Consider the following 56200-nt stretch of genomic DNA (forward strand, 5'->3'; position numbering starts at 1 on the left):
GTTTGGATCTTTTGTAAAAGCCATCATCCTTTTCGGCAGCTCTGCAAGAAAGGAAGGCGAAGCCAAGGCTGATGTTGATGTTCTGATGATTGTTGATGATGTGAATGTGGTAATATCGCCGGAGCTGACAGACACATATAGAATAATAACAGAGAAGATCGTTTCAGATGTCTCCACAAAGCTGCACATAACAACATTAAGGTTTACAAGCTTCTGGGAATATATAAGGGCAGGCGACCCAATTGGCATAAACATCTTAAGAGACGGAGTTTCATTGATAGACACTGGCTTTTTTGATCCAATGCAGATAATGCTCTACCAGGGCAGAATTAGGCCCAGCTTGGAATCAATATGGGTTTATTACTCAAGAGCACCTCAAACACTGTACAACTCAAAATGGCACATAATGCAGGCAACTCTTGACCTGTACTGGGCAGTCATTGATTCAAGCCATTCTGCGTTGATGTCTATCGGAGAGATTCCTCCTTCTCCAGGGCATGTTTCAGATCTTCTTGATGAAAAGATGGCCAAAAAGGGGTTGCTTAACAAGAAATATGTTTTCATAATGAAGAATTTCTATGAATTGGCAAAGAGAATAATGCACCGCGAGATAAAGGAGATTAAGGGAGAGCAGTACGACCGCTACTTCAAGGATGCGCAGGAATATGTTGAAGTGATGAAGAAGTTCATAGAGAGAAGGGAAAGATAATCTATTTGATCTTATCGATGAAATCTTCAATTTTTTCTATGCCCAAAACATTAAGAGGGTTAATTTCAAGTAGATGGCTGAATCTTGGTTGATATTCCTTTAATCTTTCTTCAATATTCAAAAATTTTAGGGCACAATTATAAATTTCTCTTGCCTGCTGCATGCTTCTTTGCACAGCTTGCTGCGGAAGGTCGCTTTTCATGCAGTCTACGTCATCTATTCCTATACGGGTTGTTATCTCAGGAGTTGATATAAGAATGCTTTCAACACTGCCTTCATCTAAATTTATGATTATTCCAGATCTCTTTTCTGCAGCATAAAGATGCAAGGTCTCCATCCCAGTCCCACTTATGCTATATTCCATGAAATTAGTAGATATATCTCCTGCTTTTATTTTAAATCCTCTCTGAGCTATTGGTTTTGGCATGGTGTTTTCTTTATTTTACATATTTAAGAAAATTAAAAAAATAAAAATTTTAAAAATCTATTTCTTCATCAGATAAACCATCAGCACAATGATCAGCAAAGCAACTATCACTATCGCGCCGATCAGGATTATTATGAATGCTGCCGATTCTGTGAATGGCTTCTCGATTATTTCATCATCTTCGTCGCCGGAAGTTGTTGTGGTTGTTGTTGCGCCTGCTCCAGACAATTTTGTGGTTGTTATCAGTGCCTGTCCGCTTGTTATGGTGTGTAGTGTTACAGCTACATCGCTTGTTCCATCGCCATTTAGGTCAACATTTCTTGTTTCGCCGACATTCATCGACAACACCACAGGTGTAGATGATATTGTTATTGTCGCACTAGTTGTTCCAACGCTGTTTATCGTTATTGTATGGGCTTCGTTAAGCAGGCTGAAGGCTATAACATCATTTGCTTTCACTGTAAGCACTCTTCCGCTTGTTGCTGTGAAATCAATGCTGTAGCTTTGTCCGCCTGTTGTTGTGCCAGTTGCGCAATCTTTTACAACGATATTTACTATTCTCTCATCATCAAGCTCATCGCCGTCATAATAAGCATACATCTTTAGAGGATATGTTCCTGCGCTCAGATTTGTTGCATCAATGTCATAAGTATTGCTCCATACACTGTCGCTTTCTGACAGGTCATTTTCAAGCTCGAATTTCTCCCTTGAGCTTAAGCCAAGCTGAGTATTGACAATTGTAAATTCAGCTTCATCTTCTCGGCTGGAGCCGAAGTTATAAATATGCGGAGTTATTGTTGTTATTCTGCTGCATGAAAGAGTTGTATCTTCTATTTCAAAATCATATATTCTCATATCATGGCTTTCCTTGTCAAGCTCGACATAAACAGTCCATTCTGCAGTATGCCTTGCGCCATATTCATCATCTCCTTCAGTATAAATCACAATAGAATAGCTTCCCTCTTCAAGTTCTATTGAAACATTTCCAAAATCAAATGTTTTTGTGCCGCTTTTCTTGTTCGCTTTCAAATCAAATGATCCTGTTTCTTTTTCGACATCTTCATCATCTTCTTCTAGGCTCTCTGCTGTTATCATTATAAAGGCATCTTCTATTTTGATGTCCTCTGAACTTGTAAATGTATTCTTGACCTCGACCTCTACTTTTAATCTTGAGCCTGGTTCTAATTTATCGTCACCAGTTGCGCCATTTGAAACGCTGTCTTCTTTTCCATCAACCAATAATCTTACGGCGTTTATTTCAAGTTTGCTTTCCGGGTTGAAGTACAATGAAGACGTTGTGTTTGCCTGGTCGCTTCTTACATATATTGTGCCGATTGAATGCGAGCCAGAATCCTCTGATAAAGGCAAAAATCCATTTACAGTCGCAGTTGTGCTTCCGCCAACAGCAAGGCTTGTGCTGTACCCTGAGAATGTAACGTTATAGGCAGTAGATGTTGCGCTTGTTGAAACATTGATGCCTGTTACAGCATAATCCCCGTTATTGGTTATTGTGAATGATGTTGATGTTGTTGTATTTCTTGTTGTTCCTGCGAATGTCGCTGAGCTTGGCGCGCTTAATGAATAAACTGGATTTCTTACTGTTAATGTGAAAGCTGCTGTTGTATTTGTGCCTTCTGCTGATGTAACATTCATTGTTCCGGTATAAACGCCATTTGGCAAGCTTGATGTGACTCCTGTAATTGTGAATGCTATATTTGCAGTTTGAGCAGGCAATAAACTGGCTGTTGAACTAGGGCTTGCTGCAATATTTGATTTTGCAAGCATATATATGCCGTTATAAAGATCAGGCAGTCCAACAACTATGCTGCTTATATTAAGATTGCCGCTATTTGTTATTGTAGTATTTGCAGCTGCGCTTGTTGATATGCCCCTGACCCATGTTGCAGTTGCTGCTGTTGTAGTTAATGCGCGGCTGGCTGCTAAAACAGAAACACTTAATGTTGCATTAGCTGATTTCTCTGCATTTCTGTAACCTGCGCTGATTTGACCGGAATAAGCGCCAACTGTCTGATCCAGCGGAGCAGATACTGTTATGTTGATTATTTTGCTGCTTTGGTACGGGATTGCGAATGAGCTTGAGCTTAATGCTGCTGTTAAATTTACTCCGACTCCCGAAATTCCTCCCATTGATAATATTATATCATTGACATCTGTATTTCCGGTATTTGTAATATTGATTGATGTGAAATTTGTAGTTCCTGCTATCAGCTGCAGTGTTGCTGCTGGAACTGACAAGCTAGGCGACCCATTTACAGTTACGTTTATAGATAAAATAGCATAAGTTCCTGACATGTTGGTTGAGAAGTTCAAAGTTCCAAGATAAGACTCATTAAATGCATCGCTCGGAATAGTAAAGCTATATGAAATATTTGCAAGCTGCCCGCTTCCAATTGAAAAATTTGTAGACCTATTATATGTTAGTGTTACATTTTCGCTGTTCCTTGGCCCGGACAATATTACTGATGCGGGCAGATTAATGCTTATGTTGTCTGTAGCATGTATGTTGGCAAGGTTTATTGTGCCTGTTACAGTATCTCCTGCATTTACAACAGTGTTGTTTAAAGAACTCGGATCAATAGTCATGCTTCCGACAGCGCTGACAAAATTAACCAAAACTAACAATAAAACTATAGGCAAAAAACTTTTATTCATTTTAGCTACCCCCACATATATTGTTGAATATCTATATCTATAAAGTATTAATTCGAGAATAGTAACACTTCATATATAAAGATTATTGTTTTGTGAAATATATTTCGTAGAATATACTGATGAACGCTATTATTCATCGAAATCTTCGTTTTGCTCCTCTGCTTCTTTAGTTTCTGCCGCCTCTTCAGGTTCTTCATCAAACTGCTCTGCTTCATATTCTTTAGCAGGCTCTTCCCCGGAACTTTCTTCAACTTGTTCAGTTTGCTCAGAAATTTCAGTTTCTTGAGGTTCAGCAATTTGCTCTGCTTCACTTTGTTCTTCTGTTTTCTCGGCCTCTGATTCTTCTGCCAATTCCTGCTCTTCAATTATTTCGCCGCTTTCTTCAAATAATTCCTTTAAAGTTTTTTCTTTTTCCTTGGAGATGTCAAAATCCTCGAAAGTAGAAAGCGTTTCCTGCTCTTCCTTGACAGGCTCAATATCTTCTATTGAAATTGGCTCTTCTGCTAGTTCATCAATCTCAGGGTCTTTTATTAACCTTATTTTCTCTTTTTCTTCAGCCGCTTTTTCCTTATCTTCAACCCATTTTATTTTGCTAATTTCATCCTTTACTGGCTCATTTATCCTCAACTCTGCTTTCGGCGCTTCTTCTCTTTTTTCTAATCCGGATCCAAACAATATATTCTCTGCTATCTTTGCAGCTTCTTCCATATTTACAGCAAAGCCCGTATTCTTGATAGTCTTTGCTAATTCATTCACTTTATGAACCTGATCCAGCGTGAGTCCCATAATAGCTACCACTATAGAGTTCTAGTATATAATTTTTGCGGTGGTTTAACAAATTTCTCTTGGGCATGCAACATCATAAACCATAAACTTATCACTCTGCAGTCAATAAGATAAAAAGATTTAAATATTGGCCAATAATTGCGTAGTTTATGTTTTGGACAAAAAGAAAGGTAAAAACAGCATTAAACGCAGATAAGGCAGCACTAGATGAAAAACCTGTTGTTGCTTTAAAAGAAAAACCAGCAGCTGTTTTGGAAGAAAAAATAGAGCAGGCAGAAAGCAAGCCATCCAAGGCATTCAATAAGATCAAGATAGTTGAAAGATTTTTAAGTGCAGATTACTCGGCGCAGAAAGTCTGGGAGTATCTTTCCAAGAATGGCGAACTTAAAGAAATAGGTGAAACAGTGAATTATGATGGCAAAATTTCTGGATCGCCGCAGATGAAACGCTCTGAAGATAATTCGCTGTTCCCAATAATTGCTGCGTTTAAGACGATTCTGGAAAAATCAGAGTATATTGTAAACTTTAAAACTTCTCTTTATGATGGGGGGCTTGAAGTCAGTATAGAATGTGATTTTGACAATGTAAATCATGTAAATAATTTATTGAGCCTGGCAAAAAAAGAGAAGCAGGAAATTGTGTCCATATCCAGAAAGTACGATGACATAGAGCCCATTAGAAAGCTTTATGACATTCTCTCTGAAAATAAGTCAATGAAAATTTTTGCTTCATCAATCAATTCAACTCCGAAGATGATCATAGATGAGGAATTTGGATTACTGCCTGTAGACGCAAAGGTACAGGCAACACTTGAAGGGAATAACTATGTTTTTAATTTTCACTCATATTACAACTCGCACGAAATCATTGTTGAATGCCCGCCAGACAAAACAGATTTTGTCAAAAAGTTATTTGACAGCATAGCCATAAGGGAAACTGAAGAAGGGGAAACAGAAGTAAGGAGCCTGGATTTTTATGTTTCTGTCAAGGAATATCATTGGGACATGGTGGGCGGCCTGAAAAATGTCAGGAAAGAGCTGAAGCAGTATATAGAATGGCCGCTTGAAAATCCTGAATTATTCAGGCAGCTTGATTCTTCGATGCCAAAAGGAGTTCTTCTAATAGGCCCGCCTGGAAATGGAAAAACAACTATTGCGAAAATACTCGCGAATGAAACTAAGTCTTCTTTCTATGCAGTCTCGGCAAAGGACATAAATTCCATGTGGGTTGGCGGCACTGAGAAAAACTGGGGAAGGCTGTTTAGGCAGGCGCGGGAGGATGTCAAAGGCGGCAAATGCGTAATAATGTTCATAGATGAGATTGATGGCCTTTATACCGACAGGGAGGAAATGGACAAATACTCTAGAATTTCTTTCGGCCAATTCTGCCAGGAGATGGAGGGGATTTCGGATTTGGAAAATGTGATTGTTGTAGGTGCGACGAACAGGCACGAGGATTTGGACCCCGCCTTGACAAGAAGATTTCCAAAAAAGATATATATCGGCAACCCGGATTCTGCTGGAAGAAAAGAAGTCTTTGATATATATACAAAGAAAAAGCCGATAGCCGACGATTTGGATATTGGATATTTAGTTCAGGCAACAGAAGGATTTTCCGGAGCTCGCTTAAAAGACCTGTGCGATAGCGCTGCTTTTAACGCAATTAACCGCTACTCAACAACAAAAGGAATTGAAGTAAAAGACATAAAAGGCGAGCTGATAAAAGAGATAGTTGTCGAAAAGCAGGATTTTGATCTTGCGCTAAGCGCCGAAGAGCATAATGGCGAAGAATCCGAGTTGTCTGTTGCCACACCTTCAGAATAATTTCTTTAAAATTTCATCCCAACTTCTTGCCAGCTCGATCCCATCATTGTGCTGGAACTGCTCTGCATACCTGTCATCGCAGCCGTTCTTTAATAATATTTTTCTCATATCAGATTTCACATCGATTAAATGCATTATGTCATCATCAATCAAAGTTCCTATGTTATTTTCCCTGCAAACATCTTCCTTGGTTTTTTTAATGCCATCAGCGGGTCTTGTCGATATTATGCAAAAAAAATATTTCAGAACCCCGTACTGCAGCAGCGTTTCTTTTGCAGATTCCACTCTTGACGGCCGCCGCATTGTAACAATGTACGGCGCGTATTTTTTAGCAAGTTCTTTGATTGCTGATACTGCGCCATCAACAGGCGGTGTTTTTAATGTCCATTTCCTTTCATACACAACAGCATCCATTCTTTTGTGCGCCTCTTTGCCAATTGTTTTAAGCAAAGTTGTTTCATCGGTGTTCCACGGATCTACATTTATGCCTAAATTTTTCCTGATCCATAAAGCCCGCATCTTATTTGTGTCAGGAATCGTTCCGTCATAATCAATGCCTATTGCTTCCCTCATTATTGCTTAACCTCGCAGTCACCGGGCGGCATTGCAGCCATAACATCATCAAGGTTTATCCTGATCTTCGATTTGTCCTCAAGGATCTTCTTTACTTTCTTCGCACAGTCGCTTTTTTTAACGCTGCCCTGTTTTATATTTACATAAGCAATGCAGTGCTTTTTGACAGCCTCTTCAGGAGCAGCCATTATTCTGCCTTCTTTCATTATTCCAATTGATATTTTCAGCAAAGAGCTTACAAAGTTCTTTTTGCCGTATATCATGAAGGAGCCCTTTCCCATATACTCGCCGCTGGGCGTTTCCAAAGAGACCTGATCCGAATTGACACAATACGCTTCAACAGAAACAAGGTTTGTATTCCATGCCCTGGAATTGGCAGCTGTAAACTGCGCTGCCTCTTTTTTTGTCTTTTCTCCAATCTCTCTGCCATCTGCTTTTACAATAACAAAAGGAGAGCCCGGCATCTCTGTGTGAAACACCAAATCATCTTTATCCAAATGCTTCTTTACAATGATGTCGTTCGTAGTAGCATCCCTGCCGCCTATACAAAGAAAATCCTCAGAGCTTACAAACCACCTGAACTTTTCATACCATTCTTTTTTACGTTCAATAACTGTTTTTTCCTTTTCCTCTTTCTCAGCTTCTTTTTTTAATTTCTCCAGTTTTGCCTTTGCAATTGCTATGGCCTCTTCTGCCCCTTTTATTTTCTTTCTTGCTTTTTTTGCTTTTTCAAAGTAATGCCCTGCATTCTGCTCTAATGACTTTTTAATGTTCAATATCAATTGCATAAAAAGAAAAAGTATTGTTTTAGTATAAAAATGTTGTTGATTTACGCTTCAGCTGTTTCTTCAGTTTTATTTTCAATTTCAGCTGTTTCTTCAGCATTTTCCGGCTGGGCTTTTGCTTCTTCCTCATTTTCTTTCAACTCTGCCTGAGGCTTTTCTTCCTTTAACTCTGCTTCTTTTATTTCTTCGGGCTTTTTTCCTTCTTCAATTGTCATCATTTTAATCTCAAGATTTTTAACAGGATATATTTTTGACATATCAGCCTTCACTTTCTTTTGCAGCCTGCTGCCAATAATTTCATAAAGGAGAGCTTCGTAAGTCAGCTTTGCAACAGCTTCTTTAAGCAAGACCTGCATTTTCTTCCTTAATTTTGAAAGAATTGAGTTCTTTGTTGATGCTACTGTTATCGCCAATGGCTTTATTCTTATCACCTTGTTGTCAAGTGTTTTGCATGCAAAAGAATCGTCAACCCTTTCCTTTTCGCGCCTTATCATTCTTCTTATTGAAGCAGGGTTCATCATATAGCCAATAACATCAGTAAAAACCCTGTTGCCTTCTATCCTGTTGATAACAAACTGCATATTTATATTCTGGTTTTTTGGGTCGCCAGTGAGGTTCATCAAATTTGCCGAAATACTCCTATTGAGCAGGCTTTTAATATCAGTAACCAGTGTTTCACCTATTACCTGCTCGCTGAATATTTTTGGAGCTATGATTGAATGCCACTTTTTCTTCTTGATCTTAAGTTCTGTTTCCTTTTCAGCCATTTTACTATTGTTGGAAAAAGGGATTTGTTTAAAAAGCCTTCGGTTTTTTATTCAGCCAGCACATTCACAAGTTTTTTAAATAGGCTCGCTTTGCCTGTTTTCATGAACAACAAAATGCTAGGATGGGCTCTTATAATATTTGCAGTCTTAATGCTCTCTGTTCTTTTTTTTATAAAGCTCGGCATTGACAGGGCTTATCAGGCGCAGATTGATTTTTATGAAACAACTGGTGGAACCTGCCCGACTGATCCCAACATATGCCCTCACACTCAAAAAGCAAAAGCCCAGATCCCAATATATATAGGCGCGGCAATAATGCTTGCAGTGGCAAGCCTTGGGTTTTATCTCATTTTCTTTGAAAAAAGCCAGCAGGAAGTTATCAGAGCATTGAAAGAAACAAAGGATGAAAAATTCAAAGGGGAGAAATTTGATATTCTGCTCAGCGGCCTGGGTGATGATGAGAAAAAGATAATCAAAGCAGTTAAAGAGCAGGACGGAATAACGCAGGCAACATTAAGAATAAGGACGGATATGTCAAAGGCAAAGCTTTCTGTTGTGCTTTCAGGCCTTGAAAAGAAGGGCCTCATTAAAAAAGTTGCCAAAGGTAAGACAAATCAGGTATTCTTAAAGAAGGCGATTTAATCATTTTTGAACGATTCTGAACATATTTTTGGTTATTTAAACACATCAGAGCCTGTTTATCAGTACAGTTTATGAGGTTAAATATATCATCTTGGCCTTATTCTGCATTAATATGCCAAAAAAACACGATCGAATCAAATATGACCAAATCATATTGTATGCTGTGATGGTTATTTTAATTGCAGCATTGATGTGGAGCGTATTCGGATTAACACAAAAGAATTATTTCGGATCTGATTACAATAAAGCAATACAAAGCCAAAACAAAGAAAACATCTGCGCAACTCCTGAAGGTTACACAGATCAGGAATGGATAGAGCACATGGGGCATCACCCTGATCAATACAAGGAATGTTTGGACAAGCTAAAATGAATGCAAAAACAAAACTGATTGCCGGATTGGCATTGATTGTATTGGTGATCTTTTCATTGGCGATTATATTAAACGCATCAAAAAGCAAAATGCCGATGCTTGCAAATGAAAATATGCTGCCGGAGTTTGTGATGAACAACTATCAGAACAAGCTGGCTTACAGCATTGCGCTTGACAGGCAGGAAGATTTTGAATATATTGCATGCTACTGCGGCTGCGGAATGCATGAAATGCAGCACAGGGGAAAAACAATCCCAATAATGCACAGCCTCAAGGAATGCTTCATAAATGAAGACGGGAGCTGGCAGGATCATGCTGCAATTGACTGTCCTGCATGTGTTGCCATAGCATTAAAAGCAGACGAGCTGCTCAAGCAGGGTTTATCATTAAAGGAAACCAGGGAATATATAGATACCGAATATGTTGATCAAAGATATATTGAAATGGGGACAAAGACACCCCTGCCGCCGTAATTAGTGAAAACAAAATGAAAAAAAACTTATTTTTTATGGCAATGTTATTTCTTGCATTAGCAGCATTCATGCCGTTTGTAAGCGCGCATTGCCCGCTTTGCACAGCTGCTGTCGGTATGGGAGTTGCTGTAACGAGGTTTTATGGAGTCGATGATATGATTGTCGGGCTTTGGGTCGGCGCATTCATAATTTCAACAGCATTGTGGCTCAATAATGTGCTGAAGAAAAAATACATTCCATTCCAGGACCACATTGTTACAATATTGATATTTGCTGCAACAATAATTTCCTTTTATTTCGGGGGATTATTCAATGCAAGCAGTATTTTTGGAGTAGACAAATTATTATTAGGCATAATAGCAGGCAGCATTTTAGTTTATGCAGGATTGTTCATAAGCAGCAATGTGAAGCAGATTAACAAAAACAAAGTTATATTTCCATTTCAGACAATTATTTTTATTTTGGCCTTGTTGGCAATAACAAGCGTAATAGTGTGGCTGGCAATAAGATGATAGCTGAAAATATCAAGATGGATGTGAATGAGCTTGTGAAAAGGGCGAATGTCATTAAAAATAAAGGCAAGGTTGACCTTTCATCAGATGAGGATTTGAGCATAGCCCTAATGAATCTGATAAGCATAGAAGAGCACATGTATTTCAGCGCAATGAAGACGAATAAGAAGCTCTACCTTGATCTTTTAAATCAAATAAGAGAGCTAAGAAAAAATCTGCTTAAGGAAATAGTTAAAGAGCCTGAAGGCGAAGTGTGGTGCATAAGCAAGCATCTGCTTGGAGCAAGCATGCGCCTGATTGAAGTTGGCAATAAGCATCTGAATAAAGATGAAAATAAAGCACAGATGTTTTTCAAAAACGCATTTGACCTTTACACTTTATTTTGGAGCCTGAATCTGAAATTAATAAAATCAGGCGAGATGATCCAGACCCAAGGCAGCAGCTGGAAGGAAAAGCTTGCAAACATTGTTAAAAAAGTAATAGACTGCTGTAAGGAGTGAAAAAATGCATAAGGTTTTTAAATGAAAACAAACAACACATTAAAACAGAGGGGTGAAATTAAAAATGGCAGCAATAAAACATAAAACTAAGTTAAAGGAAACAATAAACAAATTGAGTATTTGGCTGATAGTTGTTATCGCTTTACTTGTTGTTTTTAATCAATGGCAGATATCGGGCATAGCATCGAGATTTGCAGCAACAGGCATTTCGACAACATCAAGCTCTACAACGTCTGGCAGCACAGCAGTAAGTTCATCAAATCTTCAAAGTTCTGTTATTCCGACAGGAGTTCCGAGAATTTACGGAGCAGAGTTTGGCTTAAGCTATGATGATATTTCTTCGAATGATGCAAGAAAGACACAGGCAGCAATAAATAAGATGGGGGTTTATGATAAGTCAATCACACTGACAGGAGATGATTTGCAGCGCTATATAGCTGTCGGCATGCAAATAAGCTGTGAATATTGCTGCGGAGCTGAGGCAATTATCTTTAAAAATGGAGCTGCGGCATGCGGTTGCGCCCACAGCGGTGCAATGCGCGGATTGGCAAAATACCTGATAAGCAAGCATCCGAATGATTTCACAAACGACGAAATCCTGGAAGAGCTTGGAAAATGGAAAACACTGTTCTTCCCAGGCATAATGACTCAGAAAGCTGCGGTATTGCAGTCCAAGGGAATTGAGTTTAATTACATAAACCTTGCTTCAAACAAATACAGGGGAATAGAGAAAGGAGCAACATCATCTGGCGGGGCAATGGTGGGAGGCTGTTAAGATGGATAAAAAAATAACAGTAATTGTCGTCCTGCTGTCAGTCATCATGATAGTTTCGTTTATTCAGGCATTCCAACTGATGGATATCAAGGCCAAGCTATCTGTAGCAGGTCTTGCAACAGGCGGAAGCGCAGCAAACGGCAAGCTCGACACAACAGGATGGACAGAGAACGAAAAAATGAATTATGAAATGCATGGAACCATTCCTGCAAGAATCGGGCAAGGCAGCAGTTCAGGATCTAGTGCATCATCAATGGTAGGAGGCTGCTAAATGATAAAAAATAAAATAAAACAAAAAATAAGGAGGAAATAAAATGGACAAGAACATAATAATAGCGATTGTGTTGGGCGTTTTATTGCTCGTATCTGTTGTGCAGGCATTTGAGCTGAACACAATAAAAACAAAGCTGAGCAGCGGAACAGTTGCAGTTTCAGGTGCAACTACAACATCTTCAAGTGCAGCATCTGCGTCAGCATCAAGCTCATCCGGCGGAATGGTTGGCGGTTGTTAGGAGGTAAAAATGAAAATAAAAATAGCATTGATCTTATTGTTGGTTATAGGATTGATTTTTGTGGCAGGATGCTCGTCAAGCAGTGATTATGGCAGCGGCAGCGCTCCAAGCGGGCCAGTTGGCGGCGGTTGTGGAGTTATAGGGCCGGAAGATACAAATGCAAACAATGCAGTTGAGAAGATTAATTCAGTTAAAGAACTTTTTTAATTGATTTATTTAAACAAACAAAATGGAAGAACTGAACAAAAAGGAGATTGAAGAAAAAAGGCAACAGAAGCATCGCGAGGAAGCAGACCAGCTAAGGCAGCAGAGGGAGCAGCTGGATAAGGAAAGAAAAGAAAATGCCGCAGCTAAAAAAAGAAACAAAATAATGATTTTGTCAGTTATCGCGGTTATAATTATAGCGATAATAGCATACAGCATCTATTCTGCATCAAAACCAGGCGCTTTTGATGATTTTGCAAAATGCTTAAAAGAAAAGGGCGCAGTGATGTACGGCGCGATAGAATGGTGCCAGTACACGAAGCAGCAGGCAAAGATGTTTGGAAACTCATTTAAATATGTTGATTACAGGGATTACCAGAAAGGGCCGGATATAAAAGTGACTCCGACATGGATAATAAACAATGAACGATACGAAAAAGTGCAGAGTTTTCAAAGATTGTCTGAGTTAACAGGTTGCAAGATTTAAGATTTGGCGAGGTAAAAATGGAAGAAAAAACTAAAAATAGAAAATTCAGCTTTACTAGCATCAAGTTGTTGCTAGTTGCTCTTATCCTCATAGTGTTCTTAACAAACCTGTTTATAATATTTGGGATAAGCAGCCAGATTGTTGTTAAAAAAGGCGTATCTTCTGTTTATATCAAAGCATCTTCATGCGAGAGCTGCAGCGATTTGACTGGCCTGGTCCCTGCGCTTAAAAATATAGGCGTTGTTTTTGGAAACGAGAAAACATTTGATGCCAGCAGCGCAGAAGGAAAACAACTGATAGATAGATATAAAATATTAAAACTGCCTGCATTTATATTTTCAAAGGAAATATCCCAATACGAAGAAGTGACAAGCGCATGGAGCCAAATGGGAAGCGTTGAAAAGGACGGCAGCTATGTTTTAAGGCTGATAAACCCGCCTTATTTTGATATCGCAGCATCTAAGGTAACGGGTTTTGTTGATATAACATATCTGACAGATAACAGCTGCAAAGCGTGCTATAATGTCACAGTTCACAAAATTATACTCTCAAATCCGCAAAGCTTCGGAATGGCTATTTCAGCTGAGAGATATGTGGACATTTCATCTGAGACTGGAAAAGAGCTGGTCAGGAAATACAACATAACTCTTGTTCCGACAGCGATAATATCAAAAGATGCTGCCCTCTACCCTTCGCTCACAGTAGTTTGGCCTCAGGTTGGATCGGTTGAGAGTGACGGAAGCTACATTTTCAGGGATTTGAGTGTGCTGAAAGTTGTTTATAAAAACATTGCAAACAACACAATAATAAACGCGTCGTCATCAGCAGCTGCAAGCTAAAATGTTTTATAATGGCATAATAAGTGCGCTTTATGATTTTGAAATCAGGCTCTTTTTGCTTTTTTTAGGAGGCGAGAAAAGGCTAAGGGAAGCTGCAGCAAATGCTGTTGATATCGGGCATGCAAAAAACACATTAGATGTTTTTTGCGGCACAGGAACATTGACAAGCCTGATTGCAGAAAAAACCAAAGGCAATGTTTTTGGGGTGGATCTGTCAGAAAATATGATAAGAAGAGCCAGGAAAAAAACAAGCTCCAAAAACACAAAATACATTGTTGCCGATGCAAAAAATATCCCCTTTGAAGACAATTACTTTGATATTGCATTCGAATCCCTGGGCCTGCACGAATTAAAATTCAAAGACAGAAATAAGGCAATAGCAGAGATTTACAGGACATTGAAAAAAGGAGGCACAGCGGTTTTTGTTGAATATGTGAAGCCAAAAAAACAAACAGTCATATTTTTAATATTGAAGTGCATTGAAACAATAATTGACAGGGAAGCCATTGACGACTTTTTCAGCAGGGATTTTCAAAGTCATTTGGAATACCATAAGTTTAAAGTTATCAATAAAATTCCTGTGCTGAAAGGTTATGCCAACATATTTGTGGCTAAAAAATCATATAGCAAATGACACAAATTTTTATACAATATATGAATGTCATTTGCTTATTACGAGCGGACAACTATTTGTATAAAAACTATTGTCCGCGAGTATAAATGCAGATGAGGTGCAAAATGGGAAAAGGCAAAAAAGGATGCTGCTAGCAAGTTAGTTAAGCAATACGAAGGCAAGAATGGAAAAAAATGGGTGGGACAGAATATATAAAGAAAACAGCCTGAAAAAAATTCCCTGGCATACTGAACAGCCTGAAAAAAATCTTGTGAAGCTTGTTGAGCAGGGGAAAATCAAGCCAGGAGAAGTTCTTGACATGTGCTCGGGAGCAGGGACAAACTCTATTTATCTGGCTTCAAAGGGGTTTAAGGTTACAGGAGTTGACGTATCCCCTACAGCAGTAAAGATAGCAAAAGAAAGGTGCCTGAGAAAAGGCGTGGCTTGCAATTATCTTATGGGCAAGGTATTGAAATTCAAGACAAACAAAAAATTTGACTTTATTTTTGACAGAGGATGCTTTCACCATATTCCGGATAAAGACAAGCCAAAATATGTTAAAAGGCTTATTAATGTATTGAAGGGCAATGGCAGGGTTTACATCCAGTGCTTCAGCGATAAAAATCATTTTGACAAAAGCATTTCAAAGGAGGACATTTTAAGGTATTTTTCAGGCCCTTTTAAAATAGCCCATATTAAAGAATCCATTCACACAGAGCCCGGCGGGGGAAAAATATACATGCACAATGTTTTTATGAAGAAAAAGAAAAACTTGGATTTTAATCGATCTCAAAAATAATACAACTAAAATAAACAAAGATGAAAGAAACTTTAAAAAATCTGAATAATGCATCAAAAAGTGTATTGATTGTTTTAGTCATTATTGCTGTATATTTTTTATTGTTCCCGTTTATAGGCTCGTTTTTTATACGAGAACAAACTCCTATGATGCAAGGAATGAGCGAGATGATGGGAGCTAATATAATGAGTTCTTCTTCAATAAGCTCAATTACAATAAACCTTATTTCACTCATTTTTGCTTTAGGTTTAGGATTTCTTGCCTCGTTGTACTTATTTAAGATGAAGATAGAAGATAAAGAATATAAAATTTTAAGAAAAGCATTGTCAGACGATAAAAAGAAGATTTTTGATGAGATTAAAAAGGCGGGTGAAATAACACAAGATTCACTAAGATTTAGGCTAAACTGGAGTAAATCTAAAGTTTCAACTATTTTAACAGATCTTGACAAGATGAATTTAATTCAAAGAGAGAGGGTTGGAAAGACATATAAAGTGTATTTACAAAAATGATGGTTTAAAACGGTTTAAATGGCAGGATAGTTATACTTGTTTTAATGTTTCAATGTATAAAATGAAAAGAAAAATAGCAAATAAAACAAAAAACAAAGAGGATTATTTATTATACGGGCTTTTAGTTATAGCCTCTATTGTTTTGATCTTCAGCATAGTGTCTTTTTTAAATTTTCAAAGCGATAATTCCAACCAACAATCAACTGAAATGCATTCTGCAAGTCAAATGTCATTAACAGCTTTCGATAAGCAATTGGCCAGAAATTTAATGGATAAAAATAATGATGGGCTTTGCGATGCCTGCGGCATGGATGTAAGCGCATGCATAGATAGTGGCCAGCTGCAGTGCAACATGGATCCTAAATCAACGATTGGGGTGCTTGGCTCAGGGCACATTCACGCAGATTTTAAGGTTTTTATAAATGGAAATTCAATTAACTTCGCAAATGAAAAATATCATATGAAGAGCAGTTTTATTCATGTGGATGATAACCTAAATAAAGAAGATGCTTCAAGTGTCTTGCATATGCATGCAACAGGCGTGCCTTTATGGATATTTTTCAAAAGCGTTGGAATGGACTTCAACAAAGAAAGCCTGACTTTACCTGATGGACGGAAATTTTCAAACGGCAGTAAGAATACACTAAAGTTCTACGTAAATGGCAGACCTAATAGTGAGTGGGAAAATTATGTATTCAGCGATCTGGACAAGATTTTGATTTCGTACGGAGATGAGACAGACATGAGCCAGCAATTAAATTTGATAACCGATTTTGCAAATGATCATGGAAAGCAAGGTGAATAAAAATGGATATTAAGTATAAAGCAACAAGAAACGGCATTATAGGAATTTTGTTGATTGTGGTATTGAACATCATAATACTTTGGAGCCTTGGATTCCCAGCAATGGCTGTTGCGCAGATCAAGAAATACTCTCCTTTGCTTGTCTTGCTGATTGGCGGATTTGGTTTCCAGATAAGTCTTTTCACTTATCTGAGGCACAAGAGCGCAATTGGCTGCACAACAACAGTTGCATCAGGCGGATTATCCACAACAAGCATGATACTGTGCTGCAGCCATTATCTTGTGAATATACTGCCTTTCATAGGAGTATCAGCGCTGGCTTCCCTTTCAGGCTATACGGTTTGGTTTATTTTAATAGGAATACTCTCTAATGCCGCAGGCATTGCAATAATGCTTTACAAAAGCAAAGGCGAAAAAAACAAAATTAGATTAAAAAAGAGAAAGAAATAAAAAGAAGACGGCTTTAATGCTAGTCGGAGGAGTAAATGAAAAAAATATTGTTGGCAGTATTTTTGGTCTTATTGTTGAACCTGAGTTTAGTTTATGCAGTTACACAACAAGAACTAAGCGAAGCTAAAAATCTGATTGATGCAAAAACTGACTGCAAAAATTTATCAGATTCCCAGCTGGAAATAATTGGAGAATATTATATGGAACAAATGCATCCTGGCGAGGCCCATAAACTTATGCACAAAATGATGGGGCTGGAAGAGGGCTCTGAAGATGAAGAGCAGTTTCATATTAGCATGGCGAAAAGTATTTATTGCGGTGAGAATACAGCGGGAATGATGGGAGGAGGAATGATGAACGTGATGGGTGGAAATATGATGGGCGGTAATATTGGAGGCAACATGATGGGATATGGAATGATGAACAGCGGCTATATTTGGTATTGGAATTTCTTGAATGTGCTTTATGCGATATTGTTAATCGGCTCGATTATTTTAGTTTATTTATGGATTATGAAATTGTGGAAGAATAATGCAAAACACAAAGGCGGTAAAAGGTGAAAGACATAATCTTAAAACCGATTGGCATTGTAAAGAACAACATCAAGGAACTGAGATTTGGGAATTTTGCAGACGAAGTTTCAGAAATAGCAATAGACAAGAAATTCACGGGCGCGCTAAAGGGCGTAGAAGAATACTCCCATATTATTGTTGTTTATTGGATGGACAAGGTTAAAAGCCATGTTATCGAGCATCAGCCGCAGGGCAACCCGAATGTGCCGATTGTCGGGATTTTTGCATGCAGATGCCCTGCAAGGCCGAATCCGATTGCAATTACAACAGTTAAGCTAGTGGAAGTTGATCATAAGAATAACAAAATTAAAGTAAAGGGTCTTGATATTCTAGACGGAACGCCTGTAATTGATATAAAGCCCTACTGGCCCCAGTATGATGAAGTTAAAGGCGCAAAAATTCCGCCATGGGTTTATAAGCTTAAATTTTAATCAAATATGGGGGTGGATAAAATGAAAAGAATGTATTTTGTTTTGTTTTTGGCCGCATTGGTTTTAATAGCAGGATGCACGCAGACTATCGGCAATGGGACGCAAGGAAATCAGCAAACATCAGGCGGAGCATCTGCAGCAGGACAAGGCACTCAAACTACATCATCAGGCGGGCAAGAGCAGCAAACCAGTGCAGCTACAAATATCAATATTGAAATTAAGAACTTTGCATTCAGCCCGCAGGCTATAACAATAAAAAAAGGCTCAACAGTAACTTGGGAACAGATGGATTCAGCACCGCACACAGCAACATCAACAAGCTCGCCATCAGGAGCAGCATTCGATTCAGGAACTCTGAACAAAGGAGCTTCGTGGAGCCATACATTTAATACAGCAGGAACTTATGAATATTATTGCGCGATACACCCGAACATGAAAGGAAAGATAATTGTGGAGTAAAATGGCAATAGACCCTTCGCTCGGAATAAAAATTGTATATGTGCTGGGTTGGACAAACATTCTCAGCCTAGTTTTAATTCTTTTATCATGCAGATGCATCTTGGGCTTAAAGCCATCTTCATTTAGCAGCTCTAAATTGTATATGAGATTTTATAAATATCACTGCTATTACTGGTGGCTTTTAATAGCATCTGTGCTGCTTCACGCTATAATGGCATTCATTATATTCGGCAATCCTTTTGTGAGGTGACAAATGGCAGACAAGCAATTTTTCAGATGCACTGTGTGCAACGACATACATTATGGAATGGCTGGCCCCGAGTTATGCCCGACATGCAAGCAGGTCAATGTGTATGTAAAAATCGACATAAGTGAAGCAAGAAAGATTATGAAACTTTAGGGAAATAATGAACAAAGAAGAAGTAATAAAAGTCTGGGGTGAATTCTGTAAAAGCAACGGAACATTTGAGCTAAACCCAGACAAAAAGCATGTTGAAATTGTTGCTGACGGCATATTATCTAATGAAAAGAAGCATGGATTGAAGTTCTGCCCATGCAGATTGAGAGATGGGACATTTGAGAAGGACCTTGAGCTTATATGCCCCTGTAACTTTTTTATTCATGAAACATGGCTGAGGCCTAATCCGGGAATGCAGCCAATGTGCTGGTGCGGGCTGTTCGTAAAGGCATAAAAACAGAAACATTTATAAATAACATATGCTTATCTTAACATATGATTAAAAAAGCATATAAAACATTCTTCGGGACGCTGGACAATGAAAGAAGGCTGGAAATAATAAACATATTGAGAAAAGCGCCTAAATGCGTTTCCGAGATATGCAAGATGCTTGATTCCAATCAAACCACTGTATCGCACAATCTTAAAAGGCTTGAGAGGTGCGGCTTTGTTTTTGTAGAGAGGAAAGGGAAGCACAGGTATTATTCGCTGAATAAAAAAACAATAAAGCCCCTGATGGATCTTATAGACAAGCACATGCACGAATTTTGCGAGAAAATAGTGGCGGGTGAAAGATAATGGTGGTGGAAGAGGCAAAGGCCGGCAAACCATATTATGTTTGTGAAGAATGCAGTTTCGCTTACGAAGGCAAGAAATGGGCTGAAAAATGCCAGAAGTGGTGCAAAGAGCATCACAGCTGCAATACAGGGATCGCAAAGCACGCTGTAATGAAATCGTAAAACTATTTAAGGAGGTGAAAAAGATGGGGAAAGGAAAGAAGGGGTGCTGCTAAATGAAGAAAATCTCCAGCAAAAAAAGAACAGCTGAAGAAGGCTGCAAAAGCGTAAAGCACGCAAAGGGCATAACGATGCTGGTGTGTTGCTTGATAGTTATGGTTTTATTAATTGCAGCTGTATATTTTTTTGGGATTGGCAGGAATTACTCATATTGGCTTATTTTGTTGTTGTGCCCTCTGATGCATTTCTTCATGATGAGAGATATGCATAATAAACCTCCCAAAAAGGGAAATGGAGATAAATGTCATTAAGTGCTAAACATGGAAAAGAAAAAACCATTAATAATTGAAAATCCAAAAGAAAGAGGTGTGAAAAATGGGTTGGTTTGATAAATATTGCGAGAAATGCGGAATGAAAGTGGATAAGAAGACAGCGCCCCAGCGTTTTGGCAAATATTTTTGCTCAGATGAGCATGCAGAAACATATGCAAAAGAGGTAGAAGAAATGAGAAAGAAAATGCCAAAACAGCAAAGCAGTGGCGGTTGTTGCTAGAATGAGACTAAAAGGAAAAACAATGGTGTTGGGTGTGTGTGGTGGAATTGCGGCATATTGGGCTGCAGAGATTATTGGCGTGCTTAAGAATGAAGAGGCAGATGTTTATGTTGTAATGACCGAGAACGCTGCCAAGTTCATAGCGCCTTTGACACTGCAAACGCTTTCAAAGAATAAAGTAGTTATAGACATGTTTGAGCTTCCTGTAGAATTAGATATCAGCCATATCACATATGCGAAAAAAGCAGACTTAATGCTGGTTGCTCCAGCAACTGCTAATTTTATCGGAAAAGTTGCGAACGGCATAGCTGATGATATGCTGACAGCAACCATAATGGCAACAAAAGCTCCAGTGATCATAGCCCCGGCTATGAATGAAAATATGTGGAATAATAAAATTCTGCAAAAAAATATTGGGATATTAAAGCAGGCTGATTTCAAGATCATTAATCCTGAATATGGCAAAATGGCTTGCGGCGGGGAAGGGAAAGGCACTCTTGCCAGCATTGAGAAAATAATGAAAGAAATTGGAAGATTAAAAGAGGAGAATTGAGGAATAGGAGAAAATGAGAAAACTGTTACTGAAAAAAGAAAATTTTTATTTTATAACTGTCTTGATAATTGTGGCTGTACTGGGCCTTGCTTTTGGGTCATTCTACAAATTGCATGACAAATTCTGGAGCCATTCTATCTTAACAATGCTTGTTTTTGTCTTCGCGATTTCGCATGGGATAATAAACAAGGGTACAAAAAATACCTTGACTTTTCTTGCCTTGTCTTTTGCGATAAGTTTCGCTGCAGAATTTATTGGAGTCAATTTTGGCTATTTTTTCGGGGGCGGATATAGCTATTCAGATTTGCTTGGCCCAAAAATTCTTGGAGTGCCCTTTCTTGTTATTTTGATGTGGGCAGCTTTGATTTACGTTGCATACGCATTAAGTGAGCATATTCTTGATTTTAGGATAACCAAGAATATTTCAAAAAAAGATAAATTTTATCTTGCATTTTTCAGTTCGATTGTAGCGGCATTGGCTGCTGTGGCATGGGATTTTGTTCTTGATCCGCTCGCTGTAACAATGAAATGGTGGACTTGGCAGACCGCAGGAGTTTATTTCGGCATTCCGGCAAGCAATTTTATCGGATGGCTTATTGTTGTGTTCTTGGCAGTGTTCTTATTTAAGATGCTTTTCGAAAAAGAACACGAAGAAACAGAAACAAGGTATGATTATGCTCCGGCCCTGTGCTACTTCTTACTTTATCTTTCCATAATCGGGCTTGCGCTAGAAACAAGGCAGCCAATATTTATTCTAATAGGCTTTATTACAATGTTCCCCTTTATCAGCATAATCTTGGTGAGATATTTTACTATGAAAACAAAAGCGCCTCATTTATTCAAGCATAAACATGGGAAAGTGAAAGGAAGTGAAGATGGCTGAGAAAAAGAAAAGGAGGCCGTCATTGAAATGGAGGTTAAAAAATGTTTGAAAAATTAAAAAAAGCTACTCCACTTGAACTGCAGATATGGGTTTGGAGCGCATTTATTTTTGGCATTGGTTTGGGAGCTCTTGCAACTTTTCTTAAACCATATGCAGTATGGATAACAATAATAAGTTTGATTGTGCATCTTTTTATGATGTATAAAATTTATTTGCAAAAGAAATAAAATGTCGGAATTTTCCACCAGTCTGGTGGTTTAAAGCAAATGTGCTTCAACATTGAGAAAATGATAAGGAGGTGAAAAAATGGAAAAACTAAATGTAAAAACAACTGCATTGACATTGGCCATTGTAGGCGGAGTACTTTCTCTGGCCTGCGCTGCGATTATTGCAATATGGCCTGGTTCATTGAAATACCTCGGCGCAATATTCCACGGCATTGATTTGACAGCAATAGCAAAAACAAGCGTATCTATCGGAAGCGTCATACTTGGCCTTATCGAAGTTGTGGTAATCGGCGCAATAGTAGGGGCATTGTTTGCCTGGTTGTATAATTATTTCAATGAAAAAATCAAATAAAAGGATTTTTAAAGAACATAGAGGTGAGAAAATGAGTAGAAAAGTAATAAAGGTGGCGAATGTGCCGCTTGAAATCAAACCGCAGAAGGAATCTGCATGGATCTGCATGTGTGGCTTGTCAAAAAACCAGCCTTTCTGCGATGGTTTGCATAAATTATGCAACGGTGAAGAAGAAGGCAAGCTTTACGAATATGATGATGCCGGTCATCGTAAGGAAATAAAAAAAGAAGGGTAAAAATCATAATCCTCAATGAATAGAATAAAACAAAGCCTGAATGGAATAAACTGCGTATTAGGCAATTGGGTCTATTTGATGATTTTTATAGTTTTTACCATGGTCTTTTTATCAATCTACATTTTTGCATGGAACTTTATTTTGCTGTCAAACTTTTATGTAAGAATAGATCTATGGACGCCATTGAATTTGTTGTTTTTAATAACTATTTCAATTTTATCGGGTATGATTTTGGCATTAAATATTTATGTTCTTAAATCAAACTGGTCTTTACATAAAAAAGCCCATGGTTATTTTGCGCTAATACCTGCTTTGTTCACATCAGTCTGCCCAACATGCGCCCCTCTGCTTTTGTCTTTTTCAAGCACGACAATCGGCATTGGCATGCTGATATCCGGCTTTAATATTTTTGTTAATGCATTTATTGTTCTGTTACTTGGTTTGATCTTGATAAACATATCATCAAATTTAAACAGTTGCAAAATAAAGGCTAAAAAATGAAAACAACAATCAAGATAACAGGAATGCACTGCGCAAGCTGCGCAAATACAATAGAGAAAGCCTTAAAGAGAGCAAAAGGCGTGATCAATACAAATGTGAATTTTGCAACAGAAAAAGCAACTGTTGAATTCGATGAAAATAAAACAAATCAGGAAGGCGTTGAAAAAACAATAGAAAAAACAGGCTATAAAATAATAAAGGAAGAAAAAGAAAGCAAAACAGGTGAAAAAGGTATTTCCGAGATAAAATTAAAAATCATCGGCATGGACAATCCGCATTGTGTAGCCACAGTAAGCGGCGCATTAAGCGCAATAAAAGGCATTGTCTCAAAAGAGCTTTTAGTTAACCAGAAAGCGGCAATAAAGTATGATCCCGTTCTGACAAGCATCAATGAAATCAAGAAAGCAATAAAAAATTCAGGCTACGAGCCAATTGAAGAAACTGCATCAGTTGACAAGGAGAAGGAAGCAAGGCAGAAAGAGATCAGAAGGCTGCAAATAGAGGTTTTTCTCGGGTTTTTATTGAGCATCCCTATTTTCATACTTTCTTTTCCTGAATGGTTCAAGATAATTGTGCCTTATGCAAATTACGTTTTGTTTATATTGACAACTCCTGTACAGCTGGCAATCGGAAGAAGATTCTATGCCGGAATGTGGATCGCTTTAAAAAACAAAAGCGCAAACATGGACACTTTGATTGCAGTAGGCACAAGCGCAGCCTATATTTACAGCGCTCTTGTGACTTTTATTCCAAATACCTTCAAAGGAGCTGTTTATTATGACACAGCAGCCATTATTATAACTTTCATTCTTTTAGGCAAACTGCTGGAAGCAGTGATGAAAGGCAAAACATCAGAAGCAATAAAAAAGCTGATGGGCCTGCAGGCTAAGACAGCAATGGTCGTAAGGAACGGCAAAGAAATTGGGATCAACATTGATGATGTTGCTGTCGGCGATATTGTTGTTATCAGGCCAGGTGAAAAAATCCCGGTTGACGGCGTTGTAATTGAAGGCCATTCAGCAGTTGACGAATCAATGATCTCCGGGGAAAGCATTCCTGTTGAAAAGAAAATCGGCGACAATGTGATTGGAGCAACAATAAACAAGAACGGAGCTTTGAAGTTCAAGGCAACTAAAGTTGGAAAAGATACTGTTTTAGCTCAGATCATAAAATTAGTTGAGGAAGCCCAAGGCAGCAAAGCTCCAATACAAAGAGTGGCTGACAAAGTAAGCAGCTATTTTGTTCCTGCTGTAATAATAATTGCAGTTGCAGCTTTCATTATTTGGCTATTAGCTGGCCAGAGTTTTGTATTTTCATTGAGCATATTCATTGCAGTTTTGATTATTGCATGCCCATGCGCACTTGGCCTGGCAACTCCGACTGCAATAATGGTTGGATCTGGAAAAGGAGCTGAAAACGGCATCTTAATAAAATCAGGCGAAGCACTTGAAACAGCCCATAAACTGACAACAATTGTCTTTGACAAGACAGGAACATTGACAAAAGGAAAGCCCGAAGTTACGAAGATCGTTTCTGTTTCGAATTTATCTGAGAGGGAAATCATAAGATTCGCAGGCATTGCAGAGAAAAATTCAGAGCATCCTCTTGCAGAAGCAATTGTGAAGAAATGCGACGAACTGAAAATAAAGCTTACCGGCGCCTCATCTTTTATTGCAGTTCCTGGAAAAGGCGTTAAAGCAAAGTACAAAGATGAAGAAATCATAATAGGCAACAGAAAAATGATGGAAAATTTTCCGTTAAAGCTTATAGATCCGAAAATCGTTGAGCTTGAGAATTTGGGCAATACTGTTATGCTCATTGCGCTAAGGAACAGGGTTATTGGCATGGTTGCAGTTGCAGATACATTGAAAGAATATTCCAAAGAAGCAGTTGAGCAGCTTCATAAGATGAAAAAGGAAGTCATCATGATAACTGGCGACAACAAAAGAACGGCAGAAGCAATTGCAAAGCAGATCGGCATTGGCAAAGTTTTAGCAGAAGTGCTGCCTGAAGACAAGGAAAAAGAAGTAAAGAAGCTGCAGCATGCTGGAGAAGTTGTTGCATTTGTCGGAGATGGCATAAATGATGCGCCTGCTCTTGCGCAGGCAGATATAGGCATAGCAATTGGCGCAGGAACAGATGTTGCTTTGGAAACAGGGAATATTGTTTTGATCAAAAACGATTTAAGAGATGTTGTTACTGCCATTGACCTAAGCGCTTATACAATAAGGAAGATAAGGCAGAATCTGTTTTGGGCATTTTTTTATAATACTGCCGGCATTCCGATTGCAGCAGGAATTTTATATCCTTTCACGGGATTTTTGCTGAATCCGATAATAGCTGCTGCGGCAATGGCATTCAGCAGCGTGAGTGTTGTCGGGAATTCATTGTTTATGAGATTGTATAAGGCAAAGATAAAATGAAGCTAAAGAAAAAATATTTGAACTATGGCTTTTTTGTTTTTATCATTCTGGTAGTTTTGTTTTTTTATTTAAAAAATGTTAATAAGCCTTATTACCCTGATATTTACACGCCAAGGCCTGTTTTGGGCAATGAAAGCGCCAGGATAACAATAACAGAGTTTTCTGATCTTCAATGCCCTGCATGCAAGGCAGCACATCCGACTGTCAACAGGATAATGGAAGAATTCAAAAATGATGTAAAGCTGGAATACATGCATTTTCCGCTGCCAATGCACCAGTATGCGTTTAAAGCAGCAGAAGCAGCAGAATGCGCGAATGATCAGGGCAAATTCTGGGAATTTGTTGACAAAGTGCACGCAAGCTCTGATGATCCGACGCCAAGAAAATTGAAAAACTATGCAAAAGAATTAAGCTTAGACATGAAAAACTTCAGCAACTGCCTTGATTCATCAGCAAAAGCATCTTATGTTGCAAGAGATGTAAGGGAAGCCAAGAATATGGGTGTTGATGCAACTCCGACATTTTTCATTAACGGAGAAAAGCTGAGCAATTGGAGATATGACATTTTTAAGCAGAAGATAATGGAAGAAATAGCTAAAAAATAGAACTATATCGTATGCGCTGTTATACATACCGAGCCATAGTGAAAATGTAATGTGGTTAGAACGAAGTAAGAAAGTCAGATTTTATTTTCAAAATTTGTGCGACAGCACAGAATATTATTGTAAAGTCGGGGGCACCTACAATTTAAGTAGTAACTTATTAGGGGTAATAATCAAAAGATTTATAAAGTCTAGGCCATAAAGACCAAATATCTAAAGATTTACAATAAAATGGAACTAGAAGGAAGAATCGCACTTAAAAGACCTCTTAAAAAAGGAATTGAAAAAATAGAACTAGGAATTAATCATTTTCATAATGGCGCCATTATAGTTAATTGTGCAGGAAGTCTTGAAGATCTTAATGGTCATAATGGCAGATATAGGCAAATGGCAGAATTTATGCAAAAAAAAGAGCTCGGTACTATTGTGAGAGTTGGAAATAAATTTTCAGGAGATTTTTCGTGGCCAAAAAATTCAATGGATAATCTTAGATTTGTTATAGATTACTGCCTAAAGAAGGGAGAACTACTGAGTGGAAATGTAGATCCAACATTATACCTTATGGGTTATTCGGCAGGTGCAGGTATTGTTGCAACAGTTGCTTCAGAATTTTCTGCTGTTGAAAAGATCCTCTTAATAGCTCCGGGAATTGATTGCGGTCCTAAAAAAACTCGAGAAGGATTAGAAAAATACGCAGGAGAAGTTTATATTGTCATTGGAAAAAATGATTATACTGTTGGATTAAATGCAGGAGCCACTTTCTATAGATGGGCATCTCAATCAAGAAAAAAAGAATTAGTAAAAATTCCACAATGTACACATGATTTTGAAGGTGAAAAAAACAGTAGAATTCTCAGCAAGGCACCCATATGGGCTTTCGCAGGAGATGAGACCTTTCCATCGCCAGAAGGTGGAATAATAATGTATGATAAAGGTAAGGGTCCATTCAAAATAAGGTTCTATAGTTCACTTGATTCTGGGCTTGTAGATGTCCCACCAACCGAAGCCCAGAAACGTGAATATCATCTTTATGACTTAGGCGTAACAAGAATTAGTTATGGCAGAGCTCAAAGAGACTTATAAAATGTTAGTCTAAGACTTATAACCTGAACTGAATTAAGTAAACTGGTTCTGTTTTCATTTAGCTACTACATGACTTTCACCAAGAAGGCGAAGTGGTGCTCCTGACTTTTGTTCCTAAAACAAGAAAATCGGATTTCGTATAACTTGGATTTCAGTAATATTTAAAAAGTACAACACCTTACATCTAATTGGCCTATATTATTTTGGGGTAAGAAGGCAATAAAATGACTGACTTCGACAAATTAGCATCACTTGAAACAATCAATGAAACGATCAAAGCCTTAAAAGCCAGAGGCATAACTGCTGAGCTTGTTGAAACAAAAGAAAATGCATTGGAAAAATTAAGAGAGCTGATCCCTGAAAAATCAGAGATCATGACAGGCGGCTCTACAACATTGGAGCAGGTAGGGTTTGTTGATTTGCTTAAATCCAAAAAGCATCCATGGAAAAATTTAAAAGACGAAATCCTGGCTGAAAAAAATGAGGCAAAACAAACAGAGCTTAGAAAAAGGAGCATAAGCTCTCAGTTCTTTATAGGAAGCATTCAGGCAGTTGTTGAAACAGGCGAAGTGCTGATTGCAAGCGCCTCCGGAAGCCAGATTCCGGCATATGCATTTTCATCTGATAATGCCATATGGGTTGTCGGGGCGCAGAAGATCGTTTCAAGCTTAGAAGAAGGGTTCAAGCGAATCAGAGAGCATTGTTTTCCTCTGGAAGACAAGAGGATGAAAAGCATTGGCTATGGAGGCAGCACAATTGGAAAGATTTTGCTGTTTGAAAGGGAGATAATGCCGAATCGCAGGATAACTTTGATCTTTGTGAATGAAAAGCTTGGGTTTTAAGATGGCAAAAATAACAATCATCGGAGCAGGAAATGTCGGTGCAACAGCAGCGCATCTGCTGGCTTTGAAGAATTTGGCAGATATTGTGTTAGTTGATATTGTTGAAGGTGTGCCTCAGGGAAAATCCCTTGACATATTGGAATCCGGTCCTATCGAAGGGTTCAATCATAAAATTATCGGAACAAACAATTATGAGGATACAAAGGACTCTGACATTATAGTTATAACAGCAGGCATTGCGAGAAAGCCTGGAATGACAAGGGAGGATTTGCTTAAGATAAATGCGTCCATTGTAAAAGGCGTTGTAGAGAGCGCGGTTAAATATTCGCAGAATGCCATATTGATCGTTGTAACAAATCCTTTAGATGCAATGGTTTATCTGGCTGCAAAAATAAGCAATTTTTCAAAAAACAAAGTGATTGGTATGGCAGGTGTTCTTGACACAGCAAGATTTAAAACATTTATTGCTGAAGAACTGAATATTGATGCAAAAAAGATTGAAGCGATTGTTCTCGGCAGCCATGGCGATGACATGGTGCCATTGATAAGCAAAACAACAATAGATGGGGAGCCGATTACAGAGTTATTGCCTGCTGAGAAAATAAATGAGCTGGTTGAAAGGACAAGGAAGGGTGGAATTGAGATTGTTAATCTGCTGAAGACAGGCTCTGCGTATTATGCTCCTGCTTCTTCAATTGTTGAAATGATTGATGCCATATTGAATGACAGGAAAAAGCTGCTGCCCTGTGCTGCCTATTGCGACAAAGAATATGGCATTGGAGGCTATTTCATAGGAGTTCCTGCAATATTGGGCAATAACGGAGTTGAGAAAGTGGTTGAATTAGATCTTAATGACGAGGAAAAGATGCAGTTTGAAAGGACTGTGGAGCATGTGAAAGAATTGTGCGGTGAAGTGGATAAACTGCTGACGAAATGAAATAGTTACAACAGCCCTTCCATAATATCTTTAACTAATCTTATTTCATTAGTTTTGCCATAGCCTTCGACTTTAACAATGCCTTTCTCAGCTAATTTTTTAATTGTCCTGTGTGATCTGAGCTTGTTCATCCCTTCCAGCCTCGTGATATCAGCTTGCAGCATTCTTCCTTTATTTTCAAGCAGTTTCTCCACAACCTTTCTTTCTTCTCTTGCCAAAAACTTGAATATTATATCGATGTTCCTTTTCAAAGATTTTTCCTTTGCTTCAACCTTGAATGACATTGTATAGTAAGTAGCAGCCCCGACAACAACACCCAGGCTCACTAAAATAGGTATGAGGTCAAAAATGGAAATGTTCCATCCGAATACAGGGCATGTAAGGGAATTTCTTTCTTTGTAGTATGAGCTTATTGAGAATACAATAAACAGAAACACAGCGATCATCCCTATTCCGAGCACGATCTTCTTATTCTGGATCATGGAAACAACTAATCCGAGCTTATTTTTAAGCTTTTCCATGGTTTCATCAAGTAATATATATGGTTTCAGCTTATTGATACTGTGTTTTATACAGGCTGGTGAATGATATGAAAGTAAAAATGAAGAAATTATACATATGGCAGGCCATATCGGCTGTATTGCTGATATCCTTGATAGCATCTTTAATGCCGGACAAGGCATCTGGCCCATCAAAAGAGCAAGCAGCAAAGAAGGCAATTGATTTCATAAACGCGAATATGCTGCAGGGGCAGGCAGCAGCTGTATTGAAAAGTGTTGGAGAGAAAAACGGCCTTTACACCGTGAGTTTCAGCATTGGCAATCAGCAGTATGATTCCTATGTGACAAAAGACGGCAGCTTGCTGTTCCCATCTGCAATACCTTTAGAAGCAGCTGATCAGCAGCAGGCCAGCTCACAAACTAGTTCGCAGTCTTATCCAAAAACAGACAAGCCGAAAGTTGAATTGTTTGTGATGAGCCACTGCCCATATGGCGTCAAAGCGCAGGAAATACTTGTGCCTGTACTGAGATTATTAGGAGAATCTGCAGAAATAAAAACAAGATTTGTATCTTATGCAATGCACGGCAAAATAGAGATTGATGATAACAGCATAGAATACTGCATACAAAAAGAGCAGGAGAGCAAATATGCAGATTATTTAGCCTGCTTTGTAAAATCGCAAAAATCTGATGAATGCATCAAGTCTGTTGGGATTGATGCCAATAATTTAAACTCATGCATCAATTTAATAGATAAGCAATATAGTATTACAGCGCTATACAACGATCAATCAACCTGGCTTAGCGGCCGCTATCCGCAATATCCTGTTGACAAGGAGCTAAATCAGCAGTATGATGTGCAGGGCTCTGAAACACTTATTGTCAATGGCGTGCATGTATCCGCTGCAGAATACAGATGGGATTCTGACAAACTGAAGGCGATTATATGTTCTGCATTTAATACAGCACCGGCAGAATGCTCACAGAATCTAGGTTCTTCGGCTAGCCCTTCCAGCCCTTCTGCAGGAAGCTGCAGCTGAGCAAACAGTAAACTATATAAAACAAATACATTAACTTATCAACATGATATGCTTGCTGGCTTTAATTGTGTTTGCAGTGCTGGGAATTTTCAGCTCCACTCATAGATTGCTTGCAAAAGAGGCATTTGACTGCGTTTTCAGAAGACTAACATTAAGGAAATGCGAATCCGGCTTAGATAAAAGGCTGAAAAGCAATATAACCGGAAAGCTGATGAGAAAGAGCCCAAGGCTTGCAGGATTAATATATAAAAACTTTGAAATCATTTCCTGGGCATTTACAATATTGCTTGTTGTCAGCCTTATTTATTCAGCATATTCTGGCTATAACTATTTTAAATACGGCAACTGCTACGGCAAGCCGTCAGAAGCATTCTGCATATTTGACCCTGCAGGAAACACAAAAGCAACTGTGTATGACTATGGCTATTCTGGCCCTGTAACATTCCCAACAATAGATGATGACCCGTATCTCGGCTCAAAAAATGCAAATGTTACAGTAATAGAATTCGGCTGCTTCATGTGCAAATACACGAAAAAGGCAGAGGCAACTGTAAAGGAAATAATAAAAGCTTATGGTGATAAGATTCTGTATGTTTACAGGGATTTTCCATTAAATGAGAGGCATTTGGAGGCAGATATTCATGCTGAGGCAGCTGACTGCGCATCGGAGCAGGATAAGTACTGGGAGTATCATGATCTACTTTTTGAAGAGCAGGAAATGGAGAACCATACTATGATGTTAAAGGGCTTTGCAGAGAAGCTCGGGCTGAACATGTCAGAGTTTAACGAATGTTTCGACAGCAGAAAATACAGGGAAGAAGTTTTAAATGACTTTGAAGACGGGCTTAAGGCAGGCATTGTTGGAACACCGACATTTTTCATAAACAACAAAACACTTGTTGGGCCGCGAAGCTTTAACGAATTCAAGAAGGTAATTGACAAAGAGTTGCAGCGGAAATAAAATGCTGAATACAAATAAAATACGCGAGGATTTTGAAATTCTGAATAAAAGTATAAAAGGAAAGCCAATCATATACTTTGACAATGCGTGCATGTCATTGAAGCCAAAGCAGGTTGTTGAGACAATGAACCGCTATTACAATGAATTCCCGGCATGCGGCGGAAGAAGCCTGCATTCTTTGGGCAAAAAAGTAACAGAAGAGGTAAGAAATGCAAGAAAAACAATGCAAAAATTCATAAATGCAAAGAGCGAGAAAGAAATAATCTTTACAAAAAATACAACAGAAGCCATTAACCTTATTGCAAATGCATTTAATCTTGAAGAAGGCGATGAAGTGATAACCACGGACAAGGAACACAATTCTAATCTGCTTCCGTGGCAAAGATTGAAGGAAACAAAAGGCATTATTCATCAGATTGCTGATTTTAATGATCCGGAAGATTTAAAAAACAAAATAACCAATAAAACAAAGCTAATCTCGATGGTACACAGCTCTAATCTGGATGGCACTTCAATAAATGCAAAAGAAATAATAAAAATTGCGCATTACAATAAAGTTGCTGTAATGCTTGACTGCGCCCAGTCCATTCCGCACAAGGAAGTTGATGTGAGAAAGCTTGATGCTGACTTCATTGCATTTTCAGGCCATAAGATGCTTGGGCCTACAGGAACAGGCTGCCTTTACGGAAAAGAAGCCTTGCTTGAAAAATTATCTCCTTTTATTGTGGGCGGCGACACTGTGAAAGATACAACTTATTCAACAGCAGAATTTGAAGATCTGCCTGAAAGGCTTGAAGCCGGGCTGCAGAATTATGCCGGAATTATCGGCTTTGCAGAAGCTGCGAATTACTTGATGAGGATTGGAAAAAAAGACATTGAGCAGCACGAATTGAAGCTGAACAAGAAAATAACAGATGAATTGCTGAAAATAAATGGTTTTGAGTTTATTGGCCCGAAAGAAGCAGAGCAGAGAGGCGGAATAATAAGCTTCAATATAAAAAACATGGATCCGCACAATATTGCAATGATCCTAGACCAGTCCGCCAATATAATGATCAGAAGCGGAGCTCACTGCGTTCATTCATGGTTCAATGCGCATCAAATGAAAGGAAGCGCAAGGGCATCTTTGTATCTGTACAATACAGAAGAGGAAGCGAATGTTTTTATTGAGGAAATGAAAAAGATTGTTAAATTCTTAAAATAAACAAAATAAATGACACTTAAAAAATTTTTGATAAACAAACTTAAGAAATTCTTCGGCTTTGATAAATACGAATTCAATAAAATCATTGTAGATAAAGAAGTCATTGAAAAGATCATCGATCTTGCAAAGCAGGCTTACCCAAAGGAATTTGTCATTCTGCTCGAAGGTAAGTTTGAAAACAAAGAGCTGGTCATAACTGATGTTTTATTTAACACTTACCAGGCATCGAACAATGCAACATCCATGACGCTTGATCTTCCGATAACCTCGAAAATAATAGGGACAGCGCATTCACATCCGGGCCATAGCAATATGCCTTCTGGGGCAGATCTGACTTTTTTCAACAAATACGGAATGGTGCACATTATCATAGCATATCCGTTTAATGCAGATACGATCAGGATGTACAATATTTATGGGGATGAGATTGGGTTTTTTGTAAAAGATTGATCCAAAATTCAAATACATAAACTTTAAATACATAAACTGCCTCTTTAATATCATGATCCATGCCGGTTTATCAGCTAAAAAAACAAGTTCTATAGCAGAAATCACCTTCATTATTTAGAACACAGCAGAAAGTTTCTGCAGGCCAAAATGATAATTTACGACACAACGCTTCGCGACGGAACCCAAAACAAGGATGTGAATCTGACAGTCCGTGATAAAGTGGAGTTTGCAAAGATCCTTGATGATTTCAAAGCGGATTACATCGAATTGGGCTGGCCCGGATCCAATCCGAAGGACATGGAGGCATTCCTGGAAGCTTCAAAATTAAAATTTAATCATGCCAAAATAGCAGCTTTCTGCAGCACAAGGAAAAAAGAGCTTAAAGCAAATGAGGATCCTAATCTCAGGGCAGTTCTTGATTCAAAAGCAGCAGCTGCCGCAGTATTCGGCAAGACATGGATTCTGCACATTGAAAGGCAGCTTAAGGCGTCAAAAGATGAAAATCTTGATGCAATAAGCGATTCAATAAAATTTCTTAAAAAAAGCAATTTAGAAGTTTTTTTCGATGCAGAACATTTCTTCGACGGCTTTAAAGACGATAAAGAATATGCATTAGAGTGCCTTAAAAAGGCAGTTGATGCAGGAGCTTCCTGCATTGTTCTGTGCGACACGAATGGCGGCTGTTTGCCTGATGAAATCCTTGGAATAGTCAATGAAGTCAGAGCTGCATTTCCAGATGCACAGCTCGGCATTCACTGCCATAACGATTCAGGCTGCGCAGTTGCAAACACATTGATTGTTGCAGGCAAAGTTAACCATATCCAGGGAACAATTAACGGCGTCGGAGAGCGCTGCGGCAATGCTGATCTGTGCCAGATTCTTCCTAATATTGTATTAAAGAAAAACATACAGATAAATGCTGATCTTTCAAAGCTGAAAGAGGTTTCAGATAAATTCAATATTTTAGCGAATATTAAGCCGCAGCCTAATCAGCCCTTTGTAGGAAAAAATGCATTCTCCCATAAGGGGGGTGTCCATGTTGATGCGCTCAGCAAGGGCGCTTCTTACGAGCATATTGATCCGGAAGCAGTCGGCAATTCCCGCGATATTGTTTTGTCAGACCTTTCAGGCTCGGCTAATATTGTTGAGGCAGTTAAGCAGTTCGGCGTTAATGCGGATAAAAAAGACCCGAGAATAAAAGAAATGCTTGACGAGGTCAAGCTTCTGGAAAAGAAAGGCTATGATATCGGTGATTTGGAAGCTGAGAAATATTTATTGGCAAATAAGCATTTTCTTAAAAAAGATCCTTTATTCACAATAAATGGCTGGAAGATCATTTCTGAAAATATAGATGGTGAACTCTACTCTGAATGCATTATGGACGGCAATGTGAACGGCAGCAAAATCGATGTCATTGCCCCTGTAAAAGAGCAGGGCCCTGTTGATGCAGCATATGATGCTTTCAAAAAGCTTTTGGCCTCTTTCAGGCAGCTGGATGATATAAAGCTCATAAACTATAAAGTTATGATCGCAGAGGATAAAGGCGCGGAATCTTCAGTAAGGGTTTACATAGAATTCAGCAATAATGGGAATGAGTGGGCAACTATTGGCGTTAATGAGAACATACTGAGCGCTTCGCTTGAGGCTATTGAAAAAGGATTCCGTTATTATTTATTGAGATTTTGCTGAATTAATCTATGGCAGAAAAAGAGAAACTATTTTAATATATAAGTTATATTTATATCGCCAGTTGATGTTTCAACTAACAAGGTACCTATAGATTTTGCATTTGGCGGCGTATATACACCATTACCTTCTGAAATCATTTTCTTTACATTTACTTCTCCTGTAGATGTGTTTGTTTCAACAGTAAGTGGAGCATATAGTTCTAAAGATATATCGCCAGTTGATGTTCTAATGATGCCTTTGTGAGTCACTTTACCCTCAATATCTCCTGTTGATGTCTTAATATCAATTTCTAGTCCCGGATTGGATTTTGGTAAACTTAATACGCCCTCTAATCCATTAATGAATAAATGATTATTTTTATATCCTGGCTCGCTACCAGTATTTCCCTTAACATAAACTTTATCCTTTTCAGATAAGCCAAGAGCAACATCGTTTGTACTTTCTCTTAAAGAAACCTTATTCACACCACAATACTCTTTATCAATCTCATATTCTAAATTCTTACCACCTATTGAAACACTAGATCCGCCACCAGATATAACAACAGAACTTCCACTTACTACGCCTGTGCAGATATTGCTGCCCTGGATATGAATGCCGCTTCTACCGGCACCTTTCTTGTAATTTATTACTGTTCCTTTAACTTCTAGTCTGCCATTTTCAGGCATCTCTCCTGTTATCAAGTCTCTACCATCAGAAACATATGCGTATTTTTGTCCATCGCAGGATATAGCAATATTATTAATTATACTGGCTCCTGAAAATTCCTCAGGTAACTCGACACCATTGATTACTGTTCTTTTTCTTCTAAGCATTCGATTTCACCTTTAATTTATATATGAATACGATAATGCAGCTAGTATTTAAATCTTTCGGTTTTGTTACTACTAATTGATTAATACTAATTTAAAAAATTTGGGCATTTAACAATAAGAACAGATGAATCAACGAAATAGAACTGCCTTCCTGCGAATTGATCTGTATGTATTAAAATAAACAATAACCTTTAAAAACTAAAACATTAAATAAACTCTTAGCATGCTTTACGAGATAAAAAAAAGGGATTTTAAGGATTATTTGGAGTTTCTTACAGATAAATTTGATCTCATTGCGCCTGTGCAGCAGGAGATCGTAAGGGCCAAAACTGTCCAGGCTAATGACCTTGTTGTCTTTGACCAGCCGCTGTATCCTGCTAAAAAATTCTTCCTGCCGAAAAGAGAGGAGCTTTTCCTGTTCGAGGATAATAAAATAAAGCCAGACAGCGACGAAATTAAAACAACAGTTCTTTTCCTGAACAAATGCGATGCAAATGCTGTTCTAAGGTTTGACAAATTGTTTTTGCAGGATCCAGTTGACTTAAATTATAAAGCCCACCGCGATAATTCAGCAATAGTCGAGATTCCGTGCGGCAAAATATGCGAAAACAGCTTCTGCGAATCAATGAATCTAAAGGATTACTATGATTTAAAGATTTTTGATAATGAAAATTCATACCTTATTGATGTTAAAACTGAAAAAGGAAAAAAATTGCTTAATAAAAAATTCTTTAAAAAAACCAGCAAGAAAATAAAAAAAGCAAAAATCAATTCTCCAAAAACTTTGAAATTAGGCAAAATAAAAACCAACAATAAAGAAATATGGGAAGAGAATGGAAAGAAATGCCTGAGCTGCTCTGCATGCACAATTGTCTGCCCTACATGCACCTGCTTTGAGCTTCGCGATGAGCTTGACCTGAACTGCCAGAACGGCATAAGGCAGAGAGCATGGAGCAGCTGCCAGCAGCTCGACTTTACAGAAGTTGCAGGCGGCCATGCCTTCAGAAGCGCAAGATCAGCAAGAGTGAGGCACAGGATACTGCACAAATTAAAATATTTCAAAGACAGATTTGGAGATCAGATGTGCGTCGGCTGCGGAAGATGCATAACAGCATGCCCGACTGGAATTGATATAGTGGAGATTGGAAATAAATTGAGGTGATATGAAATGGAAGAAAATTTTGTTAACCAGCAATCGATAAATTACAAGGAACCCAAAAAGTTTCCAAAATTATGGATCGTGCTTATTTTATTGATTATTGTTATCGCAGCTAGTATTTTTGCATTTTTAATATTCACTAAAAAAGAAAAAGCGCTAGATGCTCAGCAATCAGTGGAAAATTTAACAATATCAAAGCCAAGCATTGAAGCTATCCTTTTATTTGACTCCACATATGGGACAAATATGCTTGTGACAGATTCTCAAGGCAGAATGACAGGATATGTGAATGATGTTTTATTCATAGATATTCCCAATTCAGATGTACTTGGCGACGCAGGTGAAGGACAAATGATGGTGATAGAGAATCCTGACTCTGAAAACAATTTTTATACTATACAAATAAGTAAGACAGAAAGCGGTTTGGCCAGTATATCAATAAGTTACACTGATTCAACAACAATAGATAGGGAAACGGCTGAGTTCAATGTAGAATCACAAAATCCTGTTTCTCTGAAAGTTTCAATTACTAGTGGTAGCAACCCATTGACAATTAGTCCTGTCAGTATGGATAATATTCCGCCCAATATGGTGACTGACCTCCGAGTTACCAGTACTAGTGAAAATTCCATCATCTTAGAATGGACCTCTCCCGGAGATGACGGCACATCAGGAACAGCGAGTAGTTACGATATAAGGTATTCTACTTCATCCATTACAGAATCAAACTGGAATTCAGCAACAAAATGGCAAGAAAAACAAAATCCACAACCAGCCGGAGCAATTGAGATTCGCACAATTACAGGGTTATCACCGGGAATGAAATATTATTTTGCACTAAACGCTATTGATGATAAAGGAAACATAGCATTGATTTCGAATGGTGCTCAAGCCACTACATTATCATAAAAAAAACTAAAAAAATGATCAACCCCTATTTCCCGCAAAAACAGAAGATCCTGGACATCAAAAAGGAAACAATAGACATAAGCACATATAAAATAAACTTCAGATCAGATCATCTTCCTGGCCAGTTTGTCGAGGTTTACATTCCGAAGATAGGCGAATGCCCCATATCACTCAGCTACTATTCAAAAGATCACATTGAGCTTGCTGTAAGGAATGTCGGCAATGTGACTAATGCGATCCACAAGCTGAAAAAAGGCGGCACAATTTACATCAGAGGGCCTTATGGCCATGGCTATCCGATGAATCTGCTGAAAAATAAGAATCTTACAGTTATTGGCGGAGGAACAGGAGCAGCGCCATTAAGAGGCGTAATTGAGTTCATAATAAAAAACAGGAAGCAATACAAAAATGTTGATGTATTCCTCGGCTTCAGAAGCCCTGATGACATTTTGTTTAAATATGATCTTGAAAAATGGAAAAAGCACATGAATGTTTATCTTACAGTTGACAAGGCAGAAAGCAATTGGAAAGGCAATGTTGGCCTTGTAACAGCATTGCTTGAAAAGATGCCGCCGAAAAAAGGCTCGATTGCAGTAACATGCGGCCCGCCGGTTATGATAAAGTTTGTAATTGAGTTGCTGGAAAAACAAGGCTTTAAAGACAGCCAAATATTTGTCTCATTTGAAAGATTAATGCACTGCGGCATCGGCAAATGCGGGCACTGCATGATCGAAGGCTATTACACATGCAGAGACGGGCCTGTTTTCAGATATGATTTTGTAAAGAATCTGGAGGATTGAAATGAAGATTGCATTTTTCGAAATGGAAGACTGGGAAAAAGAATATATTAAAAAAAAGCTTAAAGGCAATATTTTATTTTTCAATGACGAATTAAATGAGAAAAATATAAATCAAGTTAAAGATTTTGATATATTGTCTGTTTTTATTTATTCGAAGATAAACAGCAATACGCTAAATAACCTTAAAAAACTAAAACTAATAGCAACAAGGTCAACTGGCTATGACCACATTGATATCGAAGAATGCAGAAAAAGAAAGATTGCAGTAGCCAATGTACCTTATTACGGCGAGAATACAGTTGCAGAGCACACTTTTGCATTAATCCTGTCCTTATCAAGAAAAATTCACAGGGCGTATGAAAAAACAGTAAGGGGCGACTTTTCACTTGAAGGATTGAGGGGATTTGACCTTAAAGGCAGAACAATCGGCATTATAGGAGCAGGCCATATCGGGCTTCATGTTATAAGAATCGCAAATGGTTTTGAAATGAATGTTCTGGCATATGATGTCAAAAGAGACGCAAAGCTAGCGAAAAAGTTTGGCTTCAAATATGCTTCATTAAATGAGCTTTTAAAAAATTCCGACATAATCAGCTTGCATGCCCCTTACAACAAAGCAACGCATCATCTGATAAATAAAAATAATATAAAGCTGATAAAAAAAGGCTCTATTCTGATAAACACAGCAAGGGGCAGCTTAGTTGAAACAGAAGCATTAGTCGAGGCATTGGACAGGGGGATTTTATCAGGGGCAGGCCTGGATGTGCTTGAAGAAGAACAGCTGGTAAAAGAAGAAAGCGAGCTTCTTTCAAAGAATTACCCGATTGAAACATTAAAGACAGTGATACAGAATCATACTTTGCTGAAAAGGGAGAATGTGATTATAACGCCGCACAATGCATTCAACAGCATTGAAGCGCTGCAAAGAATACTCGATACAACAATTGAAAATATTAAAAGCTTTATGAAGGGAAAAATAATTAATAAAGTTTAAGATGGAAAAAAACGAGAAGCTTAAAGTTGGAATATTTGCATTGACAAGCTGTCAGGGCTGCATGTGGAACATCCTTAATTTAGAGCATAATCTGATTGAGTTGATGAAGCTAGTCAATATAGCGCATTTCGAGCTGATCAAAAAAAAGAATGAAGAAGGCCCTTTTGATGTTGCGCTTATTGAAGGCTGCATTACAACAGAAGAGGAGCAGCAGCAGGCAATTAAAATAAGGGAAAAAAGCAAATTCGTGATTGCATTTGGAACATGCGCGACTTACGGCGGGGTTCCAACAATAAGAAATTTTCTTGACTTGCATGACCAGATTGAAGCTCTGCCTCCGAATCCATTATTCTTAAAGCAAATTGCTGCCAGAGGCATAGATGCTTTCATAAAAGTTGATTATTTCATGCGCGGCTGCCCAATTGACAAGAGAGACTTCATAAATGTAATGAAAGACCTTGTTGTTGGAAAAAAGCCAAAGCAGATAACTCATAATGTTTGCTTTGAATGCAGGCAGAAAGAGAATATCTGTCTGCTGCAGAAAGGCGAGCCCTGCATGGGGCCGATAACATATGCTGGCTGCAATGCTTTATGCCCTTCGCATTCAATCCCCTGCTATGGCTGCTTCGGACCTATGGAAGATGCAAATCTTGATGCTGAAATAGAGCTGTTTAAAAAATGCGGCCTGACAACAGACGATATTAAAAGGTATTTCAGGACATTCGCAGGAACGTCAAAAGTTTTCAAGAAGTTCAATGAAGAGGTTGTAAAACAATAAAATGGAAACTAACCACACAATCAAGCTCAACCACATTGCAAAGATCGAAGGCCATGCAAAGCTGAATATCAGGATAGAAAACGGCAGGGTTGAAAAGGCAAAAATAGAAACATTTGAAGGAGCAAGGTTTTTTGAAGACATCATAAAGAACAGAAAATACGGGGATGCCCCTGTGCTTACTTCAAGGATCTGCGGCACATGCTCGCCTTCGCATCTTGTAACGTCGTTAAAAGCTGTTGAGGATGCATTTAATGTTAAAGTCAGCGAGCAGACAAAATTGCTGAGAGAGCTGCTTGTTTTGGGCTCTTATCTGCAGAATCACACCCTGCATTTATATTTCCTTTCACTGCCGGATTACCTTGGCTTTGACTCTGCAATTGAGATGGCTTCTAAGCATCCGAAAGAGGTTGAAAGGGCATTGAAGATTAAAAAAATAGGGAATGAGATTGTTTCGATAATAGGCGGCAGGGAAGTGCATCCTATAACGCCGATAATCGGGGGATTTTCAAAACTGCCTCCAAAAAACGAAGTGAATGCTTTGCTTAGAATGCTTGAAAGCATAAAGCAGGATGCAGTCGAATCTGTCAAATTATTTTCTAATCTGAAATATCCTTCATTTGAGCGGGAGACAAAATATTTTGCACTCAAATCTGACACTTATTCTCTTGTTGACGGAGCAATATCCTGCACAGGCAATATGTGCATTCCAACCAAGGATTACCAGAATCATTTTAAGGAATATTTCGAGGAAGGCTCAAAATCAGAATTCGTTGTTGCAGAGGGCAACAGCTATATGGTTGGCGCTTTGGCAAGGCTCAACAATAATTTTGAAAAGTTGCCTAAAGACATTCAGGATCTGGTTCCATTCAGGGCTCCAAGCTTTTCACCTTTCAGCAATAATGTGGCGCAGGCAATTGAGCTTGTTTTCTGCGTTGAAAGGGCAGTTGAAATTTTGCAGAATCTTGAGCTGGAAGATGAAGGCTGCGCTGAAATAAAGGTCAAAGCTGGCAGAGGAGTTGGGATTACAGAAGCTCCAAGGGGGATGCTGTTCCACGATTATACTTTCGATGGAAACGGCTTTGTGGCAAAAGCCAACATTACAACTCCGACATCGCAGAACCTGAGGAACATGGAAGATGATATAAAGGCATTCCTGCCCGGAATACTGAATCTGAAAGAAAGCGAGATCGTGCTGCAGCTTGAGAAGCTGATAAGGGCGTATGATCCGTGCATATCATGCTCAACACATTTCCTGAAGGTGAATTGGGAGAAATAATTATTTTCTTAAAATATCAATTACCTCCTTCTTAATCTCTTCAGTATTCCCTTCCTGCGGTATTCCGATGATCCTTATCTCTTTTATCTTCCCGATCTCTTTCATTAATTTTAAATAAAATCCGAGATCAAAATCATGCAGCGTGCATATTTTGCTGCTTTTTAGATCGTCAATGTTCTTTATTAAGACTGTTTTCCTGATATTCTCAACAACATCCAGAATATACAATTCATCAGAATTTGCATAGTTCAAAATATCATCAACATTGTCTGTTTTTATAAATTCAAAACCTTCTAACTTTATTTCATCCGCGATTTTCTTTGCCAAACTGTCATTTTCTAAAAATTCATTCCCAAAGCATAAAACCGCTGTCATGCAGCATATGAAAACAATAAAATATATAAATCCATTGCATTATCAAAATGATATGATTGAAAAAAGAGGCCTGCTCCTTGTTTTCTTGACAGCAATAATCAGCGGCTTCTCCATTTTCATAAACAAATTTAGCGTATCAGGTATAAACTCTGATATTTTCACTTTTTCAAAAAACACAGTTGTTGCAGTATTTCTGTTCACAGTTATCCTTTCATTAGGCAATTTCAGTGAAATTAAAAAACTTACAAAAAAGCAATGGCTGTTATTGGCATCAATCGGCCTTATCGGAGGCTCTATTCCGTTTTTATTGTTTTTCAGAGGGCTTCAACTAACGTCTTCTGCGATGGGATCCTTAATGCACAAAACAATGTTCGTTTATGTCGGAATTTTTGCAGTTATTTTCTTAAAGGAAAAGTTAAGCAAAAAAATTATAATCCCTGCTTTGCTATTATTGATAGGAAACCTTATACTTTTGAAAATAAACGCATTTTCATTCAATTACGGCGATTTCTTGATCTTAATTGCAGCCTTGTTCTGGGCAGCAGAAAACACATTGTCAAAGCACATATTGAAAGAGCTGAGCGGTAATATTGTTGCATTTGGCAGGATGTTTTTCGGATCTTTGTTTATTTTGGCTTATTTGGCTGCAACAAAAGAAATATTTTTAATAAAAACAATGGGTGTTGAGCAGATGACCTGGATAATAGTAACATCATTGATCCTTTTAGGATACGTATTGACATGGTACAATGGATTAAAATATGTAGATGTTACATTGGCAACTTCAGTTTTGCTGCTGGGATCTCCAATAACAACTTTGTTAAATTATCTGTTTTTGAATGCAGCTTTAACGATAAATGATGTTGTTGGAGGATTGTTTTTGTTAGCAGGGATTTCAGCAATGATTTTAGTATCGAAAAGAATTCAATCCACAACCTCAACTGCATACCCGTAATGCACTGTAACCTTATCCCCTGTTTTCGCTTCTGGCACAAAATGATTCAGTACTCTTCTTGTTTTGTCTTTTATTTTCACAGAAAGCACATCATTGTTCTTTTCAATGATCTCCCCAACCAATACCTTAGAAAGCTCGCACAATGTTGGAGGGAAATTCCTGTAAGATCCCTCTCTCCTGTCAATTATCTTATTATGCTCATTAAGGAAGTAATGCCTTATCACAGAAGGATCCCACTTGTTTTTTCCTTTTTCCTTTGCTATTCTGCTGATTTCAGCAAAAGCTTTGTGAAAGATCTTCTCTAATCTTTCCTTTTCAATTAATTTGCTTTTGACAGCAGCATCTTCAAGCTCAGAATAAACAGCATCATCAATTTCGTTTCTGGCTCTGATTACAAAAGCGCACGGAAAGGCATAGCGCAGAAAATATTTTTCAATTCTCATTTCAGCGATTCCCAGGCTTTTATTGCCTCTAACGCTTCCTGCTCGGAAATCCTGTCAAGAACTATTTTGCCGCCCACTATAACATAGTCTCCGACTTTAAAGCTTTTATCCAGCAGCCTTGCTTCCCTTTTTTCAGATCCGTAATCAACAATAACTTTGTCTTCTTTGATTTCAATTATTTTCCCAGGTATTGCAAGGCACATTATTGCACAACAACCTCTTTCAGAATAATCTCGTCGCCATAGGCAACATCAGGCACCTGGGTGCATTCAGGGCACTCATAGATAACAGCATCATGCTCCTGGGAGATGATCTTCGGATCGCCCTCATAGCCGCACGGGCAGGTTACTTTGGCTTTTGCTTTCACAATAACAACTTCCCAGGGCACCATTGCCTTTAATGTTTCACCTAGCTCTTCAGCAGGCATGTCAGCTAGCTCTCCCACTTCAACAACGATCTTCCTCACATTGCCCTGCTTCTTCGCTTCTTCGATCAGCTGGTTAGCAATGATAGTTTCATGCATTTAAGGCTGTAATATCTTCTCTTTTTTTAAAGTTTTTTGTTTTTACAGCAAAAACAGCAGTATAATTGGTGTCAGCCAAATGGAGAAAGAGTGCTATATGGGATTAATGTTTTTTCTGCTGCGATAAAGGCGGGATCCGTTATAGTGTTATATCTTAATAGTGGTTAATAATCGAAAGATTTATAAAGATGTGCTTATTATTTTAGAGCATGAATCTGAAAGAAATCGCGGGGTTATTTGAAAAATTGAAAGAGGCGACTACTGATCCGGAAACAGTTGCAAAACTATGTGAAAAATATATGTCTGATACTACTCCTACTTCTGACTTAAGCATTATGGACGCAACAATAGATCCTTATAGCTTAATTCCCTCTTTGAGAGATAGAGAATCTGGATTACAAATTATTAAACACTTGGCAGGAGGTTTGACTGCTCTTTTACATGAAAGAGGATATAGAAATAACATAGAAACACATCAAGAACATCTTTTATATGGCAGTTCAGGGTCGGGTCTTAATTCAAATGCAAAAGAATCCCCATACACTGTTGGTGCTATTTTGAACAAAGAAATAACCGTAGAAGAAGCGAGAAAAGCGAGAGAATTGGAAAAGTTTCATGGAGCAAGTGGAACGTACTGGGGAATAGAAGACGAGATGGAGCGCGGTGTTATCATGTTGCTTCCACCAATTGATGATTTTGGAAAAACTATTAGAGACCCTGTTCTTGTGGATAAAAATGGAAATATTGTTGCTGAAAAATTAGTTGAGGGTGCTCCTTACAAAAGATAAATAGATGCCTGCCTTTTTATTATTTCTTCAACTTTCTTTGAAATTTGGATATTGTTTAGCGAGTCCTTCAATTGCAACTAATCGCCAAATTCCAAAAACTATATAAATAACGCCTTTTACAATACTCATTAAAAGAGGTGGTATTTTGAGCGCGTTGAGATCAGATAGGGAAAAATCCTTTATTCTGTGGTTTAATGAGATCGGCATAGAGGATGTTCCGATTGTTGGCGGCAAAAACGCTTCTTTGGGAGAGATGTACAGGCAGCTTACAAAGAAAGGGATCAATATACCGAATGGATTTGCAGTAACAGCCTATGCTTACAAATACTTCCTGAAAACTGAAAAAATAGACGATGACATAAAAAGAGCCCTTAGGGGGCTGAAAGTAACGAATATAAAAGATCTTGCAGAAAGAGGAAGAAAAATAAGAGAACTGATCAAGGCAGCAGAATTTCCTTATGAATTGAAGCGCGCAATAACAAAGGCTTATGATAAGTTATGCAGGCAATACGGCAAAAACTGCGATGTTGCAGTGAGAAGCTCAGCCACAGCAGAAGACTTGCCTAATGCAAGCTTTGCAGGCCAGCAGGAAACATATCTCAATATAAAAGGCCATTCTCAGTTACTGGATGCATGCAGGAAATGCTTTGCCTCTTTATTCACAGACAGGGCGATAAGCTACAGAGTGGACAAGAAATTCGACCATTTCAAAATCTATCTTTCAATCGGCGTCCAGAAAATGGTCAGAAGCGACAAGGCTTGTTCAGGAGTAATGTTTACAATAGACACTGAAACAGGATTCAGGGATGTTGTTTTAATAAACGCATCTTACGGATTAGGCGAGAATGTTGTGCAGGGAGCAGTCAACCCAGACGAATATTACATCTTCAAGCCGACATTAAAGCAGGGCCATAATGCAATAATCAGCAAAGCTGTTGGCGAGAAAAAGATAAAGATGATTTATTATGAAGGCGGAAATAAAACAACAAAGAATGTTCCGACAACAGAAGAAGAAAGAAGAAGTTTTGTTTTGACTGACAAAGAAATATTGACGCTGGCAAAATGGGGCTGCATAATTGAGGATCATTACAGCAAGAAAGCAGGCTACCACAAGCCGATGGATATAGAATGGGCAAAGGACGGAGAAACAAACAAGCTTTTCATTGTGCAGGCAAGGCCGGAAACAGTGCAGAGCCAGAAGAACAAAAATATCTATGAAATTTATGAATTAAAAAAAAGAGGCAGAATAATTGTGACAGGCCATTCTGTCGGAGAAAAAATTGGCAGCGGAAAAGCAAATATAATAAAAAATGCCCATGAAATTTCAAAATTCAGGCAGGGCGATGTTTTAGTTACGGATATGACAGATCCCGACTGGGAACCTATAATGAAAATAGCGTCTGCGATTGTTACGAACAGGGGCGGAAGAACATGCCATGCAGCAATCATCTCCCGCGAACTGGGAATTCCGTGCATTGTCGGAACAAACAACGGAACTGAAAAAATCAAAACAGGCCAGAACATAACAGCAAGCTGCGCAGAGGGGGACATCGGCTTTATATACGAGGGACTGCTGGATTTCAAAAAGAAAGTTGTTGACCTTAAAACAGTGCCAAAAACAAGAACAAAAATAATGATGAATATTGCAGAGCCTGACCAGGCATTTGAGCTTTCTTCCATCCCGAATGACGGCGTTGGACTGGCAAGAGAGGAATTTATAATCAATTCCTACATTAAGATCCATCCTCTTGCATTGCTTAATTTTAAAAAATTGAAAGATGAAGATGCAAAGCAGATGATAGAGGAGCTTACATATGGCTATAAAAACAAGGCAGATTATTTTGTTGACAAGTTAGCGCACGGAGCAGCAATGCTAGCAGCAGCATTCTATCCGAAAGACGTCATACTGAGGTTTTCTGATTTCAAGACGAATGAATATGCAAATCTTATCGGCGGAAAGCAGTTCGAGCCGCACGAGGAAAATCCGATGATCGGTTGGAGAGGCGCATCAAGGTATTATTCTGAAAATTACAGGGAAGGGTTTGCATTGGAATGCAAAGCAATTAAAAGAGTAAGGGATGAGATGGGGCTGACAAATTTAAAAGTCATGATTCCATTCTGCAGGACAGTAGAAGAAGGAAAAAAAGTTCTGAAAGAGATGGAGAAAAATGGGCTGAAAAAGGGAGAAAATCATTTGCAGATTTATGTGATGTGTGAAATTCCCTCAAATGTAATACTCGCTGAAAAATTCTCTGAGATTTTTGATGGATTCAGCATTGGCTCGAACGATCTGACGCAGCTGACACTCGGCCTTGACAGAGATTCTGAGCTTGTATCCTCGATCTATGACGAAAGGAATGAAGCAGTTAAGAGGCTGATAAGCATTGTGATCGAGATCGCAAAGGAGAAAGGCAGGAAAATAGGGATCTGCGGCCAGGCGCCGTCTGATTATCCCGAGTTTGCCCAATTCTTAGTAGAGTGCGGCATTGATTCCATTTCTTTGAACCCGGACAGCGTTTTGAAGATGATATTGAAGATCGCTGAAAAAGAGAGGCAGTTAGGAATTAAGCATAAATGATGGGTTGTTTGTTTCTGAAAGGAACATTGACTGAGAATGGAACTCCGTAAAAGACAAAACCTTAAAAATAGAATCATATTTATGTGGTAATCGAGGGGTGATTGAGGTAAAATAATGTTGATAAAACTATTTGGTGGAAGAATAACTCAAAAGCTCAAACCAGCCAGCCAAATTGCTCTTTTTTTGGCAGTTCTGCTAGTATTTCTGGCTGCATCAAGCATTGCAAGTTCATTTAATTATACGCCAAGCTTTGCACAGCTTGATGGCGTTTCAACAGAATCAGCCATAGCTGAAAAGCTGTCAGCACAGCAGTCTGTTGATATTATTATCGTACTTAAAGAAGCAGATGAAACAGCAAGAGCGGGCTTAACCGAGCAGGAAAGACTTGAATTAAGAAATGAAAAAATAAAAGAAAACCAGGAAAAAGTCCTGTCAACATTGGCAGATGCTGATTTCAGGGCAAAACACAGGTATAAAACAATAAATGCGTTTGCAGGCTCAGTTACGCTTAATGGATTTAATAAATTAAAAATCAATCCTGATATCAAATCAATTGAATTGGACAGAGAGGTTTATATCAGCTTATCCCAGAGTGTTCCGTTAATAGATGCGAATAATGTATGGGGCATCCAGGTTAATGGCGTAAATATAACCGGAGAAGGCGAAACAGTATGTGTTGTTGATACGGGCATAGATTATGCGCATGTAGATTTAGGTGGTTGTTTAGGAACAAACTGCAAAGTGATGGGTGGTTATGACTTTGTCAATTCTGACAGCAACCCTATTGACGATAATGGGCATGGAACACATGTAGCAGGAACAGTTGCCTCAACAAATTCAGTTTATAAAGGAGTTGCTCCAGGCTCAAAGCTGATTGCAATGAAGGTTTTGAATGTTAACGGCTCTGGCTCATTTTCCAATGTAATTGCGGCTATTGACTGGTGTGTAAATAACAAAACTAAATTCAATATATCTGTCATCAGCATGAGTTTAGGTGATGGAGGACAATATAATATTCCCTCTACATGTGATAGCTCTTCTGCAGGCACTTCTATAAATACTGCTGTTAGAGAAGGCATATTTGTTTCAGTCTCTTCTGGCAATAATGCATATACAAACGGCATTTCTTATCCTGCCTGTGTTACAAATGCAACATCTGTTGGCGCTGTTTATGATGCCAGCCTTGGCAGTGTTGGGTGGGGTGTTTGCACAGATACAACAACAGCTGCTGATAAGTTTGGATGCTTCACAAACAGGGATGAAATTCTTGATGTTCTTGCTCCCGGCTACGCAATATATTCAACAAAATTAGGCGGTGGATTTACCACAAAAGGCGGGACATCAATGGCTGCGCCGCATGCAGCAGGAGCAGCTGCGTTATTGCAGCAGTATAGTAAAAAAGTAAATAGCAATGCATTAAAGCCCTCTGAAATAGAAAACCTGCTGAAAACAAAAGGCAAATCAGTCTATGATTCTGCTACGGGCTTGTCATTCCCAAGAATCAATGTTTCTGCTTCTGTAAACAGCATTCAGATAATTTGTGTAGATAGTGATGGTGATGGCTATAATTCAACAAACTTAAGCTGCGGCCCAGTTGACTGCAATGACAACAATGCGAATATAAATCAGGGGGCAGCTGAAATCTGCAATAATGTTGATGACAATTGCGATGGCAACATAGATGAAGGCAGCGACACAATTTGCAGGTTTGAAATCAAGGACAGCTTAGGCAACATTATGGCCTGGTTTGGGTATGTAACAGGCAATGTTTGGATAAATGGAGCTTTAGAGCAAAGCTCAAGCCATGCTGCAACAGGCAATGATGAACTTAGATTCCAAGACTCCAGCGGCAATGATGTTATGATTGTGGATAATACAAATGGCAACATGTATCTGAAAGGAATCTTGTCTGAAAATCAAAATACGCTGAATCCAACCTCGGGCGATGATAATCTCATAATAAAGAACGGCAGCAATAGCGTGGTTGCCTATATAAATAAACTCGGCAACATGTTCCTAAAAGGAACATTAATAGGAACACCAACAGGAACCTGGAATTCCACTTATAATAATGGCATTGTATCTTATCATTCATTTAACACGTTTGATGATTCCGTTAACAGTGCATATCACTTAACTAACAATACAGGCAAGATCAAGATAGTGGCTGATGGAAAAAACAGCAATGCAGCCAGCTCTGCCAATGTTACAGCAGGAAATTGGCTGAGATTTAACACAGACTGGTGGCCGATTATAAATACAAATGGCCAAGTGTCAATCTCATTTTGGGCAAAACAAATTGGCGAATGCGGAGATATCGGAGTTTCGTATGCAAGCACAATGATCGGAAGAGGAAGCGTGTCAGGTGATTACAGCAATTATTTTGCCTTGGATTATATGTGCAATACAAACAGTACGAATCTGGTATGGGGCAGCTCAATTGGGCCGTCCTGGGTTTTGAACCAGGTTAGCGGAACAGTTGGAAGAAACGCATGGCACCATTATTTTATAGAAATTAATAAGACGCACGTAGGATACTGGATAGACAATTCTCTGGCATACAGCAGCAACAGTCTGAATTCAGCAGGTGTGAATTGGGCAGCCAATGACAGCTATGTTTTCCGAGGTTTAGGGGCCAATAAAGAGAATGCAAATGTTACACTGGATGAATTGGCAATCTGGAGCAGGTTTTTGAGTGATGGAGAAAGAGCAGGCCTGTACAACAGCGGAAATGGGGTGTTTTATAGTTAGTGATGAATAAAACAAAATGACCCCTTTATAATTTACTTCTCAATAGTTGTAAAAACAAAACATTTAAATAGTCAAACCCTCTTAAGTTCAAAACGGGTGGGCAAAAACGTTCAAAAAACTAGTCAGCCTGTTGTTGATTGGCATGATTTTAATGCTGCCTGTTTCTCTAGCTATAGAAACCTCTTTCAATCTTTCTTACGATCCAAATGGCAATCTGGTCCAGGATACAGATAAATACTATGAGTACAATTCCCTTAATCAGCTGGCGAGAGTAAGGGAGAACAGCCAAAACGGAAGAATTCTTGAAGAATACGCTTACGATTATGGTGGTGACAGGGTAAAAAAAGTTTCTTATGATGAAAATAATGCCCCAACAACAACCTATTACATTGATGAAAACTTTGTAAGGGTTGTAAACAGCTCTGGAACATACGATACAAAGTTTTATTATAACAACGGGCAATTGATTGCAAGGCAGGATCCTGACGGCAAGAGGTATTATTATCATCCAGATCATCTTGGAAGCACGAATATTGTGACAGACCAGAATGGTAATATTGTTGAGGAAACAAGCTATGAGCCTTTTGGAGCCGTCATTGAAGGCGGCGAGAGCAGATTTACATTCACAGGCAAGGAAAAAGATCCAACTGGGTTGATGTATTTCGGAGCAAGGTACTATTCTCCTGCATTGATGAAATTCACGCAGCCGGATACGATATTGCAGAATGTTTATGATCCTCAATTATTGAACAGGTATTCTTATGTCAGGAATAATCCATTAAAATATACTGATCCGAGCGGGCATATTTTGGATACAATTTTTGATGTCGGATTTATAATATGGGATATTGTTGATATTGTGCGTAAACCTCTTGAATGGTCCAATTGGGCAGGCCTAGGCGGTGATGTTGTAGGGCTGTTTGTTCCGTTTGTTACAGGTGTTGGCAGGGGTATAAAGATAGCTGCTCATGCAGCCAAGGCAGCTGACAAAGCGAAGGATGCTGTAAGAATAGCCGGTAAGGCAAACGATATTAAGAAAGTAACCAAAGCTACAGGCAAGGTCAATGATGTAACCAAAGCAGTTAGAAAAGGAGAAGAGATTGCTTCAAAGGCTGTTTCAAATACAAAGGGACTTCAACATGCATATGACAAACATGCTACTGAGCTCGGGCTAGATATGTTCAGCGGTAAGTCATGGAAAAAGGAGAGAGAACTGTGGAAAGAATTTAATAAGAATATTATTGCTAACTCTGATAAAACATTTTCACATACACTTGGCGGAAATAAAGTTAGAGGATACTATAAGAAAGTTAATGGCGCAGATATTGCGGTTTTTGTTTATGAAGAAGGAAAATATAAAGGAGGTTTAGCTTCAACTTTGAAATTAAGCAAAGAACAAATGAAGAAATTCAGATTAAAATGAGCCACTACTTGCAAACATTTAAAGAATTACTTAAAAAGTATTTGAAAGGTAACTTAATAGGTAATAAATTTTACAAAGCATTTAGCAAATATTTCTATGATGAGACTTTGAAACCTCAAAATGCCAAAGAATTCAATATAATTGAAAACTTGTGGGGATACCTTGATATTTATGAGTCAAATAAGAAAAAAAGGGCAGGATATGATGTTTTGATAGGGGACGATAGACTGAGGGGGATTATTGAAGAAGCATTAGAAAAAATGAAAAAATTAGAAGAAAAAGGCGAAAAATGAAAATCAATAACAAAGCGCCGAAAAGAAAAATGCCTGTATCTTATATTTTAATAGTTGTCTGGATGTTTATTGCTGCAATAAGCCTGCTGTTCAAGCAATTCAATTTAGAAAGGCTTGAAGCCAACATGGCGCTGCTAGGCGATACAGTTGCTTTGGTTAATTATTTTGCAGACTTTCTTATTTTATTCGCTTTTATAACATTCATCTTCCTGTTATTTTTCAGAATCAGGAATACGTGGAAGTTTTTCATCTGCTTTATTGCTTTTTTGGTAATCGGAGAGCTCATCGGCGTTCTTTATACAATTGCATCAGTTGACAAGGTTGCCCAGGTTTTTAATGATACCCTTCCTTTCACAATATCCCCTTCAATGTTCATTGTATTCGGCATGATATCCTTCCTGCTGCATTTATTGTTTTATTTCATAGTTGCATTTTTCGTTTATAAAAACAGATCTTACTTCAAAAATGAAACTAAAAATTAGCATAAACAGAATATTTGCAATCCTTGTAATTTTACTAATTATATTTACACCTATTTCTTTAGCCCAGGAAACAACAGCTGCTGAAAAATCCAGCGATATTAACGACGAAACTACCGATATCGTGCATTATTCGGACAGCACTGATCCTCTTGAATCAAATGCCGAAGAAGAAACCAGTGACTTTGATTTCAGCATATTTAATACCGACACCCTAGCACAGGAAAATCCTGAAATTGCCCAGGCAGTTGCAGCATCTTCCATACAGCCTCAGGCAATAACTCCGCCAAAAGCAGACACTGTAAATGCATTGAACAAATTCGAGCCATCCGGTCAGTATTATACGGACATGTTCACAGGTTCTGCAACATACAGCTTCAGCCTTGAAGTTCCTCCTGGAGTTAATGGCTTGGAACCAAGTATAACACTAAGCTACAACCACCAACAATCAGGATCAAGAGGCATCCTGGGAAGCGGCTGGGGCTTAAGCCAGAATTTCATTTACAGGAACACAGAATATACAAGATCAGACGCATCTGATGACAAATTCCATCTGAACCTGAACGGCATGAATCTGGAACTCGTTTATGTTCCTTCTGAAGATAAATATCGTACAGAAATCGAAAGCTATCTTTATGTGGAGAAAGAAACCGGAGCAAGCAACCAGAAAGGCGAATATTGGATAGTTAAAACAAAAGACGGGACAACTTACAGGTTCGGCTATAATGCAGACTCGGAGTTTGTTTCAAACCAGGAAAATTATGTAAGCATGTGGTACCTTGATTTGGTTACAGACACTCACAGCAATACAATAAGTTATACTTATCTTGAAAATCCTTCTCCTGACCAAGCAACGTATTTGAGCAATATAGCCTACAATAATGGCGCAAATTTAATTACATTCAACTACAATTTTAATGCCCAAAATGGTTTTGACGGCTATTCATACGGAACAAAAATAAAACAAACAGCATTATTGAATAACATAGAATTAAAAAACAGCAATAAGCTCGTAAGAAAATATATATTTGATTACGACACAACAGATTATAAAAAATTCTTGAAAAAGATAAGGCAGCAAGGTAGCGATGGCGTTTCAGAACTGCCACCCATTGAATTCACATATAATGCTCTTAATAAAGGGTGGTCTGAAAACGGCTCATGGACTGTGCCGTCTGAAGCTTATTTTGGAAGCGATAAAGACATGGGGGTCAGAATCTTTGACATAAACGGAGACGGCTTCAACGATATTTCAAAAATGTACAATTCAGGAAATTTTGAATACTGGCTAAATAACAAAAATGGCTGGAGCTCAAAACAAACACAGAGCAATCCTATTTCAGAAGGCTTTGTAAATGACCTGGGGCAGGACCAGGGTGTCAGGTTCGTGGACATAAACGGCGATACAAGAGTAGATATGCTGCAGATGCTTGGCGGTTCATCAGGCGTCGGAAGGCTGGTGATCAATAAAGGAAATGGCTGGGTTCAAGGCAGCACTTCGATGCCTGCTGGCATCAGCTTTACAGAAAGAAATGTTGTAGCAACATCATGCACGCCTTCTTATTGCTCTTCAGGTTATACTGATGGCGGTGTAAGCTGTTCTGGCAGCACTTGCACGAGAACATGCTCAGCTGCTTTATGCTCAGGATCCGGGTCAGTTGTTTTTACAGATACAACATATCCTGAATGGAACGATAATGACTATGATGAGGAAGATACTGGAACTTATTTTTATCCGCAAGCAAGCAAATGCTATAAGTTTGAATATACAGGCAGCTCAAAAACGCAAAGTGATGATTCTCAATGTTATGACTTATACACAGACGATGCTTATTATTCTGGCGATTATGATAAAGATTGTGATGGAAGAGATCTTGATGCATATGCCGGGATTGGATTTGCTGGCAGCAAAACTTCATCCACATGGCTGCAAACCATACCCGGTGATGGTTCAACGTATAGCAACATCTATATAGGTAATGTAGATAATTCATATTGGCGTTATAAATATCTTTCAAGATATGGTCAAGATACCCTCCCAGATCAGGGTGGCTCCAATATAGGAGACTGGGATGGGTTTAATTATGATATCTGTGATGAAGCAGGCATGTATACGATTTACTGCGCACCCTCATATGGATCATGCAGCAACTGGGGCAAATCGCAATGCGGGTATGGTTGTGCTAATGAAGGAACAAGTGCTTTTGTAGTTTTGGGCATTTATAAGGATTATAACGGCAACTTATGGGACGCTCTTGATGACAATGAACCAGGATGCTCAAGTTCTATGGTTGATGATAATGATTACTTTGGATATGGGACTTATAAAGTAACACAATACGATACCAGCACATCATATGCCAATCAGCAATGCACCTTTATACCTTATGATTACAAAGATACAGGCGTTAGAGCCGCTGATGTCAACAGCGATGGAAAGACAGACATGATAAAAGGTACAGATGCTGAGAGAAGGACATGGATCAATACAGGAACAAGCTGGCTCGAGGATAGTACTTGGACAGTTCCATCTAATGCATATTTTATAACATCGGCTGACAGAAAAGACAGGGGCGTAAGAATAGCGGATGTCAATGGCGACGGAATGCCTGATTTAGTTAAAGGAGACACTTCAACGAGAATAACCTGGATCAACACAGGAAAAGGATGGGCTCAGGACAGCACATGGGTTATTCCGGATGGCGCTTCATTCATATCCGGCGGAAACGATATGGGTGTAGTTTTGCTTGACATAAATGGCGATTCTCTTTCCGACATAGTAAAAAGCGACGGTTCGACAAGAACGATATGGATTAACACAGGCAAAGGCTGGACGCAAGACAGCAGTTGGACAATCCCGAACGACATAACATTGAAAGGCATTGGCTCTGCAATAGACGACATCAACGGAGATGGAATGCCTGATCTAATCAAAGCAACAGATGCAAGCAACAGAAGAACATACACAAACAATGCTGCAAAAGCATATCTTCTGACAGCAATAAAAAACGGGCTTGGCGGAACTATTGCGCTTGACTATAAAAAAATAGCTGAGCTAGACAACAACCACGGCGACGGCATAAGCGACCTTCCGTTCAGCGGATGGGTTGTAAGTTCTATAACGCAGAACAACGGCCTGAGCAGCAACCAGATAATCTCTACAACAAGCTATGATTATTCCGGCGGCCTGTATGACTCAGATGAAAAAGAATTCAGAGGGTTTAATTATGTTCAGGAAACACTTGCGGATGGGACAATAACGAGGCATTATTTTTATCAGGATAAATCCAAGAAAGGGCTTGAATATTCTAGTGAGATTCTGGATAAAAACAGCGCACCTTACAAAAAAGCTGAAAATGAAATATCGTCAGAGGACAAAGGAGGCTATTACGCTGTAAAATTAGCTTCAACTACAGATTACACTTATGACGGCAATTCAGCCAATCCAAAAACAGCAAAAACAGAATTCAGCTATGATTCTTATGGAAACATGATAAAAATATCTTATTTAGGGGATACTTCAGCAGCAGGCGATGAAAAATACCTTTACAACGAATACCTTTACAACACAAATGAATGGATCATTGGCAATCCGAAGCACACATATCTGCTGGACAGCAATCAAAACAAAGTTTCTGAAAGCTGGTTCAGGTACGACAATAAGGATTATGACCAGGCTCCGACAAAAGGCGATCTGACATATGCAGAATATTGGCTCAGCACAGGATCAAACCCAACAGAAAGCTTAAGCTACGATTCTTACGGCAATGTTTTAAGCTACATAAATCCAAGGGGATACGCAACAACTTACAGCTATGATTCAACAAACACATTCTTAGCAAAAGTAACAAACGCAAAAGGCCATCAAACCAGCTACAATTATGACACTGGAACAGGAAACCTGCTCTCAATCATAGACCCAAACAGCTACAAAACAGAATATGTGTATGATGTATTTGGAAGAGAAACAAAAGAAATACTGCCTTATGATAGTGCAACCTACCCGACAACAGAAATCCAGTACAGCATTGACGGAACAGCGCCAGAAGAAACAAAAATGGTGCAGAGAGAAGAAAGCGGGACAACAAAAACATATGACGCTTACAATTATTATGATGGCTTTGGAAATATTG

69 protein-coding genes (2 of these 69 only partly in view) are annotated in these 56200 nt (G+C 38.6%); 56 read left to right on the plus strand and 13 right to left on the minus strand.

The window, feature by feature from the left end; genetic code table 11:
* A protein-coding gene (locus Q7J54_04105) for a nucleotidyltransferase domain-containing protein (protein MDO8740722.1) crosses the window boundary here: on the plus strand, positions 1-709 show its 3' portion. It extends 101 nt beyond the left edge of the window; 709 of the gene's 810 nt are visible here — the last part of the coding sequence; its start codon lies off the left edge, out of view; it ends in the stop codon at positions 707-709.
* A gap of 1 nt (position 710) precedes the next feature.
* On the opposite strand, the gene Q7J54_04110 is transcribed toward Q7J54_04105, so the two are convergent.
* The 3 genes from Q7J54_04110 to Q7J54_04120 all read right to left on the minus strand — a co-directional run bounded on the left by Q7J54_04110 (position 711) and on the right by Q7J54_04120 (position 4595).
* Positions 711-1136, minus strand: a complete 426-nt coding sequence (locus tag Q7J54_04110) for a hypothetical protein (GenBank protein MDO8740723.1) — start codon at positions 1134-1136, stop codon at positions 711-713.
* Between the two features lie 57 nt (positions 1137-1193).
* Positions 1194-3809, minus strand: a complete 2616-nt coding sequence (locus Q7J54_04115) for a hypothetical protein (GenBank protein ID MDO8740724.1) — start codon at positions 3807-3809, stop codon at positions 1194-1196.
* Between the two features lie 129 nt (positions 3810-3938).
* Positions 3939-4595 carry a hypothetical protein gene (locus Q7J54_04120; protein MDO8740725.1) on the minus strand — a complete coding sequence of 219 codons (657 nt, stop codon included), beginning with the start codon at positions 4593-4595 and terminating at the stop codon, positions 3939-3941.
* 149 nt (positions 4596-4744) lie between these two features.
* On the opposite strand from Q7J54_04120, the gene Q7J54_04125 reads away from it, so the two are divergent.
* A complete protein-coding gene (locus Q7J54_04125; GenBank protein MDO8740726.1) occupies positions 4745-6418 on the plus strand; it encodes an ATP-binding protein in 1674 nt (557 codons plus the stop codon).
* On the opposite strand, the gene Q7J54_04130 is transcribed toward Q7J54_04125, so the two are convergent.
* From Q7J54_04130 to Q7J54_04140, 3 genes are read right to left on the minus strand one after another with little or no spacing between them, the layout of a single operon-like run.
* Positions 6410-6991 (minus strand): hypothetical protein, encoded by a 582-nt coding sequence (locus tag Q7J54_04130; GenBank protein MDO8740727.1) that lies wholly within the window; start codon positions 6989-6991, stop codon positions 6410-6412. The two genes, Q7J54_04125 and Q7J54_04130, sit on opposite strands and share 9 nt — an antisense overlap.
* A complete protein-coding gene (locus Q7J54_04135) occupies positions 6991-7779 on the minus strand; it encodes an NFACT RNA binding domain-containing protein (GenBank protein MDO8740728.1) in 789 nt (262 codons plus the stop codon). Before Q7J54_04135 ends, Q7J54_04130 begins: the two co-directional genes overlap by 1 nt.
* A gap of 41 nt (positions 7780-7820) precedes the next feature.
* Positions 7821-8543, minus strand: coding sequence for a hypothetical protein (locus Q7J54_04140; GenBank protein MDO8740729.1), 723 nt, complete (start codon positions 8541-8543; stop codon positions 7821-7823).
* 102 nt (positions 8544-8645) lie between these two features.
* Here Q7J54_04140 and Q7J54_04145 point away from each other — a divergent pair, with 102 nt between their 5' ends.
* From Q7J54_04145 to Q7J54_04290, 30 genes are all read left to right on the plus strand, one after another.
* Entirely contained in the window at positions 8646-9185 is a 540-nt protein-coding gene (locus Q7J54_04145) for a hypothetical protein (GenBank protein MDO8740730.1), read from the plus strand.
* A 112-nt stretch (positions 9186-9297) separates the two neighbouring features.
* Positions 9298-9558, plus strand: a complete 261-nt coding sequence (locus tag Q7J54_04150; protein MDO8740731.1) for a hypothetical protein — start codon at positions 9298-9300, stop codon at positions 9556-9558.
* Positions 9555-10031: a PCYCGC motif-containing (lipo)protein gene (locus Q7J54_04155; protein ID MDO8740732.1), complete on the plus strand. Its 477-nt coding sequence runs from the start codon at positions 9555-9557 to the stop codon at positions 10029-10031. Before Q7J54_04150 ends, Q7J54_04155 begins: the two co-directional genes overlap by 4 nt.
* Positions 10032-10066: 35 nt before the next feature.
* Positions 10067-10543 (plus strand): hypothetical protein, encoded by a 477-nt coding sequence (locus Q7J54_04160; protein ID MDO8740733.1) that lies wholly within the window; start codon positions 10067-10069, stop codon positions 10541-10543.
* A complete protein-coding gene (locus Q7J54_04165; GenBank protein ID MDO8740734.1) occupies positions 10540-11043 on the plus strand; it encodes a hypothetical protein in 504 nt (167 codons plus the stop codon). The genes Q7J54_04160 and Q7J54_04165 overlap by 4 nt, the downstream gene beginning before the upstream one ends.
* Positions 11044-11107: 64 nt before the next feature.
* Positions 11108-11818, plus strand: coding sequence for a hypothetical protein (locus Q7J54_04170; protein ID MDO8740735.1), 711 nt, complete (start codon positions 11108-11110; stop codon positions 11816-11818).
* A gap of 1 nt (position 11819) precedes the next feature.
* Positions 11820-12089 carry a hypothetical protein gene (locus Q7J54_04175; protein ID MDO8740736.1) on the plus strand — a complete coding sequence of 90 codons (270 nt, stop codon included), beginning with the start codon at positions 11820-11822 and terminating at the stop codon, positions 12087-12089.
* Between the two features lie 43 nt (positions 12090-12132).
* Entirely contained in the window at positions 12133-12330 is a 198-nt protein-coding gene (locus Q7J54_04180; protein ID MDO8740737.1) for a hypothetical protein, read from the plus strand.
* A 9-nt stretch (positions 12331-12339) separates the two neighbouring features.
* The gene (locus tag Q7J54_04185) at positions 12340-12537 is read left to right on the plus strand and encodes a hypothetical protein (GenBank protein MDO8740738.1); all 198 of its coding nucleotides are present in this window, start codon (positions 12340-12342) and stop codon (positions 12535-12537) included.
* 22 nt (positions 12538-12559) lie between these two features.
* Entirely contained in the window at positions 12560-13021 is a 462-nt protein-coding gene (locus tag Q7J54_04190) for a hypothetical protein (GenBank protein MDO8740739.1), read from the plus strand.
* A gap of 17 nt (positions 13022-13038) precedes the next feature.
* A complete protein-coding gene (locus Q7J54_04195; GenBank protein ID MDO8740740.1) occupies positions 13039-13860 on the plus strand; it encodes a hypothetical protein in 822 nt (273 codons plus the stop codon).
* A 1-nt stretch (position 13861) separates the two neighbouring features.
* Entirely contained in the window at positions 13862-14494 is a 633-nt protein-coding gene (locus Q7J54_04200; protein ID MDO8740741.1) for a methyltransferase domain-containing protein, read from the plus strand.
* 163 nt (positions 14495-14657) lie between these two features.
* Positions 14658-15272, plus strand: a complete 615-nt coding sequence (locus tag Q7J54_04205) for a class I SAM-dependent methyltransferase (GenBank protein ID MDO8740742.1) — start codon at positions 14658-14660, stop codon at positions 15270-15272.
* Positions 15273-15292: 20 nt separating this feature from the next.
* Entirely contained in the window at positions 15293-15784 is a 492-nt protein-coding gene (locus Q7J54_04210) for a hypothetical protein (protein ID MDO8740743.1), read from the plus strand.
* Between the two features lie 61 nt (positions 15785-15845).
* Positions 15846-16589, plus strand: a complete 744-nt coding sequence (locus tag Q7J54_04215; protein ID MDO8740744.1) for a hypothetical protein — start codon at positions 15846-15848, stop codon at positions 16587-16589.
* Between the two features lie 2 nt (positions 16590-16591).
* Entirely contained in the window at positions 16592-17038 is a 447-nt protein-coding gene (locus Q7J54_04220; GenBank protein ID MDO8740745.1) for a hypothetical protein, read from the plus strand.
* A 35-nt stretch (positions 17039-17073) separates the two neighbouring features.
* Positions 17074-17598: a hypothetical protein gene (locus Q7J54_04225; protein ID MDO8740746.1), complete on the plus strand. Its 525-nt coding sequence runs from the start codon at positions 17074-17076 to the stop codon at positions 17596-17598.
* Complete coding sequence (gene tsaA, locus Q7J54_04230) at positions 17595-18041, plus strand: tRNA (N6-threonylcarbamoyladenosine(37)-N6)-methyltransferase TrmO (protein MDO8740747.1); 447 nt, start codon at positions 17595-17597, stop codon at positions 18039-18041. Before Q7J54_04225 ends, tsaA begins: the two co-directional genes overlap by 4 nt.
* A gap of 21 nt (positions 18042-18062) precedes the next feature.
* Positions 18063-18500, plus strand: coding sequence for a cupredoxin family copper-binding protein (locus tag Q7J54_04235; protein MDO8740748.1), 438 nt, complete (start codon positions 18063-18065; stop codon positions 18498-18500).
* Position 18501: 1 nt separating this feature from the next.
* On the plus strand, positions 18502-18750 hold the full coding sequence (locus tag Q7J54_04240; protein ID MDO8740749.1) for a hypothetical protein: 249 nt from the start codon (positions 18502-18504) through the stop codon (positions 18748-18750).
* 3 nt (positions 18751-18753) lie between these two features.
* On the plus strand, positions 18754-18900 hold the full coding sequence (locus Q7J54_04245; GenBank protein MDO8740750.1) for a hypothetical protein: 147 nt from the start codon (positions 18754-18756) through the stop codon (positions 18898-18900).
* Positions 18901-18907: 7 nt separating this feature from the next.
* The gene (locus Q7J54_04250) at positions 18908-19192 is read left to right on the plus strand and encodes a ferredoxin-thioredoxin reductase catalytic domain-containing protein (GenBank protein MDO8740751.1); all 285 of its coding nucleotides are present in this window, start codon (positions 18908-18910) and stop codon (positions 19190-19192) included.
* A 41-nt stretch (positions 19193-19233) separates the two neighbouring features.
* On the plus strand, positions 19234-19536 hold the full coding sequence (locus Q7J54_04255; GenBank protein ID MDO8740752.1) for a metalloregulator ArsR/SmtB family transcription factor: 303 nt from the start codon (positions 19234-19236) through the stop codon (positions 19534-19536).
* On the plus strand, positions 19536-19697 hold the full coding sequence (locus tag Q7J54_04260) for a hypothetical protein (GenBank protein MDO8740753.1): 162 nt from the start codon (positions 19536-19538) through the stop codon (positions 19695-19697). The genes Q7J54_04255 and Q7J54_04260 overlap by 1 nt, the downstream gene beginning before the upstream one ends.
* A 372-nt stretch (positions 19698-20069) precedes the next feature.
* Positions 20070-20246, plus strand: a complete 177-nt coding sequence (locus tag Q7J54_04265; GenBank protein MDO8740754.1) for a hypothetical protein — start codon at positions 20070-20072, stop codon at positions 20244-20246.
* Between the two features lies 1 nt (position 20247).
* Positions 20248-20799, plus strand: coding sequence for a flavoprotein (locus tag Q7J54_04270; protein MDO8740755.1), 552 nt, complete (start codon positions 20248-20250; stop codon positions 20797-20799).
* Between the two features lie 13 nt (positions 20800-20812).
* Positions 20813-21682 carry a carotenoid biosynthesis protein gene (locus Q7J54_04275; GenBank protein ID MDO8740756.1) on the plus strand — a complete coding sequence of 290 codons (870 nt, stop codon included), beginning with the start codon at positions 20813-20815 and terminating at the stop codon, positions 21680-21682.
* A gap of 41 nt (positions 21683-21723) precedes the next feature.
* Complete coding sequence (locus tag Q7J54_04280; GenBank protein MDO8740757.1) at positions 21724-21909, plus strand: hypothetical protein; 186 nt, start codon at positions 21724-21726, stop codon at positions 21907-21909.
* A gap of 79 nt (positions 21910-21988) precedes the next feature.
* Positions 21989-22261 (plus strand): DUF5676 family membrane protein, encoded by a 273-nt coding sequence (locus tag Q7J54_04285; GenBank protein ID MDO8740758.1) that lies wholly within the window; start codon positions 21989-21991, stop codon positions 22259-22261.
* A 31-nt stretch (positions 22262-22292) separates the two neighbouring features.
* Complete coding sequence (locus Q7J54_04290) at positions 22293-22496, plus strand: CDGSH iron-sulfur domain-containing protein (GenBank protein ID MDO8740759.1); 204 nt, start codon at positions 22293-22295, stop codon at positions 22494-22496.
* Positions 22497-22786: 290 nt separating this feature from the next.
* Here Q7J54_04290 and Q7J54_04295 read toward each other — a convergent pair whose 3' ends face one another.
* On the minus strand, positions 22787-22954 hold the full coding sequence (locus Q7J54_04295) for a hypothetical protein (GenBank protein ID MDO8740760.1): 168 nt from the start codon (positions 22952-22954) through the stop codon (positions 22787-22789).
* Between the two features lie 39 nt (positions 22955-22993).
* Here Q7J54_04295 and Q7J54_04300 point away from each other — a divergent pair, with 39 nt between their 5' ends.
* The 5 genes from Q7J54_04300 (at position 22994) to mdh (ending at position 28884) form a co-directional block, all read left to right on the plus strand.
* Entirely contained in the window at positions 22994-25420 is a 2427-nt protein-coding gene (locus Q7J54_04300; GenBank protein ID MDO8740761.1) for a heavy metal translocating P-type ATPase, read from the plus strand.
* The gene (locus Q7J54_04305; GenBank protein ID MDO8740762.1) at positions 25417-26025 is read left to right on the plus strand and encodes a thioredoxin domain-containing protein; all 609 of its coding nucleotides are present in this window, start codon (positions 25417-25419) and stop codon (positions 26023-26025) included. Before Q7J54_04300 ends, Q7J54_04305 begins: the two co-directional genes overlap by 4 nt.
* Before the next feature lie 228 nt (positions 26026-26253).
* Positions 26254-27105: a hypothetical protein gene (locus Q7J54_04310; GenBank protein MDO8740763.1), complete on the plus strand. Its 852-nt coding sequence runs from the start codon at positions 26254-26256 to the stop codon at positions 27103-27105.
* A gap of 224 nt (positions 27106-27329) precedes the next feature.
* Positions 27330-27947, plus strand: coding sequence for a lactate utilization protein (locus Q7J54_04315; protein ID MDO8740764.1), 618 nt, complete (start codon positions 27330-27332; stop codon positions 27945-27947).
* 1 nt (position 27948) lies between these two features.
* Positions 27949-28884, plus strand: coding sequence for a malate dehydrogenase (gene mdh, locus Q7J54_04320; protein ID MDO8740765.1), 936 nt, complete (start codon positions 27949-27951; stop codon positions 28882-28884).
* Positions 28885-28889: 5 nt separating this feature from the next.
* Here the strand turns inward: mdh and Q7J54_04325 are convergent, their stop codons facing one another.
* Entirely contained in the window at positions 28890-29405 is a 516-nt protein-coding gene (locus tag Q7J54_04325; GenBank protein MDO8740766.1) for a hypothetical protein, read from the minus strand.
* A gap of 68 nt (positions 29406-29473) precedes the next feature.
* Between Q7J54_04325 and Q7J54_04330 the strand changes: the two genes are divergently transcribed.
* The 5 genes from Q7J54_04330 to cimA all read left to right on the plus strand — a co-directional run bounded on the left by Q7J54_04330 (position 29474) and on the right by cimA (position 34728).
* A complete protein-coding gene (locus Q7J54_04330) occupies positions 29474-30424 on the plus strand; it encodes a hypothetical protein (GenBank protein ID MDO8740767.1) in 951 nt (316 codons plus the stop codon).
* Positions 30425-30467: 43 nt separating this feature from the next.
* Positions 30468-31385, plus strand: coding sequence for a thioredoxin domain-containing protein (locus Q7J54_04335; GenBank protein ID MDO8740768.1), 918 nt, complete (start codon positions 30468-30470; stop codon positions 31383-31385).
* Position 31386: 1 nt separating this feature from the next.
* Positions 31387-32589, plus strand: coding sequence for a cysteine desulfurase (locus Q7J54_04340; protein MDO8740769.1), 1203 nt, complete (start codon positions 31387-31389; stop codon positions 32587-32589).
* A gap of 9 nt (positions 32590-32598) precedes the next feature.
* Complete coding sequence (locus Q7J54_04345; protein ID MDO8740770.1) at positions 32599-33039, plus strand: Mov34/MPN/PAD-1 family protein; 441 nt, start codon at positions 32599-32601, stop codon at positions 33037-33039.
* A 147-nt stretch (positions 33040-33186) separates the two neighbouring features.
* Positions 33187-34728, plus strand: a complete 1542-nt coding sequence (cimA, locus tag Q7J54_04350; protein MDO8740771.1) for a citramalate synthase — start codon at positions 33187-33189, stop codon at positions 34726-34728.
* Between the two features lie 26 nt (positions 34729-34754).
* Here cimA and Q7J54_04355 read toward each other — a convergent pair whose 3' ends face one another.
* Positions 34755-35543 (minus strand): hypothetical protein, encoded by a 789-nt coding sequence (locus Q7J54_04355; GenBank protein MDO8740772.1) that lies wholly within the window; start codon positions 35541-35543, stop codon positions 34755-34757.
* 223 nt (positions 35544-35766) lie between these two features.
* Between Q7J54_04355 and Q7J54_04360 the strand changes: the two genes are divergently transcribed.
* The 6 genes from Q7J54_04360 to Q7J54_04385 are packed head-to-tail and all read left to right on the plus strand — an operon-like array spanning position 35767 to position 41459.
* Positions 35767-36705, plus strand: coding sequence for a 4Fe-4S dicluster domain-containing protein (locus tag Q7J54_04360; protein MDO8740773.1), 939 nt, complete (start codon positions 35767-35769; stop codon positions 36703-36705).
* 6 nt (positions 36706-36711) lie between these two features.
* Complete coding sequence (locus Q7J54_04365; GenBank protein ID MDO8740774.1) at positions 36712-37611, plus strand: fibronectin type III domain-containing protein; 900 nt, start codon at positions 36712-36714, stop codon at positions 37609-37611.
* A 14-nt stretch (positions 37612-37625) separates the two neighbouring features.
* The gene (gene asrB / locus Q7J54_04370; GenBank protein MDO8740775.1) at positions 37626-38411 is read left to right on the plus strand and encodes an anaerobic sulfite reductase subunit AsrB; all 786 of its coding nucleotides are present in this window, start codon (positions 37626-37628) and stop codon (positions 38409-38411) included.
* Position 38412: 1 nt separating this feature from the next.
* The gene (locus tag Q7J54_04375; protein ID MDO8740776.1) at positions 38413-39405 is read left to right on the plus strand and encodes a hydroxyacid dehydrogenase; all 993 of its coding nucleotides are present in this window, start codon (positions 38413-38415) and stop codon (positions 39403-39405) included.
* Between the two features lies 1 nt (position 39406).
* Entirely contained in the window at positions 39407-40183 is a 777-nt protein-coding gene (locus Q7J54_04380) for an oxidoreductase (GenBank protein MDO8740777.1), read from the plus strand.
* Position 40184: 1 nt separating this feature from the next.
* Complete coding sequence (locus tag Q7J54_04385; protein MDO8740778.1) at positions 40185-41459, plus strand: Ni/Fe hydrogenase subunit alpha; 1275 nt, start codon at positions 40185-40187, stop codon at positions 41457-41459.
* Here Q7J54_04385 and Q7J54_04390 read toward each other — a convergent pair whose 3' ends face one another.
* Positions 41460-41834: a hypothetical protein gene (locus Q7J54_04390; protein ID MDO8740779.1), complete on the minus strand. Its 375-nt coding sequence runs from the start codon at positions 41832-41834 to the stop codon at positions 41460-41462.
* Between the two features lie 52 nt (positions 41835-41886).
* Here Q7J54_04390 and Q7J54_04395 point away from each other — a divergent pair, with 52 nt between their 5' ends.
* Positions 41887-42789 carry a DMT family transporter gene (locus tag Q7J54_04395; protein ID MDO8740780.1) on the plus strand — a complete coding sequence of 301 codons (903 nt, stop codon included), beginning with the start codon at positions 41887-41889 and terminating at the stop codon, positions 42787-42789.
* Here Q7J54_04395 and Q7J54_04400 read toward each other — a convergent pair.
* The 3 genes from Q7J54_04400 to Q7J54_04410 are packed head-to-tail and all read right to left on the minus strand — an operon-like array spanning position 42759 to position 43755.
* Positions 42759-43232, minus strand: a complete 474-nt coding sequence (locus tag Q7J54_04400; protein ID MDO8740781.1) for a hypothetical protein — start codon at positions 43230-43232, stop codon at positions 42759-42761. The two genes, Q7J54_04395 and Q7J54_04400, sit on opposite strands and share 31 nt — an antisense overlap.
* The gene (locus Q7J54_04405) at positions 43229-43435 is read right to left on the minus strand and encodes a HypC/HybG/HupF family hydrogenase formation chaperone (protein ID MDO8740782.1); all 207 of its coding nucleotides are present in this window, start codon (positions 43433-43435) and stop codon (positions 43229-43231) included. Before Q7J54_04405 ends, Q7J54_04400 begins: the two co-directional genes overlap by 4 nt.
* On the minus strand, positions 43435-43755 hold the full coding sequence (locus Q7J54_04410) for a hydrogenase/urease maturation nickel metallochaperone HypA (protein ID MDO8740783.1): 321 nt from the start codon (positions 43753-43755) through the stop codon (positions 43435-43437). Before Q7J54_04410 ends, Q7J54_04405 begins: the two co-directional genes overlap by 1 nt.
* A gap of 209 nt (positions 43756-43964) precedes the next feature.
* On the opposite strand from Q7J54_04410, the gene Q7J54_04415 reads away from it, so the two are divergent.
* The 7 genes from Q7J54_04415 to Q7J54_04445 all read left to right on the plus strand — a co-directional run.
* Complete coding sequence (locus Q7J54_04415) at positions 43965-44543, plus strand: hypothetical protein (GenBank protein MDO8740784.1); 579 nt, start codon at positions 43965-43967, stop codon at positions 44541-44543.
* A 145-nt stretch (positions 44544-44688) separates the two neighbouring features.
* Positions 44689-47121: a phosphoenolpyruvate synthase gene (ppsA, locus tag Q7J54_04420; protein ID MDO8740785.1), complete on the plus strand. Its 2433-nt coding sequence runs from the start codon at positions 44689-44691 to the stop codon at positions 47119-47121.
* 114 nt (positions 47122-47235) lie between these two features.
* Positions 47236-49872, plus strand: a complete 2637-nt coding sequence (locus tag Q7J54_04425; GenBank protein MDO8740786.1) for a S8 family serine peptidase — start codon at positions 47236-47238, stop codon at positions 49870-49872.
* A gap of 142 nt (positions 49873-50014) precedes the next feature.
* On the plus strand, positions 50015-51295 hold the full coding sequence (locus Q7J54_04430) for an RHS repeat-associated core domain-containing protein (GenBank protein ID MDO8740787.1): 1281 nt from the start codon (positions 50015-50017) through the stop codon (positions 51293-51295).
* On the plus strand, positions 51292-51588 hold the full coding sequence (locus Q7J54_04435) for a hypothetical protein (protein ID MDO8740788.1): 297 nt from the start codon (positions 51292-51294) through the stop codon (positions 51586-51588). The genes Q7J54_04430 and Q7J54_04435 overlap by 4 nt, the downstream gene beginning before the upstream one ends.
* Positions 51585-52070, plus strand: coding sequence for a hypothetical protein (locus tag Q7J54_04440; protein ID MDO8740789.1), 486 nt, complete (start codon positions 51585-51587; stop codon positions 52068-52070). The genes Q7J54_04435 and Q7J54_04440 overlap by 4 nt, the downstream gene beginning before the upstream one ends.
* A protein-coding gene (locus Q7J54_04445) for a toxin TcdB middle/N-terminal domain-containing protein (GenBank protein ID MDO8740790.1) crosses the window boundary here: on the plus strand, positions 52054-56200 show its 5' portion. 2210 nt of this gene lie beyond the right edge of the window; 4147 of the gene's 6357 nt are visible here — the first part of the coding sequence; it begins with the start codon at positions 52054-52056; its stop codon lies off the right edge, out of view. The genes Q7J54_04440 and Q7J54_04445 overlap by 17 nt, the downstream gene beginning before the upstream one ends.

The organism is Candidatus Woesearchaeota archaeon, from assembly GCA_030651135.1.
Taxonomy (GTDB): domain Archaea; phylum Nanobdellota; class Nanobdellia; order Woesearchaeales; family JACPBO01; genus JACPBO01.

Coding starts and splice junctions, on each gene's coding strand:
- Q7J54_04110 (MDO8740723.1), bottom strand. CDS start 1,136: ATGCCAAAACCAATAGCTCAGAGAGGATTTAAAATAAAAGCAGGAGAT.
- Q7J54_04115 (MDO8740724.1), bottom strand. CDS start 3,809: ATGAATAAAAGTTTTTTGCCTATAGTTTTATTGTTAGTTTTGGTTAAT.
- Q7J54_04120 (MDO8740725.1), bottom strand. CDS start 4,595: ATGGGACTCACGCTGGATCAGGTTCATAAAGTGAATGAATTAGCAAAG.
- Q7J54_04125 (MDO8740726.1), top strand. CDS start 4,745: ATGTTTTGGACAAAAAGAAAGGTAAAAACAGCATTAAACGCAGATAAG.
- Q7J54_04130 (MDO8740727.1), bottom strand. CDS start 6,991: ATGAGGGAAGCAATAGGCATTGATTATGACGGAACGATTCCTGACACA.
- Q7J54_04135 (MDO8740728.1), bottom strand. CDS start 7,779: ATGCAATTGATATTGAACATTAAAAAGTCATTAGAGCAGAATGCAGGG.
- Q7J54_04140 (MDO8740729.1), bottom strand. CDS start 8,543: ATGGCTGAAAAGGAAACAGAACTTAAGATCAAGAAGAAAAAGTGGCAT.
- Q7J54_04145 (MDO8740730.1), top strand. CDS start 8,646: ATGAACAACAAAATGCTAGGATGGGCTCTTATAATATTTGCAGTCTTA.
- Q7J54_04150 (MDO8740731.1), top strand. CDS start 9,298: ATGCCAAAAAAACACGATCGAATCAAATATGACCAAATCATATTGTAT.
- Q7J54_04155 (MDO8740732.1), top strand. CDS start 9,555: ATGAATGCAAAAACAAAACTGATTGCCGGATTGGCATTGATTGTATTG.
- Q7J54_04160 (MDO8740733.1), top strand. CDS start 10,067: ATGGCAATGTTATTTCTTGCATTAGCAGCATTCATGCCGTTTGTAAGC.
- Q7J54_04165 (MDO8740734.1), top strand. CDS start 10,540: ATGATAGCTGAAAATATCAAGATGGATGTGAATGAGCTTGTGAAAAGG.
- Q7J54_04170 (MDO8740735.1), top strand. CDS start 11,108: ATGGCAGCAATAAAACATAAAACTAAGTTAAAGGAAACAATAAACAAA.
- Q7J54_04175 (MDO8740736.1), top strand. CDS start 11,820: ATGGATAAAAAAATAACAGTAATTGTCGTCCTGCTGTCAGTCATCATG.
- Q7J54_04180 (MDO8740737.1), top strand. CDS start 12,133: ATGGACAAGAACATAATAATAGCGATTGTGTTGGGCGTTTTATTGCTC.
- Q7J54_04185 (MDO8740738.1), top strand. CDS start 12,340: ATGAAAATAAAAATAGCATTGATCTTATTGTTGGTTATAGGATTGATT.
- Q7J54_04190 (MDO8740739.1), top strand. CDS start 12,560: ATGGAAGAACTGAACAAAAAGGAGATTGAAGAAAAAAGGCAACAGAAG.
- Q7J54_04195 (MDO8740740.1), top strand. CDS start 13,039: ATGGAAGAAAAAACTAAAAATAGAAAATTCAGCTTTACTAGCATCAAG.
- Q7J54_04200 (MDO8740741.1), top strand. CDS start 13,862: ATGTTTTATAATGGCATAATAAGTGCGCTTTATGATTTTGAAATCAGG.
- Q7J54_04205 (MDO8740742.1), top strand. CDS start 14,658: ATGGAAAAAAATGGGTGGGACAGAATATATAAAGAAAACAGCCTGAAA.
- Q7J54_04210 (MDO8740743.1), top strand. CDS start 15,293: ATGAAAGAAACTTTAAAAAATCTGAATAATGCATCAAAAAGTGTATTG.
- Q7J54_04215 (MDO8740744.1), top strand. CDS start 15,846: ATGAAAAGAAAAATAGCAAATAAAACAAAAAACAAAGAGGATTATTTA.
- Q7J54_04220 (MDO8740745.1), top strand. CDS start 16,592: ATGGATATTAAGTATAAAGCAACAAGAAACGGCATTATAGGAATTTTG.
- Q7J54_04225 (MDO8740746.1), top strand. CDS start 17,074: ATGAAAAAAATATTGTTGGCAGTATTTTTGGTCTTATTGTTGAACCTG.
- Q7J54_04235 (MDO8740748.1), top strand. CDS start 18,063: ATGAAAAGAATGTATTTTGTTTTGTTTTTGGCCGCATTGGTTTTAATA.
- Q7J54_04240 (MDO8740749.1), top strand. CDS start 18,502: ATGGCAATAGACCCTTCGCTCGGAATAAAAATTGTATATGTGCTGGGT.
- Q7J54_04245 (MDO8740750.1), top strand. CDS start 18,754: ATGGCAGACAAGCAATTTTTCAGATGCACTGTGTGCAACGACATACAT.
- Q7J54_04250 (MDO8740751.1), top strand. CDS start 18,908: ATGAACAAAGAAGAAGTAATAAAAGTCTGGGGTGAATTCTGTAAAAGC.
- Q7J54_04255 (MDO8740752.1), top strand. CDS start 19,234: ATGATTAAAAAAGCATATAAAACATTCTTCGGGACGCTGGACAATGAA.
- Q7J54_04260 (MDO8740753.1), top strand. CDS start 19,536: ATGGTGGTGGAAGAGGCAAAGGCCGGCAAACCATATTATGTTTGTGAA.
- Q7J54_04265 (MDO8740754.1), top strand. CDS start 20,070: ATGGGTTGGTTTGATAAATATTGCGAGAAATGCGGAATGAAAGTGGAT.
- Q7J54_04270 (MDO8740755.1), top strand. CDS start 20,248: ATGAGACTAAAAGGAAAAACAATGGTGTTGGGTGTGTGTGGTGGAATT.
- Q7J54_04275 (MDO8740756.1), top strand. CDS start 20,813: ATGAGAAAACTGTTACTGAAAAAAGAAAATTTTTATTTTATAACTGTC.
- Q7J54_04280 (MDO8740757.1), top strand. CDS start 21,724: ATGTTTGAAAAATTAAAAAAAGCTACTCCACTTGAACTGCAGATATGG.
- Q7J54_04285 (MDO8740758.1), top strand. CDS start 21,989: ATGGAAAAACTAAATGTAAAAACAACTGCATTGACATTGGCCATTGTA.
- Q7J54_04290 (MDO8740759.1), top strand. CDS start 22,293: ATGAGTAGAAAAGTAATAAAGGTGGCGAATGTGCCGCTTGAAATCAAA.
- Q7J54_04295 (MDO8740760.1), bottom strand. CDS start 22,954: ATGTTTATCAAGATCAAACCAAGTAACAGAACAATAAATGCATTAACA.
- Q7J54_04300 (MDO8740761.1), top strand. CDS start 22,994: ATGAAAACAACAATCAAGATAACAGGAATGCACTGCGCAAGCTGCGCA.
- Q7J54_04305 (MDO8740762.1), top strand. CDS start 25,417: ATGAAGCTAAAGAAAAAATATTTGAACTATGGCTTTTTTGTTTTTATC.
- Q7J54_04310 (MDO8740763.1), top strand. CDS start 26,254: ATGGAACTAGAAGGAAGAATCGCACTTAAAAGACCTCTTAAAAAAGGA.
- Q7J54_04315 (MDO8740764.1), top strand. CDS start 27,330: ATGACTGACTTCGACAAATTAGCATCACTTGAAACAATCAATGAAACG.
- mdh (MDO8740765.1), top strand. CDS start 27,949: ATGGCAAAAATAACAATCATCGGAGCAGGAAATGTCGGTGCAACAGCA.
- Q7J54_04325 (MDO8740766.1), bottom strand. CDS start 29,405: ATGGAAAAGCTTAAAAATAAGCTCGGATTAGTTGTTTCCATGATCCAG.
- Q7J54_04330 (MDO8740767.1), top strand. CDS start 29,474: ATGAAAGTAAAAATGAAGAAATTATACATATGGCAGGCCATATCGGCT.
- Q7J54_04335 (MDO8740768.1), top strand. CDS start 30,468: ATGATATGCTTGCTGGCTTTAATTGTGTTTGCAGTGCTGGGAATTTTC.
- Q7J54_04340 (MDO8740769.1), top strand. CDS start 31,387: ATGCTGAATACAAATAAAATACGCGAGGATTTTGAAATTCTGAATAAA.
- Q7J54_04345 (MDO8740770.1), top strand. CDS start 32,599: ATGACACTTAAAAAATTTTTGATAAACAAACTTAAGAAATTCTTCGGC.
- cimA (MDO8740771.1), top strand. CDS start 33,187: ATGATAATTTACGACACAACGCTTCGCGACGGAACCCAAAACAAGGAT.
- Q7J54_04355 (MDO8740772.1), bottom strand. CDS start 35,543: ATGCTTAGAAGAAAAAGAACAGTAATCAATGGTGTCGAGTTACCTGAG.
- Q7J54_04360 (MDO8740773.1), top strand. CDS start 35,767: ATGCTTTACGAGATAAAAAAAAGGGATTTTAAGGATTATTTGGAGTTT.
- Q7J54_04365 (MDO8740774.1), top strand. CDS start 36,712: ATGGAAGAAAATTTTGTTAACCAGCAATCGATAAATTACAAGGAACCC.
- asrB (MDO8740775.1), top strand. CDS start 37,626: ATGATCAACCCCTATTTCCCGCAAAAACAGAAGATCCTGGACATCAAA.
- Q7J54_04375 (MDO8740776.1), top strand. CDS start 38,413: ATGAAGATTGCATTTTTCGAAATGGAAGACTGGGAAAAAGAATATATT.
- Q7J54_04380 (MDO8740777.1), top strand. CDS start 39,407: ATGGAAAAAAACGAGAAGCTTAAAGTTGGAATATTTGCATTGACAAGC.
- Q7J54_04385 (MDO8740778.1), top strand. CDS start 40,185: ATGGAAACTAACCACACAATCAAGCTCAACCACATTGCAAAGATCGAA.
- Q7J54_04390 (MDO8740779.1), bottom strand. CDS start 41,834: ATGACAGCGGTTTTATGCTTTGGGAATGAATTTTTAGAAAATGACAGT.
- Q7J54_04395 (MDO8740780.1), top strand. CDS start 41,887: ATGATTGAAAAAAGAGGCCTGCTCCTTGTTTTCTTGACAGCAATAATC.
- Q7J54_04400 (MDO8740781.1), bottom strand. CDS start 43,232: ATGAGAATTGAAAAATATTTTCTGCGCTATGCCTTTCCGTGCGCTTTT.
- Q7J54_04405 (MDO8740782.1), bottom strand. CDS start 43,435: ATGTGCCTTGCAATACCTGGGAAAATAATTGAAATCAAAGAAGACAAA.
- Q7J54_04410 (MDO8740783.1), bottom strand. CDS start 43,755: ATGCATGAAACTATCATTGCTAACCAGCTGATCGAAGAAGCGAAGAAG.
- Q7J54_04415 (MDO8740784.1), top strand. CDS start 43,965: ATGAATCTGAAAGAAATCGCGGGGTTATTTGAAAAATTGAAAGAGGCG.
- Q7J54_04425 (MDO8740786.1), top strand. CDS start 47,236: ATGTTGATAAAACTATTTGGTGGAAGAATAACTCAAAAGCTCAAACCA.
- Q7J54_04430 (MDO8740787.1), top strand. CDS start 50,015: ATGATTTTAATGCTGCCTGTTTCTCTAGCTATAGAAACCTCTTTCAAT.
- Q7J54_04435 (MDO8740788.1), top strand. CDS start 51,292: ATGAGCCACTACTTGCAAACATTTAAAGAATTACTTAAAAAGTATTTG.
- Q7J54_04440 (MDO8740789.1), top strand. CDS start 51,585: ATGAAAATCAATAACAAAGCGCCGAAAAGAAAAATGCCTGTATCTTAT.